Genomic DNA, 56115 nt, shown 5'->3' with positions numbered 1-56115 from the left:
GAGTCGGCAAGCGCCACCCTGGGAGGCACCGTAGTGGTACCGGCGACCAGTGCCCTGCGGGTGGACCTGCGCGTGCGCGTGCCCGCTACACCAAATGCCGCCGGTCACCACCCGGCGCTGGACCACCTGGAGCTGATCGTGGGCGCACAGGGCGACGCGCAGGGCCCGACCATGCAGACACGTGTGTTCGGCGCCGGCGACTGGACCGAGGACGGCGCATGGCGCTCGGTATCGTGGGTGCTGCCGGTGCCCGCACAGGGCGGCTTCGTGCGTGCCCGTGGCAGCACCACCGCCGAGCTCACACCGCTGCCCGACGTGCCCGGTGAGGATCCCTGGCAGGACCTGTGGTTCTATTCCAATCCGGTATTCGTCGACGTGGCGCCCGCGGATCAGCCCTGACTTCACGCCGTTCAGCCAGCGCGTTCACGAAGGTGAGACAGGCCGCTGGCTACCGTGGGGTCCTGTCATTCAACCCGATTCGGGGAAAGGATCATCATGATCAAGTGGGCCATTATTTTTGCTGTCATCGGCCTGATCGCCGGCGCCCTCGGTTTCGCCGGCATCGGTGGCGCTGCCATCGGGATCGCCAAGTTCCTGTTCTGGGCGGGCATCATCATCGCGGTGGTGCTGTTCGTGCTGGGCATGACCATCGCCAAGAAGGTGACCTGACCCGACGCGCAGCTGCGCCAAGCGTCCAGATCAACGGCCTGCGCGGATCCGCGCAGGCCTTTTCATTGGCGGCCAGCGTTGTCGAATACGCGACTTACTGGAAATACACCGATACCCCCAGCCCGGCCTGCGTATCCGGACTGTCATCATCCAGCCCCACGTCGAACGAGGCGTCCAGCTGCACCGTCGGGGTCACCATCCAGGTGATGCCTGCGCCAGCGATGTCGCTCGAGGGTTCACCGCGGGTATCGGTGAAGCCGGCCTCCACATAGGTGCTGACGGTATCCGTCGCAGCGAAGCTCAGGCTGGGCCCCCAGGTGACGCTGTCCTCGCTGCCACCGCGGTTCACGTTGGCGTACAGCGCGCCGGTCCAGTGATCGTTGAAGTCGTACTCATAGCTAGCACCCAGCGCGTACTGCGTGGCGCCCGCGCTGAAATCGCGTGAGCCGGTGGCGAAGCTGGTGCTGGCCAGCAATGCCACGGCGTGCCTGTCCGATGGCAAGGGCAGGGCGAACTTCAGGCCGACGCCCACATCACCGGCACCGCTGCTGCGCTCGGCGGGCGCATCGCGTGGTGCCACGCGCAGGTGGTTCCAGGGCGAGGTGAAGGCCTGCAGTTCCAGGTGGCTGGCCAATCCGATCCGGAGATTGAGCTCGGCGCTGTACTGCGTGCTCAGCACGCCGGTCTGGTCGCGGCTGAAACCGGGCAGCCCCGCCTCCAGCGCGACGCCACCGCGCGGCAGGGTCGAAGCGGCGAAGCCGATGCCAGGACGGTCGAAGGCCAGGTCCGGCGGCGCGTCCTGCTGCGCATGCGCGACACTACAGAACAGCAGGGACAGCAACAGGGCCGAACACCGCATGGGCACGCTCCAGGCCGGCCGATTCCGGCATCAAGAGGCAGTCAGCCTGCCCCTTGGCCGGAATGTAGCACGCGGATTCCGGCACTCATGTGCAGGTGTCGGCCCGGCCCGCGCAGGCCCGCGCAACGGCGCTGCCAGCCGCTGGCGGAGCAGAGTCGCTCAGTGCGTCGGCCGCGTCATGGCGATGAGGGCGTCGCGCACGCGTTCGGTCGCCGCCTGCGGTGTCGCGTCACAACCGAGCACGCAGGCACGCAGCAGGAAACCATCGGCGGCATGCCGTGCGGCGGTGAGCTGCGCATCGCGACGGTCCAGCGGATGCTCACGCAGTACGGCATCCAGCCACGCACGTCGTACCGTGATCCATTCGCTGTCGACCTGGTGCGGCCGACACTCCGCACTGATGGTGCGTCCGATGTCGAACAGCTCGGCGATGTAGGCACGCGAGAACCGGCCGTGGGCCTGGCTGTCGCGGTCCATGCGCTGCTGGATCGCACGGTGGAGATTGGCCACGATCGCATGCGCGGCAAGGTCATCATTGGCTGCTCGCAGCAGCAGGGTATCGGTTGCGTTGTTCATTCGCGCCTCCAGGACACCGGTGGGGGAAAAACGAGAGGGTCAGCCGCGCGGCAGCACTGGATCACCCTGCCGCAGCAGGGTGTCCAGCAGCGCGACGACGCGTTCGCCCTGGCCTTCGCAGGCCAGTTCGAACGTGGTCTGCCCGTCGAGCGCGGGCAGTGGGGAATGCAGAATCCATTCAAGAACGGCGGCGCGGTCCGGCTCGATCTGCAAGGCCAGATCCGCGACACGACGTACGATTCCCTGACGCATGATCAGAATCCGTAACTGAGGGAGAGGGCGGCGGTATCCATGTGATCGCCACGGGTCATTGGGCTGTCGCGCACGGCATCGGCCAGCGAGGTGCGGCGGATCGATGCGGTTGCGGTCCAGCGTGGTCCCAGTGGCATCACCGCGGCGATGTCCATGTACGGCGAGACCCCACTGCCGGCCGAGTAATGGGCCAGGCCGCTGCGTGCCGCCTCGCGTTCGCTCACGCCGAAGTAGTAGTCGTTGAGATCGGCGCTGGTGTAGGTCACGCCTACCGCAGGCATGAAGGTCACGCGGCCGGCGGGGACCGGATAGGCGTACCTGGCGTCGGCCGAGATGCCGCCGCCATGCCCGGTGACTTCGGCCTGCGCGTTGGCCTGCAGCACGCCCCATTCGGCCTGGTGGCGCCAGGACACGCCCAGCATGCCGGACAGGCTGCGGTTGTCGAGCTGACGCAGCTGCGGGTCATGGCTGTCGCGGCGCTTGAAGCGCATCACGTAGGGCGAGGCGGTGAGTGCCAGTTCGGACTGCGCGGTCTGGTGCAGACGGTAACCGACGCTGCCACCGCGGAAGAAGAACGAGCGGCCTTCCCAGCTGACGATCGGGGCGGCCAGACGATCGGTGTCGTAGCCGGCGTAGGGGGCCTTGAGTGCGACGACGGCGATGCCGACGCTGCCTTTCCTGCCGGCCTCGGGGGCATCGGCGGCCTGGGCGCCGGTGGCAGTCAACGCGCTGGCCAGGGCCAGGCCGAACAGGGTGGGGGAGGGACGCGGAGTACGGAAACGGACGTGCATGGACCTGCCGAAGGGGAACAACCGGAGCCTCATGGTGGGGGCCCTACATTGTCGGAACGTTACGTCGGCCTGCGCGGTACCATCGCTCCCTTCGTACCCCGCAGGCACCGCTCCCATGCGCCTTCTTCTGCTGGAAGATGATCCGGAAATGGCCAGCGCGATCCAGGTCAGCCTGGCCCGCCATGGCATGGTGGTCGACGTGGTCGGCTCGATGGCGCAGGCCGATGAAGCGCTCAAGGCCGGCGTGCACCAGATCCTCCTGCTGGACCGCCAGCTCCCTGATGGCGATGGCGCCAGCTTTGTCCGGGTCGCACGTGAGCACGTGCCGAACCTGCCGGTGATCATGCTGACCGCGCGCGATTCGGTGGCCGACCGGGTCACCGGGCTGGATGTCGGTGCGGACGATTACCTGACCAAGCCCTTCGCCGTGGAAGAACTGCTCGCGCGCATCCGTGCGATCTCGCGGCGCCCTTCGCAGATCACCCTGCCGGTGTTGTCACTGGGGCGGCTGCAGTTCGATTTCGTGTCGCGCGAGGCGCGCGTCTCCGATGTGCTGCTGGCATTGCCGCGGCGACAGCTGCTGGTGCTTGAGGCGCTGGCGCTGCGGCAGGGGCGGACGGTGGGCCGCGCTTCGTTGTTGGAGGCCGTGTACGGTTTCGACGATGCCATCCAGTCCAACGCGCTGGACGCGCATGTCTCCAAGCTTCGCAAGGCGCTGCTGGAGGCCGATGCGGGCGTGGAGATCCATGTCATGCGCGGGATCGGTTACCTGCTCAAGGACACGCCGTGAGACTGCTCAAACCCGACTCCCTGGCCTTCAATCTGGTCTGGAAGGTCTGCCTGATCCAGGCCGCCACCATCGCGCTGGCCCTGAGTGCGATGGTGCTGACCTACGGTGACCGTCGCTCGGCCTACATCGACTGGAAAACCAGCGACCAGATCGCGTCGGCCATCACCTTTGGTCCCCAGGGGCTGGAGGCGGATCCACCGAAGGTGGCCCTGGCCGTACCACGGCCGCCAGCCACGTTCTGGTTCGCCGCCGCCGATGAGCGCGGCCGACGCCTGGTCCACGGCGACGTGCCTGTGCAGTACCGTCCGCTGGTGGCGCGGCTGGATCATCTTGAGCAGACCGATATCCGCACCCGCATCAATGCCGACGCGCTGGCCGTGCGCGTGGTGGTGGTCGATCGGCCCGAAGGGCGGTTGCATGTGGCGGTAGGTGGCATTCCCGAGCGCAGCATCGTGCGGCAGCTGCTGTTGATCTTCCGCTATTTGGGGGGCTGGATCGCATTGCCGGTGCTGGTGATCACCCTGGTGGTGGCGCCGTGGGTGATCCATCGCGCGCTGCGCGGGGTCAACCGAGTGGCGGCGCAGGCCGCCGCAATCCAGGTCAACGAGCGCGGCAGCGGCCTGGATACGCGTGCGGTACCGCTGGAGATCTACCCGCTGGTGGATGCCTTCAATGCGGCCGTGCGCCGCATCGGCGAAAGCTACGACGCACAGGACCGCTTCCTCGCCGGTGCGGCGCATGAGCTGCGCATGCCGATCGCGATCCTGGCCACGCGCCTGGCCGACCTGCCGCCCGGCGATGCGCGTTCGCGACTGCAGCTGGACCTGAGCCGGCTGAGCAACATCGCCGAGCAGTTGCTGGATCTGCAACGGCTTGACCGGCATGGCAGCCAGTCCCAGCGCATCGACCTCTCGGCGCTGACCCGCGACGTCGCCGCGGATGTGGCCCCGCTGGTGGTGGACGCCGGCTACGGCTTCTCGGTGGACGCCCCTGACCAGCCGATCTGGGTCCGCGGCGATCCGCATGCGCTGCACCGTGTGATCGCCAGCCTGCTGCAGAACGCCATTGCCCACGGCGGCGGGCGCGGCATGATCGCGGTGGCGCTGCACGACGATGGTGGCCTGTCGGTGAGCGATGAAGGCCCGGGCGTGCCGGAAGCTGAGCGGCTGTCCGTGTTCGAGCCGTTCCACCGCTTGCGTCCCAGCGGCAGCGGCAGCGGGCTGGGCCTGCACCTGGCCCGCGAGATCGTGCTGCGTCACGCCGGCACCATCGCCGTGGACGGCGCCCCGGGTGGTGGCGCGCGGTTCCTGGTGGTGCTGCCGGTCGATCCGCGGCCGCTGCTGGCAGCGGGCCCGCCATGACCAATGGCAGGTGATCGGGCCGAGGCATCGTGGGACAACGGACAGGTCCCCCTTTCTGGTGCCGGTTCCATGCGCGTACGTTCGCTGTTCGGTGTGATCGTGATGTCCGGCCTGGCCCTGTCCGGCCTGGCCGGGTGCGCCACCTATGACGATGTGGCCTCGCGCCCGCAGTGCGAGGATTCGCCGCAGGTGAAGGACTTGCCGGCGCAGGTCGCCCGCCGTGAAAGCCGCTGCAATGAGTTGAACATCCGGTTCAATGACGATCGCGGCGGGGACAGCAAACCGCTCGATTTCAGCGGTAAGAACAAGGACGGCTGATCCCGCGTTGGATCAGCGTGTCGCCGGCCCGGCCGGCGGCTCACCGCAGTAGGCGGTGATGACCTCGGGGGTGTTCTCCAGCTCCTTGGCCTTGGCCAGCTCCCAAGGACGCTCGCACTGCTGTGTGCGTTCGCACCAGCGGTAGCCTGCCGACCTGATGCACCCGCGCGCATCGCGGTCTGCGCCCGGTACGCCTGCAGTGGGCGAGGGTGACGGTGCAGGATGGGCACAGGCGGTGAGGGCAGCGAGCAGGGGAAGCAGGGCGGCTCGAATGGACATGCACACTCCGTAGGCGCTTGAGGTCGCGGGCAGTCTCGCGCTGGATCCGTCGATGCCACGTGCAGGATGCAGGATTCACCCGTCCATCACCGGGCGTGGGCTGATATGGCGCGGGACGATGCCGCCGATGCTGCGTTGTAGTGCATGAGCCGTCGCGCGGAACGCGATGATGCGTTGAAGCAGGATGCGTGCGACGAGATTGTGTGGGCATCGCCTGTATCCAGTTCGACGCCGGATTGTCAGCACCACGGCCAGGAGGCAGGTCATGAAACTGCTGTTTTCGATGCGTCACATTGCACTCGCTGCGGCACTCGCCGGTGTCTGCGCCCAGGCCGACGCCTGCACGCGCGTGGTGTACCTGGGCGACAACCAGGATGTGATCACGGCCCGCTCGATGGATTGGAAGAGCGACGTCGCCACCAATCTATGGGTGTTGCCCAAAGGCATCGACCGCGATGGCCAGGCCGGCCCGCGCTCGATCCGCTGGACGTCGCGGTACGGCAGTGTGGTGGCGACCGGGTATGACATCTCCACCACCGATGGCCTCAACGAAGCAGGGCTGTCAGCCAATCTGTTGTGGCTGGCCGAATCCCAGTATCCGCAGCAGCGTGACGGCAAACCAGGATTGGCCATTTCGTTGTGGGCACAGTACGCGCTAGACAATTTCGCCACCGTTGCCGAGGCCGTTGCCGCGCTGGAACGCGAGCCGTTTTCGGTCGTGACCGACAAGGTCCCGGGCGAGTCGCGGCTGGCCACGCTGCACCTGTCCTTGTCCGACGCCAGCGGCGACAGCGCCATCGTGGAGTACATCAACGGCAAGCAGGTGATCCACCATGATCGCGCCTATCAAGTGATGACCAACTCACCTGTGTTCGATCAGCAGCTGGCGCTCAACACGTACTGGCAGGAGATCGGTGGCACCGTGATGCTGCCCGGCACCAACCGCTCTGCCGATCGCTTCGCACGCGCGAAGTTCTACATCAACGCCATTCCCAAAAGCGAAGATCCGGTGGTCGCGCTGGCCAGCGTCTTCAGCGTGATCCGCAATGTGTCCGTGCCGTACGGGATCACCACGCCGGGTGAACCGAACATCTCGTCCACGCGCTGGCGGACCGTGGCCGACCACAAGCGCAGACTGTATTTCTTCGAATCGGCGATGACGCCCAATACCTTCTGGGTGGACCTCAACAACGCTGACTTTTCACGTGGTGCACCGGTGCTGAAACTCGACCTGGGGCCCGACCAGCGCAATGTGTTTGCCGGCGACGCGCTGCCACGTTTCCAGCCGGCCGATCCGTTCCGGTTCCTCGGGACCGACGGCTGAGCAGAATCAGACTAATCCGATATCCACGGGCCGTGGCCTGCTCTATCGTTCCTGCTGAGGGATGGATCCCTCCCGTCGTGAGCTTCTCGCCCAGGCATGCCGCAAAGGAACGATCCGTATGGTGATCAAGCTGCAACACATCGAGCGCCGCTGGCACGTCGTGCATCCGGCCAAATCCGCACCGATTGCCTTCCGCAATGGTGCCACCGCGTTTGATTTTGCCGATGCCCTGGCGCGTGAACACTACGCTGAAACGGGTACCAGCAGTGCCGTCCGGGTACAGGTGCTGGAGACCTACGTGGAGGCTGTCCGCTATGGCTGAGGTGACCGTTGGGTGGCTGACGGCCGGCATGTGACCGTCCGTCGCGCATCCAGTCAGCCTCGCGTCGGGTACCTAAATAGGGGATGAAATCAGCGACTTCTGGCCTATGTCGCACGGCCGGGCGATCACCGATCCTGTGCGCCTCCCCACACGGTAACGAGAAACGCATGACGAGCAACAGGAAGCCCATGGGGTCCAAGCGCTGGCTGTGGGCGGCGGTGCCCGCGCTGATGGCGCTGGCGGGCGCTGCCCAGGCGCAGAACTACGACCGCTATTACGATGACGGGTACAACGGTGGCCCGGTGCGTTGCGAGTCGGTCAAGAACCGGACCCAACAGTGCGCATTGCCCGGTCGTGCCCGCCTGGTGCGGCAGATCTCCGGCTCCCCGTGCATCGAAGGCCAGACCTGGGGCCAGGCCCGCGATGGCGTCTGGGTGACCCAGGGCTGCCGTGCGGAGTTCATCGCCGAGCGCGGCCGACCCTCGCACGGCGGCTGGGGCAACAATGGTGGCGGCTGGAACAATGGCGGCCATGGCAACGGCCGGGGCGAACTGATCACCTGCGATTCCAACGATCGTCGCCAGCGCCGCTGCAACGTGACCATCCGTCGTGATGCACGCCTGGTGCGTCAGACCTCCAAAACGGCCTGCATCGAAGGCCAGACCTGGGGCTGGGACCGCAACGGGGTCTGGGTTTCGGGCGGTTGCCGCGGTCAGTTCGCGGTGAATTGATCGGCACGCTGTCCCGATCCATGCGGCCTGCCATCATGGCGATGACAGGCCGCGGAGTGCGCGGAATCAGCCCGCAGCGCTGAGCGGCTGGCCGCTCTTGACCAGCATCGGCCAGCGCTTGAGCACGGCTTGGCGGATGCCGGCGGCATCGATGCCGGCTTCGGCCAGCAGGTCTTCGCGGCTGGCATGGTGCTGGAAGCTGTCGGGCAGGCCCAGGTGCAGGAACGGCTTGAGCACGTTCTCGGCATTGAGCAGCTCGGCCACGCCGGAACCGGCGCCGCCGGCGACCACGTTGTCTTCGATGGTCACGAAGCCCTCGTGGCGCTGCGCCAGCTCCAGCAGCAGGGCGCGGTCGAGCGGTTTGATGAAGCGCATGTTGACCACGGTCAGGCCGAGCTCGCGGCCCACCTGCTCGGCGGCCGTCAACGTGCTGCCGAAGGCGAGCAGGGCGATGCGGCTGCCCTGCAGGCGCAGGTCGGCCTTGCCGATCTCCAGCGTGGACAGATCCGTGCCGGCGGCGATGCCGGTGCCGCTGCCACGCGGATAGCGCACCGTAGCCGGACCGGCGTAACGCAGGCCGGTGGTCAGCATCTGGCGGCACTCGGCTTCATCGGAGGGCGCCATGACCACCATGTGCGGGACGCAGCGCAGGAAGCTCAGGTCCAGGTTGCCGGCATGGGTCGCGCCATCCGGGCCGACCACCCCGGCGCGGTCGATCGCAAACAGCACATCCAGCTCCTGCACGGCCACGTCGTGGACCAGCTGGTCATACGCGCGCTGCAGGAAGGTCGAGTAGATCGCCACCACCGGCTTGGCGCCTTGGGTGGCCATGCCGGCCGCCAAGGTCACCGCGTGCTGCTCGGCGATGGCCACGTCGAAGTAGCGCTCCGGGTATTCCTTGCTGAAGCGCACCAGGCCCGAGCCCTCGCGCATCGCCGGGGTGATGCCCATCAGCTTCGGTTCGGCCGCGGCGGCATCGCACAGCCAGTCGCTGAAGACGTCGGTATAGGTCGGTTTCTTGGCGCCGCCCTTGGCGACCAGGCCCTTGTCCGGATCGAACGGGCCGACCGCGTGATAACCGATTTGGTCACCTTCGGCGCGCTCGTAACCTTTGCCCTTGGTGGTCATCACGTGCAGCAGCTTCAGGCCCTTCAAGCTCTTGAGGGTCTTCAGCGTGGCGACCAGCGCCGGCACGTCGTGGCCGTCGATCGGGCCGGTGTAATGGAAGCCCATTTCCTCGAAGAACGTGGACGGCACGAACATGCCCTTCCAGTGTTCTTCCCAGCGTTTGACGAAGCGCGCGGTCGGGTTGTGCTTCTTGTCACCAAGAATCTTCTTGCCGCCTTCGCGCAGCGCGTTGAGCGTGCGGCTGCCGGTGGCGCGGCCGAGCATCTTGGTCAGCCCGCCGACCGCCTCGGAGATCGACATGTTGTTGTCGTTGAGGATCACCAGCAGGTTTGGCTCGTTGTCCATGCCGCCGGCGTGGTTGAGCGCTTCATAGGCCATGCCGGCGGTCATCGCACCATCGCCGATCACGGCCACCACCTTGCGGTCATCGCCTTCGGCTTGGCGTGCGATCGCCATGCCCAGCGCGGCCGAGATCGAGGTCGAGGAATGGCCGACGCCGAAGGTGTCGTACTCGCTTTCTTCGCGCTTGGGGAATGGCGCGACGCCGTCCTTCTGCTTGACCGTGTGGATCTCGTCGCGACGGCCGGTCAGGATCTTGTGCGGGTAGGTCTGATGACCCACGTCCCAGACCAGCTGATCGACGGGCGTCTGATACAGGTAGTGCAGGGCGACCGTCAGTTCGATCACGCCCAGGCCGGCGCCGAAATGGCCGCCGCTCTTGCCCACCGATTCAATCAGGTAGGCACGCAGTTCATCCGCGATGGCGGGCAGTTCGGATTCATCGAACCTGCGCAGGTCATCCGGTGACTGGATGCGCGCAAGGCGGGGATAGCGGGCGGAGTCGATCATGTTTATCGCGCTTCTTCTGAGCGCCTATTTTCCCCCCCAAATGGGGGTGGGGCAAGCAAACCGCCTTTTCAGTGAGTAAACGGTGACGGTGGCTGCGACAGAACGTCGCAGCGCGCTCAGGCGCAGAGCTTGGAACGCTTGGGCAGCTGCGCCTTCAGGAACGCCATCTGGTCGGCCAGGATGTTGCGGTTGGACAGGATCATGTGCTCGATCCAGCTGGGCCGGTAGGGCACGGCCAGCAGCGGCATGCCGGCCTGCTGCGGGGTCCGGTTGCTCTTGCGCGAGTTGCAGTGGAAGCACGCACTGACCACGTTCTCCCACACGTCCAGGCCGCCCTTGGAGATCGGCATGACATGGTCGCGGGTCAGCTGCGGGCGGTTGAACTGCTGCCCGCAGTACAGGCACAGATGCGCATCGCGCGCGAACAGCGCGGGATTGGACAGATTCGGGGTGGGGTCGATCGCACGGGAACGGGCATGGCCGCGGGCGGCGATGATCGGGTGCAGGTCCAGGCCGCTCTGCAGGCCGGTGGTGCGGCAGATGCCGCCGTGGATGTGCAGGCAGGGATCACCGAGGGTCCAGGCCACCGCGCCGCGCGCGTAAAGGCAGGACGCGTCCTGCCAATTGATCCAGTCGAGTACGCGCCCGTGGGCGTCCAGGGCCAATAATCGTACCGAGCCAGGCCGATGCAGCGTAACGATCGGCGATACCTCGGCGACCGGGGCGGACGAGGCTCCGGTATCGATCAGACCCAAGCGTGTAGTGTCTGTCTCCATCGGGAAAACAGCTTATACCCGAATCGTTACGAATTGGGTATAGGGCCGAGAGCCCCTTTGCCCAATTCGTAACGATTCGGTTGGGCATTCCACCTTATCCCCCCGCCTTCGGCGCGCCCCCTTGAACAACAAGGGGGCTTTTCTCCAGAAGGTGTAGCGGGGTGCCGACCAACGGTCGGCACCTACCGACGATCAGGCATCGGTGCTCCGACTGGCGGTCGGAACCTGCGTAGCAATCAGGTAGCCACCGACCGTTGGTCGGTGGTCTGGCGACCGATCAACCTTCGCCGAAGTGCGCGTCGGTCATCGCCATCAGCGGTTCGGCACCGGACTGGATCGCGGCGGCGTGGCTGAGCGTGCGCGGCAGCACGCGGGCGAAGTAGAAGCGGGCGGTCTCGCGCTTGGCCTGCTTGAACGCCTCGCTCTGCGCGGAGGCATCGGCGGCGGCGACGCTGCGTGCCCACCAGTAGGCGAGCACCACATAACCCGAATAGAACAGGTAATCGAAGCTGGCTGCGCCCAGTTCGTCCGGGTTGGTGGCCGCGCGCTGCAGGGTCGCCATGGTGAGCTTGGCCCACTCATCGGCCTTGGCGCGCAGTGGAACGATGAACTCGGCCAGCGCTTCGTTGCCTTCATTGGCCTGGGCGAAGGCCTCGATCTCGGCCAGCATCAGCTTCAGGCCGGCGCCTTGGCTGGAGGCGGTCTTGCGACCGATCAGGTCCAGCGCCTGGATGCCGGTGGTGCCTTCATACAGCGTGGTGATGCGGGCATCGCGGGCCAGCTGCTCCATGCCATGTTCGCGGATGTAACCGTGGCCACCGAAGCACTGCAGCGCGTTGTAGGTGTTCTCGATGCCCCATTCGGTCTGGCAGGCCTTGGAGATCGGGGTGAGGAAGCTCACCAGCGTGTCGGCGCGTTCGCGCTCGCCGGCATCCTGCGCATGGTGGGCGACGTCGATCAGGGTGGCCGCGTGCAGGGCGAGCAGGCGGCTGCCTTCGACCAGCGATTTGATGGTCAGCAGCATGCGCCGCACATCCGGGTGGACCAGGATCGGGTCGGCCGGCTTTTCCGGATTCTTCGGGCCGCTCAGCGAACGCGACTGCAGGCGCTCGCGGCTGTACTTCAGTGCGTTCTGGTAAGCACGCTCGGACAGGCCGATACCCTGCAGGCCGACGCCCAGGCGCGCAGTGTTCATCATGGTGAACATTGCCTGCAGGCCCTTGTGCGGCTGCCCGACCAGGTAACCTTCGGCGCCGTCGAAGTTCATCACGCAGGTAACCGAGCCCTTGATCCCCATCTTGTGTTCGATCGAGCCGCAGCGCAGCGCGTTGCGCTCGCCGACCTTGCCCTCGCGATCGACCTTGAACTTGGGGGTGACGAACAGCGAGATGCCCTTGGCGCCCGCCGGTGCGTCGGGCAGCTTGGCCAGCACCAGGTGCACGATGTTGTCGGTGAGATCGTGCTCGCCAGCGGTGATGAAGATCTTGGTGCCGGTAATGGCGTAGCTGCCGTCCGCGTTCGGTTCGGCCTTGGTCTTGAGCAGGCCCAGGTCGGTGCCGCAATGCGGTTCGGTCAGGCACATGGTGCCGGTCCAGCGGCCTTCGATCAGCGGCTTGAGGAAGGCGTCCTGCTGCCAGGCCTCGCCATGCTGCTTGAGCGCTTCGATCGCACCGTGCGAGAGCAGCGGGAAGTTGCCCCAGGCCAGGTTGGCGGCGTTGATCATTTCATTGAGCGGCACGCCCAGCGTATGTGGCAGACCCTGGCCGCCCAGCTCCGGCGCAGCGGTCAGGCCGGTCCAGCCGCCGTCGACAAACTGTGTGTACGCCTGCTGGAAACCGGGCGGGGTGGTGACTTCGCCGGTGGCCTGGTCAAGCACGCAGCCGATCTCGTCGCCCACGCTGTTCAACGGTGCCAGCACGCTGGCGCTGAAACGGCCGGCTTCTTCCAGTACGGCATCCACCACATCGGCGGTGGCATCGGTCAGGCCGAGGCGCGCGAACAGCGGCTCGACCTTGAGCACGTCATGCAGGGCGAAACGGATATCGGAAAGCGGGGCGGTGTAGCTGCTCATCGGAGACGGTCTCGATCAGTGGCGAAGGGTGGCGGACAGCCCGCCGGTCAGCGCAGGACGCCGGGCAGGCCAGGGGCCTGGTTGAGCGTGCTGCGGCTGTCAATTTCGAAGGTGCGTTGCTTCTTTTCCTGTGGGGTGGCGCTCACCGAACCCTTCAGCGAATACCCCAGGGTGCGGTTGCCGGCCAGCGCGTCGGCCATCACCAGGCGCGCGCCGGAGCTCGGCTTGAGGTCGACGTTGATCACATCGGCCGACACCCCGCCGATCGACAGCGCCGGACGCAACTGCAGCAGACCGGCATCCTGGTCGCTTACGTTCAACTGCAGCGAAACATTGTCGAACGTCATGGGCATGGAGCTGAAGTTCTGCAGGCGCAGCGCGACCGTCCAGCTGCCATCGGCGCGCACCGTCAATTCCTGCACGCTGGCGGCCGGCTCGGAGACGCGTTTGACCGTCTTGTTGCAGGCGGCAAGGGCCAGGCAGGCGACGGCGATCAGGCCGATGGTGAGGGCGGAACGGAAGCGGTGGGACATGACGCAATCCTCAGGCAGGTGCTGCATGGATATGAGCATACTACGGCGTATGGTGTCATTGCTGCCCGTTGACAGCAGGGGGCAAGGGTAGGGCACCGGGATGACCGGGCCACGTGCTTTTGGTCTTGAGGAGGGGGCGAGGGCCCGGGCAGGCCGGTGGCCGGCCCAGGTTCAGTCCAGCGGCGCCATCACCCGCAATGGGGCGAGGTCATAGCCCATCGCCTCGGCACGGGCCTTGAGCTGCTCGAACAGGGCGGTGTCCATGCTCGGCGAGCGCGACAGGATCCACAGATAGTTGCGGTCCGGCTCGCCGACCACCGCCCACTGGTAGCCCGGGTCCAGCGCGATGACCCAGTAGTCGGCCCAGACCAGCGGCACCCAGGAAAGCCAATCGGGCACGAAGCGCACCTGCAGCCGCCCGGGATGGCCTTCGACCGGGCGCGCCACGCCATCGGCGGCGACGCGATCGCCGTCTGCTTGGCGGCAGACGTTGTGCACGCTGATCCGGCCATCCGCACGCAGGCTGTAGGTGGCGGTGATGTCGCCGACGCACTTCTTCTGGAACGACACCGGCAGGTGTGCGATCTCATGCCATTGGCCGGCATAGCGGTCCATGTCCAGCGCTTCCACCGAGCTCACCGGTGCGGCCGCCCAGGCCGACCCGTTGGCAGCGAGGGCGAGCAGGGCACTGATCAGATAACGGCTGCGCATCGTCGACACTCCACACAAGACGCAGCGAGCTTAGGCACAGGCCAGACGGAATTTGTGAATATTCCGTATAGCGCCACAGCCCACGCGCGGATTTCAACCCCGAGGGGTTCGACCGCGTTGCAATCCGCTGCGAATCGTCGCGTCGATCATCGCGTGCCGAACCGCAGACAAAAAAAATGACCTGCATTTCTGCAGGTCATTTGAAATTGTGGTGGCCGGGGACGGAATCGAACCGCCGACACGGGGATTTTCAATCCCCTGCTCTACCAACTGAGCTACCCGGCCACTTCATCGCTGCGTTGCCGCTGGCGAGGACGCGAATAATACGGAGGTATGAGGGGTTCGGCAAGCGTTTCGCAAAAAAAATTTCACATTTGTTTCCGAGCGCTTGTCCGCAGGCACCCAAGTGCTTGATCCAGAGGGCGCGAACGCATCGTCGGAGCGCATGAACATCAGTTCAGGCGGCGGCGCTCGGCGCCGGTGGCGTTCGCCGCGCGACGGGCGTCAGTTCGTGGCAGGGCACTGCAGGCTGACCAGGCGTTCGTCGGCAAAGCGCGCCACGATGCGATCGCTGCTGGTTTTGTGGGCCGACCACTGGGCGTCCATGCCGGCACCACGAAGCGGATTGCCCAGCTGGAAATACACTTTGCCGCGCGAATCACCAGGCTGCAGCCCGGCGCACCCGGCAATCGGCGCGGCGCGTTGACCGCAGTCGCCCTGCAGCAGGCACAGGCGCGTGTAGCACTGACCGGTGCCGGAGGACCAGTGCCCCTGTGCAGCGAGGCAACCGGGCTCGGTCGCCAGGACCACCCAGCAGGCCAGGCCGAACACGGTGGTGGCGGACATCAGTACCGGCAGCAGATGGCGGCGTGGGCGGGAAGAGGCGACGTGCATGACGCGATCATGCGCCCTGCCCAACGGCGTGGGCAATGCTGCATCCACGTACGTACGCATGGAATGCTGTGACGCGACCGGGATCATCAGTCGCTGTCGCACAAGGCAACTGCACCGGCACGCAGCGCTGCACGGGTGGAACGCTGTTTTGCCCCCGGCCCGGACGCGGCCGGAGCGCTTACTGTCGTGGTCCCTTTCCAGTCTCTCCCGGAGCGATCCGCTGATGAACGCGCTCACCAACACCCGCATCGTGCTCGCCTCGCGCCCGGACGGAGCTCCCGTCACGGCGAACTTCCGCATTGAACAGGTGCCGGTTCCTACGCCTGGCGCTGGCGAGGTGCTGCTGCGCAATCGCTATCTGTCGCTGGATCCCTACATGCGCGGTCGCATGGAGGAGGGGCCATCCTATGCCGCGCCGGTCGCGCTGGATGCGGTGATGGAAGGACGCACCGTCGCTGAAGTGCTCGCCTCCAACCATCCGGGCTTCGCCGTCGGCGAGCATGTCCTGGCACCCGGCAATTGGCAGACGCATGCCGTCGTCAACGGCGATCAGATCAGCCGCACGCTGGAGGACACCGGTCTGCCGATCAGTACGGCACTGGGTGTGTACGGTATGCCCGGATTCACGGCATACGTGGGCCTGCAGGAAATCGGCAGGCCGCAGCCGGGCGAAACCCTGGTGGTGGCTGCTGCCAGCGGCCCGGTCGGTGCGACGGTGGGGCAGATCGCCAAGCTGCAGGGCGCGCGCACGGTGGGCATTGCCGGTGGCGAGCAGAAGCGCGCGTATCTGGAAACGCTGGGCTTCGATGTGGCGCTGGACCATCGCGCCGACGATTTCGCCGCGCAGCTGCGTGCCGCGGTGCCGGACGGCATCGATGTCTATTTCGAAAACGTCGGCGGGCATGTGTTCGATGCGGTCGCGCCGCTGCTCAACGACTTCGCACGCATTCCAGTCTGCGGCACCATCGCCACCTACAACGCGCGCGGCGCGGTACTGCCTGGCCCGGACCGGTTGCCGGGCTTCATCAGCCAGGTGCTGCGCCAACGGCTCACCGTGCGCGGCTTCATCCAGTCCGACCTGCACGCCTTCTTCCCGGCCTTCCTGCGCGACATGGGGCGGTGGCTGAAGGACGGCCGCGTGCAGTATCGCGAAGATATCGTGGAGGGCCTGGAAAACGCGCCGGAGGCGTTCTTCGGCCTGCTCAAGGGCCGCAACTTCGGCAAGCTGGTGGTCAAACTGACCTGACGGCACGGGGCGTGCGCCGGCAGGTCACGCTGTCATCAAGTCATCATCATCGGCGGCCACACTACGCCGCTGTGCGGCGGTGATGGAGTGGTGGGGCATGGCGGGTAAGGCGATGCTCCGGCAAGGGCAGGTGCGCGTGTTGTTCGGCGGTGATCGCCACGCCTCGCTGGCCTATGCCACCGCCCATTTCGGCAAGAGCCTGTTCTGGCAGGCCGGCGAACTGCTGCTGGCCTTCTTCCTCACCGAAGCGGCCGGCCTGGTGCCCGCCGCGATGGGCGGGGTGATCGCACTGAGCCTGCTGGCCAGTGCGGCCAGCGACCTGTTGGTCGGCCACGCCCTGCGCAGGACATTGTCCAGCGTGCGGGGGGGCGCACTCCTGCAGTTGCAGGGCGCGGCGCTGGCGGCGCTGGCGCTGGTCTGCCTGTTCACCACCGCCCATCTGCCGGCGGAATTGCGCCTGCCATTCGCGCTGGGCATGGCACTGCTGTTCCGCGTGGGATACAGCGTGTACGACACACCGCAGAACGTCCTGCTCAGTCTGGCGACGACCGACAGCGTCGGCCGCGCGCGCGGTGCAGCAACCCGGATCGCGGTCAGCGGCGGCGCAGGACTCGGGCTCGCGCTGGCGGTGGCGCCGCTGCTGGTGGACGACGGCGTCCCCAGCCAGGCGACCCGCTTCCTGCTGTTGACCGTGTTGATGGCGGTCGTGGCGATGGGCAGTGCCTGCTGGTTGTGGCGGGTGTTGCGCCATGCCGGCGAGGGCGCCGCGCCGCGACTGCCCGGCAGCCCCGGCGCGGAGGCAAACCCGCCGTGGCCGCTGCTGGGCCTGTTTTTCATCCTGTTGGTGAGCGTGCCGCTGTTCGGCAAGCTGGAACCCTATTTCGCGGTGCACGTACTGCGCTCCCCCGGCTGGGGCGGGGCGCTGGTTACCGCCAGCGCGTTGGCCACGATCGTGTCGCAACCGCTGTGGCGGCGGGTGATCACGGGGCGCGGGCACACCGGATTGGTGATCGCTTTCAGCACACTGCTGCTGGCGTGCGCAGGGCTGTGGCTGCTCACTGCGTACCAACCCTGGATGGCGCTGTGCTGCGCGATGCTGCTTGGCATGGCCGGGGGTGGCCTGGGGCTGACCCTATGGTCAGCGTACGCCGATGCCGCCGCGACCCTGCCGGGCGCTCGTATCGGCCTGGCCTACGCCGCCCTGACCGCCACCTCCAAGCTGGCGCTGGCCATGGGGGCGCTGCTGCTGGGCGCCCTGCTGGGCGGGTTTGACTATCGCGAGGCCGACAACGAGCGGATCATCTGGCTGATGGCGGCGGGACCGGCCATCGGTGCAGTGGGATGCATCGTCTTCGCGCTGCTCTGGCACCACTTTTCAGTAACACGGATGGAGACGATGCATGCCAAAACCAGTTGAGAACGTCGTACGCAGCGAGGCCGTCGCGGGGGAGGCACCGGCCACCCAGGCCGACCTGCTCATCGCCATCGCGCGACGCGAACTGGCCCTGCAGGGGTCACGTGCCCTGAGCTTCCGCCGGTTGGCGGCCGCCGGTGGGGTCACCCTGGCGACGCTGAGTTACCACCTGGGCAGCAAGGCCGACATCGTGCAGCAGTTGCTGGACGCAGAGCGTCAGCGTGATGCGCGCTGGCACGATATCTGGCAGGCGCGGCTGGCCAGCGTCCGCCAGTTCGACCCGGCGACCCTGGCGGCGACGGTGGAGGGGTATCTGGACGATGCCCAGGGCGAGGCCGATGCGGGCGCTGCCCGCCTGACCAGCCTGATCTGGGCCGACCTGCTGCTGCGCGCGGGTGTGGATACCGATCTGGCAGTGCGCCTGCGTCCCTGGCTGCAGGCCCGCCGTGATTTCTGGCGTGCGCTGTTGGCTGGCCGCATCGTCGACAGCGTGCGCTGGGCCGATGCGGTGTTCGCCTATGTCAGCGATGAAGGCGTGCATGGTCTGGCGCTGGGGGCGAATGCGGACTACCGGTTGCTGCGGCGGATGGCGGTATCGCGCCTGGCGCGGCGGCTGGATCCGGCGCAGCGCGACGGGCTTGCCGGCAGCAGTCTGTTCGACGCGCTGGTACGGCGCCTGGATCCGCAGCTCGGCCTGCCGGGCCCGCAGGGCGATTCGGCGTTGCTGGCTCCCGGCCGCCGTCGCGACATCGCGGTGGCTGCCTGCGACGTCATCCTGGAAGAAGGCGCCGAAGCGGTGACCCATCGTGCCGTGGGTGAGCGCCTGGGCATACCGGCGTCTACCGTGGCCTACCACTGCCGCAGCGGTCGCGATCTGCTGCGGGCCGGGCAGGAGATGGTGTATCTGGTCGCCCAGGGGCGCATGCCGGCACCCGGCGTGGATTCGCCCGAGCGGCGGCAGCGGGTCACCATGCGGGGCACCTTGGCGATCAGCCTGGCGGCCGCGCGCGATCCCGAACTGGCGCCACAGGCGATGGACCTGCGCCGGCTGCGCGGCGAGAACCTGGTGCACATCCTGCGCAGCACAGGGTACGCACGCGTGGACGGCCTGGACGGGCAGGCCGCGGCGCTGGCCGGCCTTGGCGCCACGGCGCTGGCGGCAGCGGACAGTGGCGCGGTGATGCCGCCCGGCGCAGTGCTGGACTGGCTGACCGAGGCGCTGAGGGGTTGAACAACTGTTTTGTAGAATCGAAATGCGCCATCTATGGATGAATACTAATTCCGTACAACCGTAATCTATCTGTCACTGCGGGTGCCTAGTATCCCCCGGTCTTGAACCGACCAGGGGATTCCAGCATGTGTGCCACTTTCAAACGTTCCACGTTGTCCCTCGCCCTGCTGCCCTTACTGGGGCTGCAGCTGTCTGAACACGCGTCTGCCCAGGAGGCGCGCGCCAGCGCCGGGGCGGCCACGCTTGATGCGGTGGTGGTTACCGCGCAGAAGCGCGAGCAGTCGATCAAGGACGTGCCGATCTCGATCGCCGCAGTCACCGGGCAGGAGATCGAGAAGCAGAACTTCACCGATTTCGAGCGCCTGTCCACCCGCATTCCGGGCTTCTTCGTGCAGCAGCAGACCGACAGCTCGGCCAGCTTCGTGATGCGGGGCATCGAGGCAGGCAACGCCGGTGCGGTCTCCGAGCCGAGCATCTCGTTCTTCCTCAACGACGTGGATACCAGCCGGTCGCGCGGCATGCTCAAGGAGTTGTACGACCTGGAGCGCGTGGAAGTGGCCAAGGGACCGCAGGGCACGCTGTACGGACGCGGCGCGCAGATCGGCGCGATCGCGGTCCATACGCGCAAGGCCGATCCCTCCAATTGGGAATGGTCGATGGAGGGCCAGCTCGGCAACTACAACCTTTACAGCGCGACGGCGGTGTTGAACGCGCCACTGGTCAAGGACGAACTGGGCCTGCGCCTGGCGGTGCGCAAGCGCGAGCGCGACGGCTACGTGCGCAACCTGGCCGGCGGCCCCAAGCTCAACGATGACGATATGACGGCCGCGCGGATGTCGTTGCGCTGGCTGCCGCGCGAGGACGTGAGCATGGACCTGATCGTCGACCACCAGGCCGACGACGATGGATTCGTGATGACCAAGGCGATCAATATCGCTTCGCCCGGTGGCGACACCAGTCCGTATTCCGATGCCGCGCAGACCTCCTACGATCCGCCGCAGCAGCGCCGCCAGACCGGCGTGACCCTGCTGACCGACTGGACCCTGTCCGATGCGTGGCAGATCCGCTCCATCAGTGCGTGGCGCGAAGTGGAGTTCGCCGAATCCTGGGACATGGATGGCACGTCCTATCCGTTCCTGATCGGCCGCAACTGGGCTGACAACCAGCGCATCCTCAGCCAGGAGTTCCGCCTGGCCTACGATGCCGGCGGTCGCTTCCGCACCGCGTTCGGGCTCGGCTATTACGACGACAAGACCTACAACCTCAGCCAGACCACCATCAACGAGCAGTACCTGCTGGCCGGTTTCCCGAACAGCACCACGCCGGTCACCGACTACCGGGGGCAGCCGGTCACCAGCGGTGTGTATACGCTCAACAGCACCCGCAACCACCGCGGCAGTGCCTCGGCATACGTCAACGCCTCATACGACGTGCTGCCGGTGCTGACGCTGGATGCGGGCGTCCGCTTCACGAAGGACCAGGCCCGCGTGCGCAATGCCGCCACAGTCGGCACCGTCGATGGGATCGCCCCGATCGCGATGCCCAACGGGCTGGGCAATTCGCTGGGCCAGGAGTTCAGTACCCGGGGCGATTTCAGTCTGCTGCAGCCGCGCGCGGCGTTGACCTGGCGCGCCACTGACCAGATCAACGTATATGCCGGCGTGTCGCGCGGGCTGCGCTCGGGCTACCCGCAGATCAGCTTCGCCGCGCCGGTCGGCGGCGTGCCGCAACCGGTCTTCGGCAAGCTGGGCACCGAGGAAGTGCTGAACTACGAGATCGGCGCCAAGGGCACGATCGGCAAACGCTTCTACTTCGATGCGGCCGCCTTCACCTACGACTACAACGACTTCCAGACCCGTGCCGCCGACCTCACCGTGGGCATGGTCAATGCCGGCAAGGCCTCGGCCCACGGCGTGGAACTCAGTGGCGCCTGGCAGTTGACTCCGTCGCTCACGGTGTCCAGTGCCTACGCGTACCTGCACACCCGCTATGACAGCTTCTTCGAGGTGGTGAACGGCACGCTGGTGGATCGCTCCGGCAATGTGTTCCGGATGGCGCCCACGCATACCGCCAGCCTCACGCTGGATTGGCGCGGTGCCGCGTTCGGACGTTGGGAGGTCTTCGGCAATGCCAACTACGCCTGGCGCTCGAAGTACTACCTCAACAACGACAACCTCGACAGCGAGAGCCAGAAGGCCTTCGCGCTGGTCGACCTGCGTGCCGGCCTGGAACGCAATGACGGTGCGGTGCTGGTCGAGGCCTACGTCGAGAACGCCTTCAACCGCGAGTGGGTGCGTGACGTCGGCAACGGCGGCAAGTACTTCGGCGTGCCCACCGCCATCCGCGCCAACCCGCGCATGTTCGGTATCCGGGTGCGCTTCCAGGGCTGGGGAGAAGCCAAATGATCCGCGCTGTCCTGTGTACCGGTGTGCTCGCGCTGGCGATGGCCGGGTCCGCTACCGCGGCCGAACCACGCCTCAACCAGATCCAGGTGGTGGGTACCCACAACAGTTACAGCCAGCCGGCCGACCCGCGGGTGTTCGAGGTGATGGACCCGCTGCTGACGCCGTTGATCAACGGCATGATGAAGAAGATGCCCGAACAGATGCGGCGCGACTTCGTCGATGAGCATCCCAACAGCTTCGACGATGGCCTGCGTCCGGCGCTGGAGTACCGCTTTCCGACCCTGGAGACCCAGCTGCGCGCCGGTCTGCGCAGCGTGGAGCTGGATCTGAACGTCGATCATGACGGTGGCCGCTTCGTCGATCCGCTGCCCTACCGGCTGCTGCGCGCGCGCGGTGAGCGCGACCTGGAGCCGTTGTTCGACGACGCGCTGCGCGAGCCCGGCCTGAAGACGCTGCACATGGTCGATGTCGACTTCCGCAGCAGTTGCCCGACGCTGCGCTTGTGCCTGCAGCAGATGCGCGCCTGGTCCGATGCCACTCCCGGGCACTCGCCCGTGTTCGTGCTGCTGGAGCCGAAGTTCGCCAGTTTCACTACGGCGATTCCCGGTGCTACGCCGGTGGAGCCGTTCGACGCGCGGGCCTTCGCGGAAATGGATGCGTCCATCGCCGAGATCCTGGGGCGTGACCGGGTGATCACGCCCGATGACCTGCGTGGCCGGCAACCCACGCTGGAAGCGGCGGCCAGAGCAGGGCAGTGGCCGCTGCTGTCGGCGGCGCGCGGCAAGTTCGTGTTCCTGATGATCGTGCCGGGGCTGAACCTGAACACCTTCGCGCCCTACCTGGAGGGGCATCCCAATCTGGAAGGACGCATGGCGTTCGTGCAGGGCCGGCCCGGAATGCCGCACGCGGCCTTCGTGATGATCGACAACGCACTGACCCGTGGCGACGAAATCCGGCAGCTGGTGGCCCAGGGCTATCTGGTGCGCAGTCGCGCGGACATCGATACCGGTGAGGCACGCCGCGACGATACCGGGCGCCGCGATGCGGCCCTGGCCAGCGGTGCGCAGATCATCTCGACGGATTACCCGTTCGCGCCGAACATTTTCGGCAATGCATACGTGGTGCCGCCGTTCCCTGGCGGATTGCGGGCCAATCCGGTGAACGAGGCCGAGTGATGCGGTGCTGGCGGCATGCGGACATGGTGCGCACACGGCGGCGACCGGCGCCTCACGGGCGCCATGCGATGCTGCCGCCACGTTCAGATGAGTAGCGGTCATGACCAGCAACGACAAACAGCAAGGCAAGCAGGAAGGCGTCGAAGAGAGCCAGCAGGACCACAAGCAGGACGAGACCGCCAGGCAGCGGCCGGCGCAGACCGATCAGGCCATCCACGATGCAGGCACGCGCCGGCCGGAGCGCAAGGACAATCCCGAGGGCGCATAAGCAACCGACGGCAGCCCGCAGATAGCAGAACGCCCCGGGAACATGGTTCCCGGGGCGTTCTTTTGAATAGTGGTGGAGCCAAGGAGGATCGAACTCCTGACCTCGTCGATGCGAACGACGCGCTCTCCCAGCTGAGCTATGGCCCCACGGGTGGTGCAGCTGCGTGGCGTACCGACCTCGGCCGTACCTCGCGATGGGCCTAGTCTAGCGCCGACCGGCGTTGCCTGCCAAGTGGGGCCTGGTCAGGATCAGCGGCGGGCGCCAGGTGCACTGCCCGGTGCCCGCTCCACCTGCCGCAGCAGCGCTTTGTCCAGTTTGGCGGCCACGCCGACGCTGCGCCCGGCAAGGTTGGCCACCACGTAGCCGACCGAACTGCCCAGCACCTGGGCGGTCTCGGACAGCGTCAACCCGTAGTCCTGTTCCAGCCACTGTGCCATCCCGGCGGTGGCGGCGCGCAGCGCGTCGTCCAGCGAGCCGGCCTGGCCCAGCACCATCAACTGGGTGGCCGATTCCACCCGCGTTGCCGACAGCGGCCTGGACTTGATCACGTCCACGCTGAACTCGACGTCCATCGAGGTTTCCAGCGCGTACTGCGAGGTCTCGCCGTCACCCTGCAGCGCATGTGCATCGCCCAGGTAGAGCAGGGCGCCGGGCTGGGACACCGGTAGATACACGGTCGCGCCCTCACGGATCTCGTTGAAATCCATGTTGCCGCCGAAGCGGCCGGTGTCGCCGGTGGAGATCGGCGCATTGCCGAAGCCGGGAGCGACCGCCAGCCCGCCGAGCATCGGCTGCACCGGCACCCAGAAGTCCTTGAGCCTGCCGGTGGCTGCTTGCGGCCGGGCACGGCCATGCTCGCGATCCAGGGTCCAGCGCACCGGCTTGTCCAGGTCGGTGGCCCTGGCGGCCAGCGCAGGTGTCTGTGCGCGCCCCACGATGCTGTCCAGGCTGTCGGCGTAGTCGCGGTTCAAGCGCAGCCGTTTGATGTGGATCGCCAGCACGTCGCCGGGCTCGGCCTCCATCACGAAGAACGGCCCGGTCTGCGGATTGCCGAACAGCGCCCGGGTCTGGCCTTTGGCGTCCACGCCGCCCGAATCCAGCGTGGTGGTGCGCACGCTGTCGCCCGGCCAGAGCGTCAGCACCGGTGCGCGGTGCGGCGAGAATTCATTGGCGTACGTGGTGGGCACGAAGTCGTGCTGCCGCGGTCCACCGGCCGGCCGTGCGGGCAACCGGCGCGCGCTGAAGGTGTGCATCGCGCGTCGTTCGCTGGCGTTGGTATCGGGATAGTCGGCGGTGCCGTTCAGCACCTCGTCGGCCTGCTCGCCGCGAAAGCGGTAGATCGCGCCATCACTGCCGGTGACGTCGAACGCCAGGGCGTTGCCTTGGCGGCGGCCCTGCAACGGGTCTCCATCGAAGCGCCCCTGCAGCGGTCCCTGCTGGTCCGGCAGGGTCAGCAGCTGATACGCCGGGTTCCCCCACAGGTCGGTGGTGACCAGCCATTGCGCCGGCGGTTCCCCAGCGTAGGCGGTCGGGGCGGACAAGCACAGCAGCAGGCAGGCCAAGCGGCGAGGGGACATGCGCAGGATCTCGTGGATGACCGGTTCAGTGTTTGCCGCAACGAAGAGGGCGACAAGTGCCGAGCGACATGTGATCGAGGGCCGGACCCATGTGCGGGATGGGGCCGATCGCGGGGTCCGCCCTTCCGGCGCGCGTGCCGGAAGGGCATAATCCGCGCCAGAAAACGCGGCCGCATAGCCAGTGGACCAGGGGGGCCGGACAGCCGTCGCCCACAACGCCCTGACACCAACCTGCAACATCCAGCCAATACCGTGCCGCATCGCTGTTTCCACAGCGGTGCCGATTTCCTATGGTGCCCGGCCATACCGCCGGCTGCCCCGATCTGTACTACCAGAGACCTCTGCATGCCCGCTCAACGCCACGCCCCTGTGTCGACGCGTCTTCTTTCCCGTTCCCTGCCGCGCCGCCGCGCGCTGGCCCTGGCCTGTGCGTCCGCCGCGCTGATGCTGTCGGCTGCCGCCTCGGCGCAGGACGCCCCGTCCGCCAGCGCGACCTCGCTGGACACCATCACCGTCACCGCCGACCACCGCGAGCGCAATCTGCAGGAAGTGCCGGTCTCGATCGGCGTGGTGCAGGGCGAGAAGATCCGCGACTACACCGCCGGCGGCGATGACACCCTGCTTGCGCTGTCCGGCAAGGTGCCCAGCTTCTACGCCGAAACCACCACCGGCCGCATCTTCCCGCGCTTCTACATCCGCGGCCTGGGCAACATCGACTTCTACCTGGGTGCTTCGCAGCCGGTCTCGATCATCCAGGACGACGTGGTGCTCGAGCACGTGGTGCTGAAGTCCAATCCGGTCTACGACGTGGACCAGATCGAAGTGCTGCGCGGCCCACAGGGCACGCTGTTCGGCCGCAACACCACCGCCGGCATCGTCAAGTTCGACACCATCAAGCCGAGCCAGGACTACAGCGGGCGCGTGCAGGCCAGCTACGGCTCCTACGGCAGCGTGGCGATCGACGGCGGCTTCGGCGGCCCGATCAACGACATCGCCTCCTTCCGCGTGTCGGCGCTGTACCAGCACCGCGATGACTACGTCGACAACACCTACAGCGGCCCGAGCGCCGATGGCACGGTCGCGCCGAAGAAGAACGCCATGGGTGGCTTCGACGACCGCAACGTGCGCGCGCAGCTGCTGCTGCAGCCGAGCGAGAACTTCTCGCTGCTGGCCTCGGCCCACGCACGCGATTACGACGGCACCTCGACCCTGTTCCTGCGCGGCGCGCTGACCAAGGGTTCCAACAAGACCAACGTGCCGCGCGACAAGGTGGCCTACGACGAAGCCGACAACAACCCGCAGGCCTACAAGACCTACGGTGGCTCGGTGAAGGCCATCTACGATTTCGGCAATGTCTCGCTGACTTCGATCACCGCCTACGAAACCACCTCCGGCTACAGCCGCGGTGACACCGACGGCGGCGCGGCCGTGAACTACCCGGTCAACGGCGTGCCCAACGGCTACGGGCAGTCGATGGGCCAGATCCGCGATCTGGACCAGTGGACCCAGGAATTCCGCCTCGCCAACGCCGATGACAACCGCCTGAAGTGGCAGGTCGGTGCGTTCTACTTCGACGGCCGCGATACCACCGATTTCTACCAGCGCGCGTGGTTCCTGCAGGGCAATGCCCGCAACCCGAACAACTGGGTGCGCCTGCGCAACGTCAACACCTCCTGGGCCGGTTTCGGCCAGGTCAGCTATGACGTGACCGACAAGTTCACCCTGACCGCCGGCCTGCGCCAGACCAAGGACGAGAAGAAGACCCGTCTGCTCAAGACCGCCGATACCGCCGCCGGTGCCGTGACCTACAAGGGCCGCACCTACGTGGAGATGTCCGATACCACGCCGAGCTGGGACCTGAGCGCGATGTATGCGTTCAATCCGCAGCTGAGCGTGTACGCGCGTGTGGCCCGCGGCTTCCGTGGCCCGACCATCCAGGGCCGTTCGGCCGTGTTCAATGCCGATTTCACCACGGCGGACTCGGAAACCATCCTGTCCTGGGAAGCCGGCATCAAGAGCAGCCTGTGGGACAACCGCCTGCGCGTGAATGCCGCCGCGTTCACCTACGTGGTCAATGATATCCAGCTCAACGGCAACGATTCGGACGGCAACGGCGTGCTGTTCAATGCCGACAAGGCCAAGGCCTATGGTCTGGAAGCGGACATGGAACTGCGTCCGATCCCGAACCTGGCCCTGAGCGCCGGTGTCAGCCTGCTGCACAGCAAGATCCAGGACGACCGCGTGTACGCCCAGGTCTGCGCCCTGAACGGCGCCGTGGTGTGCACCGTGAACGACCCGACCATCAAGGTCGGTGCCAACACCTTCGCGCAGATCAACGGCAACCCGCTGCCGAACGCACCGAAGTACAACATCAACCTGGCTGCGCGTTACGACATGCCGGTCAATGACGCCGATGTGTTCTTCGTCTCCACCGACTGGAACAAGCAGGGTTACACCAGCTTCGTGCTGTACGACTCGGCCGAGTTCAACTCCAAGGGCAGCTTCGAAGGCGGCCTGAAGCTGGGCTACTCCGCCAACTACGGTGCGTGGGAAGTGGCGCTGTTCGCGCGCAACATCACCAATGAGAAGAACCTCAAGGGTGTGATCGAGAACTACATGGCGGCGGTGTACAACGAGCCGCGCACCGTGGGTGTGTCGCTCAACATGAACTGGTAAGTTCGGCTGCACCGGCGGCGCGTTCGCGCGCTGCCGATGCTGACGCTGGGCTATCCCCACAACGCCCTGCCCATGCAGGGCGTTGTGCGTTGCGTGCTATGGCCCCCGGCCCGCATCGGGCGCGCGGTTGCCCCGATGCCACACGTTGAAAGGACCTTGACGATGCTCCGCCAGCTGTATGCGACCTACTCCGATCCTACCGCTGCGAAGGCGCTGGTGGCCGACTGCAGGGCCGCGGTGATGCAGTGGCGCTGGGCCACCGAGTCGATGGCGTTCGCCACCCCGTTCCTGCAGGAGAAGCAGGCCGGCCCCAAGGCGCGGTGGGTCGCCGATGACAAAGCGGACCCGGCCAGGCGTGTGCGGCATGGCTTCGATGCGCAGGGACGGATGGTGATCGAATGCGGACAACGCGGCACCACCACCGCGTGGCTGGATGCCCCCGAGCGCCGCGCCCTGCTGAACACCACCGATGATTTCGTGGTGGCGGTGGCCGACAACACCGGCAGCATCGATCCGTTGCCGGGCCTGCGCAAGGCGATCGGCCCGGAACGCTGGACCCTGTTGAAAGCGCGCGGCTGCGTCTGACGCCGCGCGCGCCCATATAGCGCCGACCGTTGGTCGGCTGCCCCGGCTCAGACCGGCTGGACGTCGTGCCGGTCCGGCACGGCATGCTGGCCGAAGGTGAGCTGCCAACTGCGCAGGTCCACCGTCTCGCGGTCGCGGGCCTGCTGGCGCGCGGCCCGGCTGGCGCCGAAGAGCTTGCCCTGGCCGTCGATCAGCGGACGCATGCGCAGCACGTCGTCGTTGTCCGGCTCGGCGTCGGCGGCGCGCTCCAGCCACGTCTTGGCAAGGAACGCGTTGGCAGGCACGCCGTTGCCGAAGTGGAAGACATCGGCCAGGAAGCCGGCCGCCCAGGCCCGGGTCGCGCTGTCGCCGCGCCACCACAGTGGCCCGAGCAGGTCGAACACCGCTTCCTGCTTGTCGGCGTCCTCCTCGCCCTGGTACAGCAGCACCGCCAGATTCTTGTGCGCTGGCCGCCAGACCCGGTCGTGGGGCGCGGCCTCATCGACGCAGCGGCGGTAGAGCGCGCGCGACTGTTGCTGGAGGGCCGGGTCGGGGGTCTGCTCGAAGGCGACGCCCAGTTGCCAGGCGCGGTTGTAGATCACCACCAGGTCGCCAGCGGCGATGGCCCGTTCGGTCCACACGCTTTCCTGCGCCGGATCGATGAAGGCGGGGAAGTCCTGGCCGCCGACACGCCCGCGGTACAGGTCCACCAGCGTCGCCATCGAGCGCGGGTCACCCGCCGCGCCGAGCTCCAGCAGCATCTGAAGACCGGCCGGGGCGGACACTGCGCAGAACAGGTTGGCGGCCACGGTGGACAGGTCGACCTCGTCTTCCCGGGCCATGGCCAGCGCCCCGCGCAGGTGCTGGGTGGCCAGCGCGGCGTCGACGCGGAAGCCGAACAGGCCGGATTGGCGGCCGGCGGCCAGCCACGCCAGCGCATGCGCGCTGTCGGTCCAGTCCTCGACACTGGCCAGTACCTGCGAAAACAGCTTGTCGGCGCCGTCGACATGTGCAAACAGGGCGCAGGCTTCCAGCACGGTCAAGCCTTCATCGACCACGCAGGCGGGGTCCAGCGCGAACGCTTCGGCCAGGCAGTCATGCGCATGCGCCATCCGCACCGGGTCCCAATGCACCTCGTTTTCCTGCGGTTCGTCGCGGCCCAGGTGGTAGTCCAGCATCGCCCACCAGCACAGCACCTGGGCCCGCGTCGATGCATCCAGGTGCAGGTCGAGCAGCGCAGCGTAGGCCTGGTCGTGCTGGGCTACATCCTCGGCATCCTCGGCGTCGGGGTGGAAATAGAGCCAGTCGCGTTCCTTGATCACGCGCAGGCGGTTGCGCTGCGGCAGCATCAACCGGGAGGCCTCGGGGCCATCGATGAAGTCCTGCATCAACGCATGGCTGCCACCCCAGCGCGGGTACAGGTAGTACAGGTAGGTTTCCAGCGCGTCGGTGTCGTTGGCACGGAGCGCCAGTGCCTGCTGCAGCCAGTAATCGGCGGCGTACTCGAACGCGTGTTCGCTGCGCCCGGCCAGCAGGGGAGGCAGGGCAGGCAGCGCCTCCAATGGGCGGCCATACGGTGCCAGCACGGCGACGGCGGCCGCGAATCCGTCCGCATCCTGTTGCTGCTGCGCGGTATAGAGATCGGCGCGTCCGCCGCGCTGCAGCTGTTGCAGCCAGCGCGGCTCGCCCAGGTAGCAGGACATGCGCAGCATGCGGCCCAGCACGAACGCCGGGCGCGGATGCCGGGCAATGGTGTGCAGCCAGGCGGCCATCGCGTGGTCGCGGGCCAGGCCGGCCGCGTCCCATTGCACCTGGCGGATGGTTTCGATGGTTTCGCTGGAACGGATGCGCCCGGAGACGCGATCCCACAGCGCCCCCAGCACGGCCCACGGGTGCGGGCTGTGCGGCTGTTGCGCACCCCACTGCCGCGCCTGCTCAAGGCGGGCGGGCAGGTCCTGCGCCGGATCCAGCAGGGTGGCCAGCAGCCAGCCGTATCCAAAGCGTGCGGTGCCACCGTCGAGCCAGTGCTGTTCCGCTTCGCCGAGCAGCCGGTCGACGTCATCGAAACGCTGCTGGTGCAGGGCGTCGCGCGCGCTGCGGCGAAGGGCCAACGCGTCGTGGGGGGAATGCGCCATCGGGGAACAGCGTCCTTGCAGAGAATCGGACGCGCATTCTAGGCAATCCGGCACCTGCCGTGACGGCCTGCGTCGATACCGGCAACGACGCCCTGTGCGTACAGGGCATCGTCCGGTGGCTACTTCGCGGCTGGGGTGGCGGCCGGCGCCAGTTCGGCGAACAGGCCACCGAGCAGGCCACCGAGCAGGCCACCGAGCAGGCCCATGCTGGCCTTGTCGGCGCCCATGTCCCCGGCGGCGTTGGCGATGGCGATCATGCCGCTGTTCTGCGCGGGTAACAGCACCACCCAGGCCAGCCAGTTGCCGTCCGAGCCGCCGTGCACCAGTACCGGTCCCTGGCGGCCGGCGATGGACGGCTGCACGCCCCAATCCAGTCCGGACGGACTGCCCGGCTGTGCGGTCTGCATCAGCGCATACGACGCCGGCGTCAGCAGCGTGCCCTGGCCGCGGCTACCGGCCAGCTGATCGATGGCAAACAGCGCCAGGTCCTGCAGTCGCATGTGCAGGTTGCCTGCCGCGGTGTAGATCGGCGGTACCCCGTCATCGGCCTTCTGCGGTGCCGCGGTGACGGGCTTGCCGGCACGATGGCCCAGCAGTTGCCCGGCCGGCGGTGCGCCGAACCCGGCCCCGGTCATGCCCAGCGGCTGGAAGACCTCGCGCTGGATCAGCGTCTCTACGTCCGTGCCGGTGGCGCGCTCGGCGATCACCGCCGCGACCAGGAAACCGCTGTTGCTGTAGGAAAATTCGGTACCCGGCGGATGCACTGGCGCGTCGGCCAGGGCAGCTCTGACGTAAGCCTCGCGTTGTACAGGCAGCGCCCGCGTATCAACAAAGAAGGCATCCAGTGCCGCGGCGTCGGTGAGGTTCTCCGGCAGCCCGGCGCGGTGCGAGAGCAATTGAACGAGGGTGACGCTGCGGTACGCTGGCTGCATCTGCACGGCCAGGTCGGGCAGCAATGTCGACAGCGGTGCATCCCAGCGCAGCACGCCCTGTTCGACCAGCCGCGCGATCATCGCCACTGTGATCGGCTTGCCGGTGGAACCGATCATCCATTGATCGTCCGGGGTGACCGGTGTCGTCGCATCGTTGCGGCGGACGCCGTGCACGGCATGTTCGGCGATCTTGCCATCACGGATGACCAGCACGCCCATGGCAGGCGTGGCGGTGCCCTGCAGCGCCTGTGCAAGCCGTGCATCGAGATCATCGGCAGCGCTGGCGCTGGCCGTCGCCAGCAGCAGGGACATGCCAAGCCACCAGTGCAGGCGGCGCGTGCTGCGGCGAGGGGAGAGGGCGTTCCTTCGAGTCGCGATCAGTTGCATGGGAGTCCTTTGCGCAGCTGCTGGGGCAGGACCTGCGCCGATGGCGTGGCCCTGTGGAATGCCGTGTCCTGACCGAACCCTGACGCAGGCGCGGAACGGTGCGTGCGATTCCACTCTTGCATGCGCTCTGAACGCGCGTATGTGCCTGCGGTCATGACGATGCCGACATGTGAGGCGCGGTGTGCGATGCGTTCAGGAACTGACGGCAGTGCGGCGTCGTCAGCGCGTTCGTACGGTGCGCGACCCGGCGCATCGCATCGCATCGATGCAGTGGAGCTGCACCGATGCGCGTGGGTTATCCGCTCGCCGGCAACAGCGGTGCCAGCACCGGCTCCAGCTGCGCCTGGCGCCAGCCCGCGAGCGCGGTCGGCCACTGGCGGCTTTCCAGGTAGCTCTCCAGATGCTTGCGTGAGGCCAGCACGCCATCAGGGAGGCCGAGTTCGGCGCTGCGCGCGCTGACCGCATCCTGCAGCCGCTTGAGGGCCTGTTTGTTGGCATCGGTGGCCGGCAGTGCCAGGGGGGCGTCGGCCTCATCGTCCAGTGCCGTGGTCAATGCCTGCCAGACCTGGTTGACCAGCTTCCGCGGTGCCTTGGGGAAGCTCTCCATGAGCTTGTCCAGGGCGGCCACATCCGCCGGCGGGGTGCGTGCGAGTACGGCGGCAAGTTCGTTGTCCAGGATCCAGCTGCGCGGCTTGTCGCTGCTGCGGGCCTGCACATCGCGCCAGCGCAGCAGGCGCAGCAGGCGCATCTGTGCGGCGGCGTCCATGAACTGCGACGAGCGCATCGCCACGTGCGGCCAGCGCTCTTCATCGTGTTCGACGCTGGCGAGCAGGCGCTCGGCATCGTCCTGCAGCCACTGGCGGCGGCCCAGTTCTTCCAGGCGCGCATCGATGGTGTCGTGGATCTGGAACAGATACTCCACGTCGTCGGCGGCGTATTCCAGCTGCGCTTCCGAGAGCGGGCGACGCATCCAGTCCGAGCGGGTTTCACCCTTGGCCAAGGTGACCCCTGTGACCGCGGTGACCAGTTTCTGGTAACCCATGCCGCCACCGATGCCCGCCAGCGAGGCGCCGATCTGGGTATCGAACAGCGGGCGCGGCAGCACGCCACAGGCGACCTTGAAGGTGACCAGGTCTTCGCTGGCGCTGTGCATGATCTTGAGGATCGAGGTATCGGCCAGCCACGGGGCCAGTGCTTCGTTCATGCCGGGGATCAGCGGGTCGATCAGCAGGATTTCATCGCCGACCGCCATCTGCACCAGGGCCAGCTGCGGCCAGTAGGTGCGTTCACGGATGAACTCGGTGTCCAGGCCGATGCGGGTGGGGCGCTGGCGGAAGCGCTCGTCCAGTTCCGCCGGGGTTTTGATCCAGTAAGCCACGTGGGATTCCATGTACTGCAAAGGGGTGCTCAGGTCGGGGAGGATAGCCTAACCCCGTGCCAGGGCCGGCATGCCTGCGTGCTGCGATGAACACCCGGGCCGCCGGCGGTCGCCGCCCGCGACGGTGGCGATTATGATGATCCCCTGTCCGCACCTGCGGCATGCCACCTGGAACGCGACGGCACCCGGGGCACACGGCGTGCAGCAAGGCACGGGCACTGCAAGACGATGCCACGCCCCAAGGACCCCCATTTGCGACCGCCAGGCACATTGCCGCTGCTGTTCACCGCACTGTTGGCCATGCTGGCCGCGTGTTCGCCCGCGCCGGCCCCGGCCCCGCCGGCAGCGCCTGCGGCCAAGCCGGCGGTGGCAGCGCCGAAGCGCGGCGCTCCGGTGGCGCAGGTCACCATCGGCGGCGAGGATGCGGCCGAGACCGTGGAGCGCTGGCAGGCGCCCGTGTTCACCCTCGTCGATGGCGAGTTCGCGCAGGCACGCCGTGACGCCGCCCGCGCCTTCGAGGAAGACCGCCTGTACCGCACTGCCGAGGATGCGATTCCGATCTGGCTCGCCCTGCTGCAGCATGATCCCAAGGACCGCGTGGCCGAAGCCGGCCTGAAGCGCGCCCGCCAGCGTCTGCTGGAGGAGGCGTCCGCTCTGCTTGACCGTCCGCTCAAGCAGCGTGAGGCGCTGGCCCAGGCCAGCGAGATGGCCTTGGTGCTGCTGACGCTCGCGCCCGACGATGCCAAGGTGCGCGAGCTGCAGTCGCGGGTGGAGATCGCCCAGCGCGTGGTGGCCTACAACCGCGCCGGTGAAGACGATCTGCGTGCGGACCGCATCGGCGAAGACGGTGACGGCGCCATCCCCAGTTTCCGTGAGGCGCTGACGCTGGACGCAGACAATCCACGTGCCCGGCAAGGGCTGGCCGCCGCGGAAAGCGCATTGATCCGGCGGGCGGAAACGGCCGCGCGGGCCACCGACTTCGCCACCGCGGGTACCTGGCTGGCCGAAGCGGCCAAGGTCCGCGACTCCTCCATCACCATTGCCGACGCCTTCGAACGCATCGAAACAATCCGCTCCGACACCCTGGCGCGGCTGCGCAACGAGGGCCTGCGCGATCTGGCCACACCGCAGGGGCTCAAGCCGGCACGCCAGAAGCTGGAAGATGCATTGCGCATCGCGTTGCCCGGCGATCCCGTCGTGGGTCAACTGCGCGAGCGCATTGAACTGGTCACCCATTACGGCAGCTTCCGGCCGCGCCAGGTGTTCAGTGATGCGTTGCGCGATGGCGGCCGCGGCCCACAGATGATCGTGGTGCCGCATGGCGGCTTCCAGATGGGCGCTGCCGAGAACGAACTGGGGGCGACCGACGCCGAGAAACCCTCGCACTACGTGCGCTTCGAGCGCGGTTTTGCAATGTCGATCACCGAAGTGACGGTCGCCGATTTCCGCCGCTACGTGCAGGCCACCAAGGCCCGCCCGCGCGCGACGCGACGCGGCCACTCGATCGTGTATGACGAGCGCAGCGGCAACTTCGTGCGCCGCAGCGGGGTGGACTGGCAGTCCGATTACAACGGCGCCGAGGCGATCGCCAACCTGCCGGTGATGCACGTCAGCGTGCGCGATGCCGAGAACTACGCCAGCTGGCTGTCCGAGCAGACCGGGCGCTCGTACCGCCTGCCCAGCGAGGCCGAATTCGAGTACGCCCTGCGCGCGGGCAGCAGCGGCCGCTACCCATGGGGCGACGCGGGTACGCCGCCGGCCCGTGCCGGCAACTTCACCGGCGCGGAGGATGTCTCGCCCTCCGGGCGGCACTGGTACAACGCCTTCGTCGGCTATGGCGACGGCTACTGGGGCCCAGCGCCAGTAGCCAGCTTCGAGCCCAACCCCTGGGGCCTGCACGACATCGCCGGCAACCTCAGCGAGTGGGTGGCCGATTGCTGGCATGCCAGTTACCGGCGGGCGCCGTCCGATGGCGTGGCCTGGTTCAACCCGGGCTGCCGGCAGCGCGTGATCCGTGGCGGCAACTGGGCCAACGCGCCGGCGCAGACCCGCGCGGCGTGGCGGCAGTCGCAGGACTCGGACACCACCAGCGCCCGGATCGGCTTCCGTCTGGTGCGTGGCATCTGACCAGGCGCTGGCCGGGCCGGATTTTCACCCGGCCACCCACCGCGCGTTCTAGGATTGGCGCAGTGTCGGGCAGGGTGCCGCGGCCATCTCAGGAACCAAGCGCATGCGCAACGATCCATTCGGCGGTCAGCAGCAGGGCCGCGCCCGGCGGCCGGGCCTGTTCGGCAACATCCGCTGGTGGGTACTGCTGGCCTTCGCCGGCTATGCGGCGTTCTATTGGTTCTCCAACCGCACCGTGGATCCCTATACCGGCGAAAGCGTGCTGATCGACAGCTCGCTCGATGCCACCCAGGAAAAGGCGCTGGGCCTGCAGGCCTATCAGGAGATCCTGGCCCAGGAGCGGCCACTGGATCCCAATGCACCGCAGTCGCGCGAGATCCAGGCGATCGCGCAGCGCCTGATCGCCAAGGTGGACGTGGTGGAAACCGCGCTCGCCGAAGAACACGGGTTGAAGCCTGCGCACTTCGCGCGTGACTTCGAATGGGAGGTCAACGTGATCCCGTCCGACCAGGCCAATGCGTTCTGCCTGCCGGGCGGCAAGATGGCGGTCTACACCGGGCTGATTCCGGTCGCGCGCACGGTGGATGCGATGGCGGTGGTGATGGGGCATGAGATCGCGCATGCGTTGTTGCGCCATGGTGCGCAGCGCATGGCCCAGCAGAAGATGACCCAGATCGGGCAGATGGCCGGTGCCGCCAGCGGCATGGACCCGCAACAGCAGCAGATGATGATGTCGGCGATGGGCTACGGCTACCTGTTGCCGTACGCGCGCAGCCATGAAACCCAGGCCGATGAAGTGGGCCTGATGCTGGCCGCTGCAGCGTGCTTCGATCCGCAGGAAGCGATTCCGCTGTGGGAGCGGATGGGGCAGGCCAGTGGGGGGCAGTCGACGTCGGAATTCGCGTCGACGCATCCCAACCCGGGCACGCGCATCCAGAACCTGCAGGCGTTGATGCCCAAGGCGATGGAGTACCGGCGGACGTTCTGCGAAAGCGCGGCGCGCTGAAAGCGAACGGCGTGGTGGCGTGGACGCGCGGGATCAGCGCGCCGGTTCGTTGACCGTTACGTCGATCACGCCGTCCTGCACGCGCGCTTTGAGCGTATCGCCGGGGCGCACCTGCAGCGGCGAGCGTACCAGGCTGCCGTCGTCCTCGCGGGTCAGGATGGCGTAGCCACGTGCGACCGTGGCCAGCGGGCTGACCGCTTCCATCGAGCGGGCGAGCGCGCGCAGGCGCAGGCTGTCGCGCTGCAACTGGCGGCCGATCGCGCTGTCCGCGCGCGGCTGCAGGCGTTGCAGCCGCTCACGCAGGGCATCCAGACGCCGCTGCGGATGGCCGCTGCGCAATACGGCCGCGGCGTGGCGCAGGTGGGCCAGGCGGCGCTGATGCTGGTTGGTCCAGGCGGCATGCAGACGGCGCACGACATCCTGCTGGCGCCGCTGCAACAACTGCAGGCGTGTCTGCGGGCTCTGTGCGTTGAGGCGGAGAAGGGCCCGGTCCGCGCGCTGCATGGCCTGCCCCAGGGTGTGCCGCTGCAGCTGCGCCAGGCGCGCATCCAGGCGACGCACGCGCAGCAGCAGGTCGCGCTGGTCGGGCACCAGCAGTTCGGCTGCGACCGAGGGCGTCGGTGCGCGCAGGTCGGCGGCGAAGTCGGCCAGGCTGAAGTCGGTTTCGTGGCCCACTGCGGACACCACCGGCGTCTGGCTGGCCGCGATCGCACGGGTCAGCTGCTCGTCGTTGAATGCCCACAGATCCTCCATCGAGCCGCCACCACGGGTCAGCAGGATGACGTCGTAACGGCCGCTGGCATCGGCCGAACGCAGCAGCGAGGTCAACTGCGCGGCGGCGCTGTCGCCCTGCACCAGGCTGGGCAGCAGATCCACTTCCAGCATCGGAAAGCGCCGTTCCAGCACGCTCAGTACGTCACGCACCGCCGCGCCGGTGGGCGAAGTGATCACCGCCAGGCGACGCACATGGGCCGGCATCGGCCGCTTGCGCTCGGGTGCGAACAGGCCCTCGGCTTCCAGACGTGCTTTGAGCTGCTCGAAAGCGCGGCGCAGGGCACCTTCGCCGGCTTCTTCCATGTGGTCGAGCACCATCTGGTACTCACCGCGGGCTTCGTACAGGGTCAACCGGCCACGCGCGAGCACGCGCATGCCTTCGCGCGGCACGAACTTCAGCCACTGGCTCTTGGGCTTGAACAGGGCTGCGCGGATCTGCGAGCGCGCGTCCTTCAGCGTGAAATACATGTGGCCCGAGGCCGGGCGGGTGACGCTGCCCAGTTCGGCCTCCACCCAGATCAGCGGAAACGCGCCTTCCAGCAGGTCGCGGGCCAGGATGTTGAGCTGGCTGGGCGTGAGAATCTGCGCGCTGCGGTCCATGGTGGGCATCAGGCCAAACGGTACGAACGGGGGGCCATGGTCGCACGTCGGCGACGATGCTTCATCCCGCGGTGGTGCGGTCGGCGTGCTGCTGCAGGGCCCAGGCCACGTGCTCGCGTACGATCGCCGAAGGGTGCTCGCGGCGCGCGTGCAGCGCGGCCAGCGTATCGGCGTGGGCAGGGGCATTGCCCAGCGCCACGGCGATGTTGCGCAGCCAGCGCTCATGCCCGCTGCGGCGGATCGGGCTGCCTTCGGTGCGACGCAGGAACTCGTCTTCCTCCCAGGCGAACAGTTGGGCAAGCGAGGCGGTGTCCAGATCGTTGCGTGCGCGGAAATCCGGCTCGTCGGTGCGCTTGGCGAACTTGTTCCACGGGCAGACCAGCTGGCAGTCGTCGCAGCCGTAGATGCGGTTGCCCATCGCCGTGCGCATCTCTTCGGGAATCGCACCGTCATGTTCGATCGTGAGATAGGAAATGCAGCGGCGGGCATCCAGGCGATGCGGAGCGATGATCGCCTGGGTCGGGCAGACATCGATGCAGCGCGTGCAGGTGCCGCAGTGCGCGCTGGCCGGCGTGTCCACCGGCAGCGGCAGGTCGACGTAGATCTCGCCGATGAAGAACCACGAACCGCCCTGTTTGTCGATCAGGCAGGTGTGCTTGCCGATCCAGCCCAGCCCGGCGTTGCGCGCGAGGGCGCGCTCCAGCACCGGCGCCGAATCGACGAACACGCGGTAACCGAACGGCCCGATTTCCGCGGCGATGCTGTCGGCGAACTTCTGCAGGCGGTTGCGCATCAGCTTGTGGTAATCGCGGCCCAAGGCGTAGCGCGCCACGTAGGCGCGGTCGCCATCATGCAGGGTGTTCCAGGCTTCGGCGTCATCCTTGTGGCCGTAATCCATGCCGACCGAGATCACCCGCACCGTGCCCGGCAGCAGTTCATCCGGCCGCGCGCGCAGGGTGCCGTGGCGCGCCATCCACTCCATCGTGCCGTACAGGCCCTTGCCCAGCCAATCGGCCAGGTGCGCTTCGTCCTCGCGCAGATCGATCCCGGACACGCCGCAGCGCTGGAAGCCGTGCACGCGCGCGATCGCACGGATGCGTTCGGCGGCACGGGCCAGATGGATGGGGTCGGGAAGCGGTACGGCGGACATGACCTGGGCGGAAACGGAGCCTGGGAAGGGCGCGGCAAGGCCACACCTGGGCGACAAGTATAGAATCCCGGCATGCCCGAGCTTGCTGAACTGTTCGATATCGCCGCTGCGCGCCGCCTGGATGCGCAGGCCAGCAGCCTGCTGGGCGACGGCGGCGCCTCCTTGATGGAACAGGCTGGCCAGGCCGCCTGGCACTGCCTGCTGGAGCGCTGGCCGCAGGCGCAGCGGATCGGCGTGGTGGTCGGCGCCGGCAACAACGGGGGGGATGGCTACGTGCTGGCCCGACTGGCGCGTGAGGCCGGGCGCCCGGTGACGGTGCTGCGGCTGGACGCCGATGCGCCGGCCACGCCGTTGTCGCGGCAGGCCGAGCATTCGTTCATCGCCGCCGGCGGGGCGGTGGCGCACTTCGATGGCGTTCTGCCGCCGGTGGACCTGCTGGTGGACGCGCTGTTCGGCATCGGCCTGAACCGCGCGCCGGCCGGCGCCGCGGTCGATCTGATCAACGCGATCAACGCGTCGGGCCTGCCGGTGCTATCGCTGGATGTACCCAGCGGCGTGCAGGCGCAGACCGGCAACGTGCCCGGCGTCGCGATCCGCGCCACGCTCACCCTGCAGTTCATCGTGCGCCACCAGGGGCTGTATACCGGCGCGGCGTTGGAGCATGTCGGCGGCCGCCGGCTGGCTGCGCTGGATCTGCCTGCGGCGGCTGCCCAAGGCGTGCAGCACAGCGCCGAGTGCTGGCAGCAACCGCGCCTTCGCGCACGATTGCCGGCGCGCCGCGCCAACACCCACAAGGGCGAATCCGGCCACGTCCTGTGCGTGGGCGGCAACCTCGGCAGCGGCGGCGCGGTGATGCTGGCCAGTGAATCGGCGTTGCGCGCGGGCGCCGGGCTGGTCAGTGTGGCGACCCAGTCAGCGCATGTCGCACCGCTGCTGGCCCGCCTGCCCGAAGCGATGGTGCATGCCGTGCAGGACGCGCAGGAGCTGCAGGCCCTGCTGCCACGCGCGGGCGTGATCGCGATCGGGCCGGGCCTGGGCCAGGACGACTGGGCGCACGAGCTGTGGCGGCAGGTGCTGGCCAGCGGCAAACCGCTGGTGATCGATGCCGACGCCCTGAACCTGCTGGCCAAGGCGCCGCAGTCGCTGCACGGCGCGATCCTGACCCCGCACCCGGGTGAGGCGGCGCGCCTGCTCGGGCTCAGCACCGTGCAGGTGCAGGCGGACCGCTTCACCGCAGCGAAAGCGTTGGCCGATCGTTTCCACGCGGTGGTGGTGCTCAAGGGCGCCGGCACCGTGGTCGCCGCGCCCGACACGGTGCCGCGGGTGATCGCCGCCGGCAATCCCGGCATGGCCGTGGGTGGCATGGGCGACCTGCTCACCGGCATCATCGCGGCGTTGCGTGCACAGGGCCTGGACGCGTTCGATGCGGCCAGTACCGGCGCATTGCTGCACAGCCTGGCCGGCGATGCCGCCGCCAGTGACGGCCAGCGGGGCCTGCTTCCCACCGATCTGCTGGCGCCGCTGCGCCGGCTGGTCAATCCGGACGTTTGAACATGATCGAGTTTTTCCTCGCGCAGACCCAGGACACCGACCTGCTCGGGCAATGGTTGGCCGCGACCCGGCCGTCGCAGGCGGTGATGCAGCTGCAGGGCGACCTGGGCGCCGGCAAATCCACGTTGGCCCGCGCACTGCTGCGCGCGCTGGGCGTGCAGGGCGCGATCCGCAGCCCCACCTACACATTGGTGGAGCGCTATCCGCTGGCCGATGGGCATGAGGCCTGGCACCTGGACCTGTACCGGATCGGCCAGGCCGAAGAGCTGGATTTCCTCGGGTTGGACGAAGGCAGTGCCTCGCTGTGGCTGGTCGAATGGCCCGAGCGCGGCGCCGGTGCACTGCCGCCGACCGACCTGGAAGTGGCGCTGGACATACAGGGCCAAGGGCGTCGCGCCCGGCTCACGGCGAGCAGTGCTGCCGGTCGCGAATGGCTCGAACGGCTGCCCCAAGGGGGCGACTTGCAGGCCCTTTCTGTCGGCTGACACTAGGAAACACCGGCAGGTTACGGATTATTAAGGGAAAAGGAGTTGCATTTCATTCAGCGCGGTGATTGAATCCAGACCCATGCCAATGGGGAAATCGCTCACCGCCATCTGCACTGCCGTCGGACTCTGTCTGGCGAGCGCGCTGTCGTGGGCGGGCGAAGTCCGCCAGGTGGCTGTGGAGACCGGCGCGACCGGTACCCGTGCGGAGATTTCGCTGGCCGGCAGCGGGGGCTACAAGACCCTGTCCCTGGCTGGCCCGAACCGCCTGGTGGTCGATTTCCCGGACTCCAGCGCGATCCGCAACCTGAAGTTGCCTGCGCCCAAAGGCGTGGTCACGGCGGTCCGTACCGGGCAGCCGGTTCCGGGCACGTTCCGCGTGGTGTTCGACCTGGCCGAGTCGGTCGCGCCGTTCCGCCCGCAGATGATCAAACAGGGCGATGAGTCGCGGCTGGTGATCGAGTGGCCGGGCGATGCGCCGGCCTCGAGCGGGGTGGCCAGTGCACCGGCCCCGGCGCCTGCCACTGCACCTTCGCCCACGCCCACCGCTCCCACACCGGCAGCGACGCCGGCGCAGACGGCAGCCCAGTCCGCCCAGGCGCGCAGCGATGCCGCGCGAGCGACCGCGCTGCTGACCGCCTCGGTGCGCCAGCAGGCCAGCGCCACGGTCGCTACCTCGGCCCCGACGCCGGGCCCGACGTCGACCACCGCTGCCACCGTCAACGTCGCTGCTGCAGGGACCGCAAACGCGGCCAACAGCAGTGCTTCGCCGGCCGCGATCCTGGCGGGCCAGTCCACCACCGCTGTCGTGGCCAGCGCGCCGGTTCCCGCGCCCGCGCCGACCCCGGCGGTGCAGGACAACCCGCGTCCGGCCATGCCCAGCGACGCCTCGCGGGTCAAGATGCGTGCCGGCATGCGGCCGCTGGTGATCGCGATCGATCCGGGCCATGGCGGCCAGGATCCCGGCGCGATCGGCCCCACCGGCAAGCGTGAGAAAGACATCACCCTGGCCGTGGCGCGTGAACTGGCCCGCCAGGTCAATGCAACGCCCGGCCTCAAGGCCTACCTGACCCGCGACAGCGACGTCTTCATTCCGCTGCCGATGCGCGCACAGAAGGCACGGGCGGCCAAGGCCGACATGTTCATCTCGATCCACGCCGATGCCGCCGAGAACCGCGCGGCGACCGGCTCGTCGGTGTACGTGCTCTCCACCAAGGGCGCGTCCTCGCAGCGTGCGCGCTGGCTGGCCGACAAGGAAAACGCCGCCGATCTGGTCGGTGGCGTGCGCCTGCAGCAGACCGAAGGCACGTTGGCCAACGTGTTGCTGGATCTGGCCCAGAGCGGTTACATGAAGGCCTCCGAAGACGCGGCCGGTCACGTGCTGGGCGGCCTGAAGCGGATCGGCAAGAACCACAAGCCCAACATCGAACGAGCCAACTTCGCGGTGCTGCGCACCTCGGACATGCCGGCGATGCTGGTCGAAACCGCGTTCATCTCCAACCCGGATGAAGAACGCCGCCTGATCGATCCGGCCTACCAGCGCCAGATCGCCGGGGCCGTGCTCGATGGGGTGCATACCTTCTTCAGCCGCCAGCCGCCGCCGGGCACCCTGTACGCTGCACGCGCCCAGGCCGAGATCGACGCCGCCGGTACCGTGGCGGGCGGCAGCAAGTAAGCCCGCCAGCCAGCGCCCGGCGCACGCTATCATCACGGGATGACGTCTGTTTCCCGAATCCCCCTCGCCGCTGCGCCCGTCACCTCCGTCAGCCGGAGGTGCGAATGAGCATCCGCCAGCTTCCCGAGATCCTGATCAACCAGATCGCCGCTGGCGAAGTGGTCGAACGTCCTGCATCCGTGGTCAAGGAACTGGTTGAAAACGCACTGGATGCTGGCGCCACCCGGGTCGATATCGATCTGGAAGAGGGCGGCGTGCGGCTGATCCGCATCCGCGACGACGGCGGCGGCATTGCCCCGGAAGAACTGCCGCTGGCGGTGTCGCGGCATGCGACCAGCAAGATCGCCAGCCTGGACGATCTGGAGTCGGTGGCTACCCTCGGCTTCCGCGGCGAAGCGCTGCCCTCGATCGCTTCGGTCAGCCGCTTCACCCTGAGCTCGCGCCGCGCCATCGACGAGCACGGCTCGGCCCTGCAGATCGAAGGTGGCCGGCTCGGCGAGGTGACCCCGCGCGCGCATGCGCCGGGCACCACCGTAGAAGTGCGCGAGCTGTTCTACAACGTGCCGGCGCGGCGCAAGTTCCTGCGCGCCGAGCGCACCGAGCTGGGCCATATCGAAGAGTGGCTGCGCTCGCTCGCGCTGGCGCGCCCGGATGTCGAACTGCGGGTCTCGCATAACGGCAAGCCTTCGCGCCGCTACAAGCCCGGCGATCTGTACTCGGACGCACGGCTGGGCGAGACGCTGGGTGAAGACTTCGCCAACCAGGCGCTGCGCGTGGACCACAGCGGTGCCGGCCTGCGCCTGCACGGCTGGATCGCGCAGCCGCACTACTCGCGGGCCAGCACCGATCAGCAGTACCTGTACGTCAACGGGCGCTCGGTGCGTGACCGCAGCGTCGCCCACGCAGTGAAGATGGCGTACGGCGACGTGCTGTTCCATGGTCGCCAGCCGGCGTATGTGCTGTTCCTGGAGCTGGACCCGACGCGTGTCGACGTCAACGTGCATCCGGCCAAGCATGAAGTGCGTTTCCGCGATTCGCGCCTGATCCACGATTTCGTGTACCGCACGCTCAAGGAAGCGCTGGCCGAAACGCGCGCCGGCATGACCGCCGCCGGTACCCAGGTGCACGCCACGGAGAGTGCCGCGACGGCGGCGCCGGCCTACGGCCTGCCGCCGTCAGGCCATAGTGGCTATGCACTGGCCGGCAGTGCGGCGGGTGGTGGCGGTGGTGGCGGCATGGGCGGCGACTGGCGTCCGCAGCAATCGCCGCTGGGCCTGCGCGTGGCCGATGCGCCGTCCGCCTATGCAGCGCTGTATGGCGCGCCGGGCGGCACCCCCGCCAGCGGCAGCCTGCCGCCGATGCCGACCGAGAATGGCCTGCCGATGACGGCGGCCGACAGTGGCGTGCCGCCGCTGGGCTATGCGATCGCGCAGCTGCATGGCATCTACATCCTGGCCGAGAATGCCGAAGGCCTGATCGTGGTGGACATGCATGCCGCGCACGAGCGCATCGGCTACGAGCGTCTGAAAACCGCGCACGATGGCATGGGCCTGCATGCGCAGCCGCTGCTGGTGCCGATCACCCTGGCGGTCGGCGAACGCGATGCCGATACCGCCGAACGCGAGGCCGGGACCTTGACCTCGCTGGGCTTTGAAATCACCCGCGCCGGTCCCGGTTCGCTGCATGTACGCAGCATTCCGGCACTGTTGGCCAATGCCGAACCCGAGGCGCTGCTGCGCGACGTGTTGACCGACCTGCGCGAGCATGGCCAGAGCCGCCGCATCGCCAGCGCCCGCGACGAACTGCTGTCGACCATGGCCTGCCACGGCGCGGTGCGCGCCAACCGGCGGCTGACCGTGCCGGAAATGAACGGCCTGCTGCGCGACATGGAAATCACCGAACGCTCGGGTCAGTGCAATCACGGCCGACCGACCTGGGCGCGTTTTTCGCTGGCGGAAATCGACCGCTGGTTCCTGCGCGGACGTTGAGAGGAAGGTCATGGGGAAGCACTGGGGAGTGTGGGCCACCGCGTTGCTGCTGGCGGTGAGCGTGTCGGGGTGTGGCGAGAAAGCAGTGGACGCCCCTGCGAAGGTGGCGATCGATCCGGCCTTTGAAGCCGAACAGCAGCAGTGGCGGCGACAGCGCTATGAGGAACTGCACGCGGCCGATGGCTGGACCAGCCTGGTCGGCCTGCACTGGCTGGAATACAAGGCGCATTACATCGGTCGCGGGCCTGGCAGCGGCATCCGCCTGGCGGTCGGCCCGGACAAGCTGGGGATGGTTGCGCGCGAGGGCAACACCGTCTGGTTCACGCCCGAGCGAGGGGTTGCGATGCAGGTGGATGGCAAGCCGGTCACTGGCCGCATCCGCTTCTTCAGTGATCGCGATCCGACCCCGACCGTCATCGCTTTCGATGACGACAAGGGGCGGCTCAGCCTGATCCATCGCGGTGAACGGTTCGCGCTGCGGGTCAAGCACGCCGATGCGCCTTCGCGCACCCACTTCACCGGCCTGACGTACTGGCCCGGTGGTCCGTCCTGGCGCGTCACCGCCCGCTTCGTGCCACATCCGGCTGGAAAGACACTGCCGATCGTGGACATCACCGGCCTGACCACGAACATGCCCAACGCCGGCACCCTGGCGTTCGAACGCGACGGCCGCACCTGGCAGCTGGAGGCGATCGGCGAGCCCGGCCGCGAGCTGTTCGTGATCTTCGGCGACCGCACCAGCGGCCACGGCAGTTATCCGGCCGGCCGTTACCTGGATCTGCCGGCGCCAGACGCACAGGGGCGCGTGGTGATCGATTTCAATCATGCCTACAACCCACCGTGCGCGTTCACGCCGTTCGCCACCTGTCCGCTGACGCCCCCTGAAAACCGCCTGGACCTGCGCGTGGACGCCGGTGAACAGGCGTACCACGCCCCCGAAGGAGAGGCTTGAACATGTCGATGCTGTCGCGTCTGTTTTCCCCGCTGCTGGTCGCTGCAGGCCTGATGATCGGCACGGGCGGCGCCGAGGCGCGTCCGGCCGCGCCGGGCGCACCGGCGGCGGCCAGGCCGGCCCCTCCCGTGCCGCTGCTGTGGAAGGTCACCGGCCCGGGCGACAGCCGCCTGTATCTGCTGGGCTCGTTCCATCTGCTGCAGCCGACGGATTACCCGCTCTCGGCGGATGTCGACCAGGCCTTCGCCGCCTCGCAGCGCGTGGTGTTCGAACTCTCGCCGCAGGACATGGAGTCGCCGGCGCTGGCGCAGAAGATGGTGCAGGCTGCGATGCGCACCGATGGCACCGAGTTGAAGCGCGATCTGGATGCCGCGACCTGGACCCGCCTGCAGGCCTATGCGCAGGAAAACAAGCTGCCGCTGGCCCAGTTGCAGGGCATGAAGCCATGGTTCGTCGGCCTGACCATCACCCTGAGCCAGTTCACCAAGATGGGCCTGGATCCAGCGCTGGGTCTGGACCGCCATTTCATGACCCGTGCCGTCAGCGCGGGCAAGGCGACTGCGGGGCTGGAGGATATCGACACCCAGATCGCGGTGTTGTCGGGGATGTCGGCCAAGGAGCAGCAGCAGATGGTGGCCGAGGCGCTGGAGCAGGCCGGCAAGGGCGATGAAATGGGGCGCAAGCTGCACGACGCCTGGCGCCGTGGCGATGACAAGCTGCTCTGGACCTCGATGGCCACCGAGATGCGTGGTCAGTACCCGCAGTTGTACAAGCGCATCAACAGTGACCGCAATGACGCCTGGGTGCCCAAGCTGCAGCAGCACCTGCAGGCCGGTCAGGGTGGCACGATGGTGGTGGTGGGCACGCTGCACCTGCTGGGCAACGATGGCGTGGTCGAGAAGCTCCGCGCCAAGGGCTACAAGGTCGAGCGCATCTGCACCAGCTGCGCCAAGCCCAAGCGCTGAGCGCATCGGGCACCGGGCCGTCGTCAGTGACGCCCGGCCCAGGAACGAGAAAAGGCGCGGCCCGGAGGCTGCGCCTTTTTCTTTGCTGCGGCGGAACCGGCCTCAGCGGCGGGTCTTGCCTGCGCCTGGCGCCGGGGTTTCCGGCTTCTTGCCGGTTCCCGTGCCCGTGCCGGTACCGGTACCACCCGGGCGGCCGCCGAAGCCGGTGCCCATGTTGCGCTGGAAGTCCTGCCACATTTCCATGTTGCGCTCGGTCAGCTGGTTCATCATCGCCCAGGGGGTCTGGCCGAGGAGATTGCCCATCTGCTGGCGGAACTGCTGCTGCTGGTCCAGGAAGACCTGCATGCTGCGCTCCAGGTAATTGCCCATGAAGCCCTGCAACGAGTCGCCATAGAAGCGGATCAGCTGGCTGAGCAGCTGGGTGGACAGCATCGGTTCGCCGTCCTGTTCCTGGTCGGCGATGATCTGCAGCAGCACCGAGCGGGTCAGGTCATCGCCGCTCTTGGCATCACGCACTTCGAAGTCCTCGCCATCCAGGATCAGCTGGCGCACATCCTCTATGGTGATGTAGCTGGAGATTTCCGTGTCGTAGAGCCGGCGGTTCGGATACTTCTTGATAATGCGGGTCGCAGCCATGAAGCGGTCACTCATCACAGTAGGCGCGCAGCATGGCGCAGTGCAGCAGCCTATGCAACCGCCATAGGTAGCAAGGGGCCGCATTTATGTTGCGCAGCATAGGGTGCAGCAAAGTCGCCCCTCTCCGGGCGGTTGCCTGCGCATTCCACCTTGTCCCCCGCGCCGTCGGCGGACCTTACCACCCCATGTGGTGGCCGCCGTTGATGTCCAGGTTGGAGCCGGTGATCCAGGAGGCTTCATCGTTGACCAGGAAGGCCACCGCGTAAGCGATTTCCTCCGGCTTGCCGAGGCGGCCGGTCGGGATGTCGGCGATGATCTTGGCGCGCACCTCGTCCGGCACGGCCATCACCATGTCGGTGGCCACGTAGCCCGGCGAAATCGTGTTCACGGTGATCCCGAAGCCCGCATTCTCACGCGCCAGCGAAATCGTGAAGCCGTGCATGCCGGCCTTGGCCGCAGCGTAATTGGCCTGGCCGTACTGGCCCTTCAGGCCGTTGATCGAGCTGATCTGGATGACCCGGCCCCAGCCGCGGCGGCGCATGCCCTCGATGACCGGGCGGGTGACATTGAAGACCGAGTTGAGGTTGGTGTTGATGACGTCATGCCACTGGTCCGCGCGCATCCGGTGGAAGGTGGTGTCGCGGGTGATGCCGGCGTTGTTGATCAGGATCTCGACCGGTCCCAGCGCCGCTTCAACGGCCTGCACCATGCTCTCGGCGGTGCCTGGCTCGGACACATCGCCCGGAAAGATCGCGACGTCGCAGCCTTTGGCCAGCATCTTCTCCCGCCATGCCTTGGCCTTGGCTTCGTCACGGTAGTTGGTGGCGACCCGATGGCCCTGGTCGGCCAGACGTTGGCAGATGGCAGTACCGATACCGCCGGTACCACCGGTGACCAGTGCGACGCGAGATGTCATGAGCAGCTACTCCGAAAGGCAGGGCCAACAAGGGGGAACAGGATTCTGCAACATCAGCGGGCAAAAGGGGCAGCCCCGTCCGCCGCTTGCCGCAGGGGGATGTCGCCCGGTGGCAGGCGGGCCGGATCGAAGCCGGCCGCAGCCTGTCGCAGCCAACCGGTAACGTCCTCGATGCCCGCGCCGATCGCCGGATCCTGGCCCAACTGCGCCCAGGCCCGGCGCAGGGCGGGCAGCGGGTCGGCGGGGTCGATCGGCAGCGCGGCCTCGGACTTGGAGAGCTTGCGCCCGTCGGGGCCGAGCAGCAGCGGCAGATGCAGATAGCGCGGCGTCGGCAATCCCAGTGCCCGCTGCAGCAGAATCTGGCGGGGGGTGGAGTCGAGCAGGTCCGCGCCACGGACGACGTCGGTCACGTGCTGCTGGCCATCGTCGACGACCACGGCCAACTGGTACGCCCAATAGCCATCGGCCCGGCGCAGCACGAAATCGCCGACCTCGGCATGTACGTCCTGCACGACCCGGCCCTGCAATCCGTCATCGAAGCCCACCACGCTGCCGGGCGGCACCCGCAGCCTCACTGCCGGGTGCACACGCGCGGTGCGGGCTACGCAGTGGTGATGGATGCCACCCTGCGCGGCCAGCTCGCTGCGGCTGCAATGGCAGGCAAAAGCCTGGCCTTCGCCCAGCAACCGATCCAGCGCGTGCTGGTACAGCGGGTCGCGCTCACTTTGATGGACGATGGGGCCGTCACTGCGCAGTCCGAAGGCGGCCAGCGCGGCCAGTTGGCCGTTCACCGCGCCGGGTACCGTTCGAGGGGGATCGACATCCTCCACCCGCACCAGCCAGCGGCCGCCGGCATGGCGCGCGAGCAGCCAACTGCCCAGCGCCGCCAGCAATGAGCCGGGGTGCAGCGGGCCGGTGGGGGAGGGCGCGAAGCGCCCGCAATAGGAGGAATCAGGCATGGACTATGAATCGTCGGTCAGTTTGCGACTTGAATTCAAGCTGAAGTCACCGCAGATTTGCACTCATCAACCTCCAACGAGCGTCCTTTTCCCATGTTCAGTCGCATTGCTCTCTTCCTTCTGACCAACTTTGCGGTGCTGATCCTGGCCGGCATCGTGATGTCGGTGCTGGGCGTCAATCCCAACCAGATGAGCGGTCTGCTGGTCTTTGCGGCCATCTTCGGCTTCGGCGGCTCGTTCATCTCCCTGCTGCTCTCCAAGTTCATGGCCAAGCGCTCCACCGGCGCGGTGGTGATCACCGAGCCGCGCAACCAGACCGAACGCTGGCTGCTGGCCACCGTCGAACGCCAGGCCCGTGAAGCCGGCATCGGCATGCCCGAAGTGGCCGTGTACGAAGGCCCGGAAATCAACGCCTTCGCCACCGGCGCCAACCGCAACAAGGCGCTGGTCGCGGTGTCCACCGGCCTGCTGCACAACATGAGCGAAGACGAAGCCGAGGCGGTGCTCGGCCATGAAATCGCCCACGTCGCCAACGGCGACATGATCACCATGGCCCTGTTGCAGGGGGTGCTCAACACCTTCGTGATCGTCCTGGCCCGCATCGTCGGCGGCTTCATCGACAGTGCCCTGTCCGGCAACCGCGAAGGCGGCGGCCGTGGCTTTGCGTACTACATCATCGTGTTCGTGCTGGAAATGGTATTCGGCCTGTTCGCCACCATGATCTCGATGTGGTTCTCGCGTCACCGCGAATTCCGCGCCGACGCCGGTGGTGCCCACCTGGCCGGCCGCCAGAAGATGATCGCCGCCCTGGAACGCCTCAAGGTCAACCACGGCCAGAGCACCCTGCCGACCCAGATCGCCGCCTTCGGCATCGCTGGCGGCGCTGCCAAGAAGCTGTTCATGAGCCACCCCCCGCTGGACGAGCGCATCGCCGCCCTGCGCGCCGCCAACAACACCGTGGTGTAACCCGCACCGCAACGCGCTGACCCCAACGCCCGGCTTGCGCCGGGCGTTTTTGTTCCCACAAACGACGACGGCGCCCGAAGGCGCCGTCGTCATGCAGTACAGATCCAGCCCGATCAGAACTTCGCGTCGAACTCGGCCGCGTAGCCCGTGTTGACCAGCACCTTCTGCAGCGCATCGCTGATCTTCACGTTGCCTGCCACGATCTGCTGGGTTTCCGGGCCGCGGCTGTCCATGCGGGCCGGCGTCGCGCCCTTGAAATCGCACACGCGGCCACCGGCCTCGCGGACCAGCAGCACACCGGCCGCGATGTCCCAGGCCTTCACGCCTGCCTCGAAATACGCATCGGCGCGGCCGCAAGCCACATAGGCCAGATCCAGCGCCGCCGAACCGGTGCGGCGCACGTCCTCTGCCTGCACCAGCAGCGCGTCGACCGCCTTCAGCTGGGCACTGGTGCGCTGACGCTCACGCGGGGCGAAACCGGTGTGGATCATCGCGCCGCCCAGATCCTTGCGCTCGGCAATGCGGATACGGCGGTCGTTGAACACGGCGCCGGCACCGCGGCTGGCGGTGAACAGCTCATTGCGGAGCGGATCGAAGATCACCGCGTCGATCGGCTCACCGTTCTCGACCAGGGCGATGGACACACAATAATGGGGGAAGCCGCGCAGGTAGTTGCTGGTGCCGTCCAGCGGGTCGATCACCCACATGTAACGGTTGACCGACTGCACGCCACCTTCCTCGCCCATGATCCCGTACTCGGGATAGGCGCGCTTGAGCTCCTTGACGATGACCTTTTCCGCATCCGCATCGACTTCACTGGCATAGTCCATGCGGCCCTTCTGCACGACGTTCAACGCCTCGAGCTTGTTGATGTTGCGCAACAGGACGTTGCCGGCGAGGCGGGCGGCCTTGACCATGACGGTGACGGCGGGTTTCTGCATGGCGAAAAGCTCCCGTAAAGGCAGAGTAGGGGTTTGGCGGGGGAAAAGAGCGGTCCCGGCGCAGAGGCCGGTCGCACAGTTTACCATTTGTCGCTGTCCTGCTCGCATTTGGCCTGTTCATGTCCGTAGAAACCGCTTCCGCCCGCATCCGCTTCGTCCTGGTCGGCACCCAGCACCCCGGAAACATGGGGGCGGCCGCACGGGCCATGAAAACCATGGGCCTGGGCCGCCTGGTCCTGGTCGCCCCGGAAAAACCGCTGGATGAAGAGGCCTTCCGGCGCTCGGCCGGTGCCGAAGACGTGCTCGGCGACGCCCCGGTGGTGGCCACCCTGGCCGACGCCGTGGCCGACTGCCGCCTCGTGCTGGGTTGTACCGCCCGCTCGCGCCGGGTCCAGCTGGAAGAGCTGCTGCCGGCCGTGGCCGCCCAGCGCGTGTTGGCCAAGGCCGCCGAGCCCGCCGAAGTGGCCTTCGTGTTCGGCCGTGAGCGCACCGGCCTGACCAATGAAGAGCTGCAGCTCTGCCATGCGGCCGTGCATATTCCCTCCAACCCCGATTTCAGCTCCTTGAACCTGGCGGCTGCGGTCCAGGTCCTGGCGTATGAAGTGCGCATGGCGGTGCTGGGGGCGGCCGATGCGCCGGTCGCCGCCCCGGCCGAGCCCGGTTTCGGCGAAGCGCCGGCCAGCCATGCCCAGGTGGAAGGCCTGTTCGGCCAGCTTGGCGACACCCTCGATGAGATCGACTTCCACAAGGGCCGTGCACCCGAGTCGGCGATGCGCAAGCTGCGCCGCCTGTTCCTGCGCACCGAGCTGAGCGAACAGGAGGTGCGCCTGTTGCGCGGCATCCTGTCCGACGCACAGCGCATGGCGCGATTGGCGACGAATAAGCCCCTGTAAGCCGACGCAGTTCTCATTTTTTCGGGTAGTCTGTCTCGATTCCTTGGGGGGAGCGATGGGCTTGTCCGGACTGCGATGGCTGCTGCAGAGCGTAGTGCTGTGTCTGGCCATCGCCGCGATGACCGGCCCGGCATGGGCCGGACCGGCCCATGTCCTGGTGCTGGGGCGGATCAGCGACGACCCCAGGTCACACTATGCGCAACTGCAGCCCCTGCTTGATTACGTGATTCCCCGCATGCACGACGTCGGCATCACCGAAGGACGGATCCTGATGGCGCGCGATGCGCAGCAGATGGGCAGTTACTTGCGCCGCGGCCGTGTCGACTGGGTGACCGAGACGTCCGGTACCGCGGTTGCCCTGGGGCTGCGCAGCGGCGCGCGCCCGCTGTTGCTGACCGAGCGCAGCGGGGTGCGCGAGTACCACACGGTGTTCTTCGTGCGCCGCGACAGCCCGCTGCAGACGCTGGAAGATCTCCGCGGGCACACCCTGGCCCTGCAGAACGTGGCCTCCACCAGCGCCTACCTGGTGCCGGTGATGACCTTGCTCGAGCACGGCGAGACGCCGGAGATCCTGGCCTCGATCGGCGACGTCGCCGCACCGGATACGGTGGGTTACGTGTTCGCGCGTTCAGAGGCGAACATCGCCACGTTCGTGCATAAAGGCCTGGTGGATGCGGGGGCGGTGAGCAACGTGGACTGGTCCGATGGCAAGCGTATCCCGGCCAACTTCCTGCGTGATTTCCGGGTCATCCATCGCACCGAGCCGTATCCGCGCGCGGTCGAGATGGTGCGGGAGGGGCTGGATCCGCGGGTGCGCGATCGGCTCCAGCAGGTGCTGCTGGATGCCGCATCCGATCCGGTGGCGCAGCCGGCATTGAAGACATTTTTTGGTACGTCCGGGTTCCATCGGGTGGATGCGCAGATGCAGCACCGGTTGGATGAATTGAAACAAGGCTTGACGCGCGTGCGGATGGAAGTGGAATGAGTCGCTTGGGTTCCGGAATGCAGGCCCGCTTCGTGCTGGCGATGGGCGGCGCGATGCTGGTCGTGGTGGCGATCGTCGCCGTGGTGCTGGGGCGCCAGGCGACGATGCAGAAAGAGGTGCAGCACCTCAGCGGCACGGTCATCCATGACCTGTTCGATCGCAGCGTGCGCAGCCGTGGCGAAGCGCTGGCGCGCGAGCTGTCCGATGCGTTGGCCAATCCGCTGTACTACAACGACCTGGAGCAGGTCGGGGCGCTGGTCCGCAATACCTCCCGGCAGCAGGTGGTGCGCTATGTGCTGGTGTTCGACGAGAACGGCAGGCTGATCCACGACGGCACGGTGGATGTGCTGGAGTTCGGCCAGCCGATGACCGACCCGCTCGCGGCGGGCGCGGCGGGCGCGCGCGAACTGGTGGTCCAGCAGTCGCCCAAGGTGCTCGACAACGCGATGCCGATCATGATCGGCAACCAGCGGATTGGTGGGGTGCGCGTGGGCATGGCGCTGGACGATGTGCAGGCCATGGAACAGCAGGCCAACCAGACCCTGGGCGATCGCCTGCAGCAGGTCGGCAAGCGTCACCTGGGCTGGTTGCTGCTGATGCTTGGCCTGCTGGTCGGGATCGGTGCGGTGGTGATCATCTATGTGCAGCGCACCCTGGTCACGCCGATCCGCTGGCTGGCCGGCGCGGCACGCCAGATCGAGGCCGGTGATTACACCCTGCAGATGCCGGAGAGCCGGCGCCAGGATGAAGTCGGCGAGCTGATGCGCGCGTTTGGCCGGATGAGCCAGGCGATCGCCCGGCACGACCGCGAAGTGCGGCACATGGCCTATACCGATGCGCTGACCGGGCTGACCAACCGGCTGGCCTTCCGCGAGGCGCTGGACCACCGCCTGATGGCCGCGCGGGCCTCCGGTCACCGGCTGGGCCTGCTGTTCGCCGACATGGACGACTTCAAGCGGGTCAATGACACGCTCGGCCACGAGGCAGGTGACGAGGCGCTGCTGCAGTTCGCGCAGCGGATCAGCGCGGCCGTGGCCCAGGCCGGGGGAGACGAGGCGCTGTTGGCACGCTTCGGTGGCGACGAGTTCGTGATCCTGATCGGGGATGGCGATGTCGCGGCCGGCGCGCGCGCGTTGGCTGAGATCCTCGTGCGCGAACTGGGCAAGCCGCTGGTGGTGCAGGGCCGGGAGCTGTTCCTGGGTACCTCGATCGGCGTCACCCTGTTCCCGGACGACGCCGCCGATGCCACCACGCTGCTGAAGAACGGCGACATCGCGATGTACCAGGCCAAGATGGCCGGGAAGAACTGCTACCGCTATTACAGCCGGGCAATGGACCATGCGGTCGAGCGCCGCGTGCACATGGAGCAGGAGCTGCGCGGTGCCTGGGAACGGGGCGAGCTGCGGCTGGCCTACCAGCCGATCTTCCGCACCCGCGACCGCCGCATGGTCGGCGTGGAGGTGCTGCTGCGCTGGCAGCATCCCACGTTGGGCACAATTCCGCCGTCGGTGTTCATCGAAGTGGCCGAGCAGAGCGGCCTGATCGAAGTGATCGGCCCGAAGGTGCTGCGCGCGGCCTGTACCGAGGCGGTGCAGTGGCCGGCGGGTGCCGATGGGGAAGGGCTGTTCGTTTCGGTCAACGTGTCACCGCGCCAGCTGCGCGGCGGTGAGTTGCCGACCCTGGTCGCGGACTGCCTGCGCGACACCGGCCTGCCGGCTGCGCGGTTGCACCTGGAGTTGACTGAAACGGCGGTGATCGGCGATGAAATGCTGGCCGCCGCGCTGCTGGACAAACTCCACCGTACCGGGGTGAAGGTGTGGCTGGATGATTTCGGGACCGGCTTCTCCGGCCTGAGCCACCTGCGCCAGGTGCCGGTGGACGGGGTCAAGATCGACAAGAGCTTCGTGGCCGACATGCAGCGCGACCCGGACGACCTGGCCCTGACCACGGCGATCATCGCCATGGCCCACGCCCTGGGCATCACCGTGGTGGCCGAGGGCATCGAGCAGGAAGTGCAGTTCGACCTGCTGGCCCAGCGCGGCTGCGACCTGGCCCAGGGCTACTGGCTGAGCCATCCGGTCAGCGCGACCGAGGTGGTGCAGCTGCTCGAGTCGGGCAGCTGATTAACAATTAACAGGGACGGAGGTAGTTATTAACTACCCCCGTCCCGGTTTTAGACCCGGTCTTAGACCGGCCGCTTGCTGCTGTCGCCGGAGATCTCGCGGACCAGCTTGGGCACCAGGTAGCCGGACAGGCGCGCGGTGAGCTGCGCATGCAGGTCCTTGGCGATGTCGTCGGCCACCTCGAAATGGGCCACGCCCTCGACCCGGTCCACCTGGTACAGGTAGTAGGGCAGCACGCCGGCGGCGAAACTGCGCTCGCTCAGGGCCTGCAGTGCTTCGATCGAATCGTTGACCCCGCGCAGCAGCACCGCCTGGTTGAGCAGGGTGGCGCCGGTCCCGCGCAGGCGGGCCATCGCGGCATCGACCGAGGCATCGAATTCGTTGGCATGGTTGGCATGGATCACGAACGCCACCGGCCACGGCAGCGAGGCGATCCACTGCACCAGCTCGTCATCCACGCGTTCGGGCAGGACCACCGGCAGGCGGCTGTGGATGCGCAGGCGGCGCAGGTGCGGAATCTGCTGCAGGGCCTGGGTCAGTTCGGCCAGCTTGTGGGTGGCCAGCGACAGCGGGTCGCCACCGGACAGGATCACCTCGTCGATGTCCGGGTCCTGGGCAATGGCGTCGACCGCATCGCGCCAACCCTCACGGGCCGCGTTCTCGGTGCCGTAGTCGAAATGGCGGCGGAAGCAGTAGCGGCAGTTGATCGCGCAGCTGCCGGTGGTGACCAGCAGGGCCCGGCCGCGGTACTTCTGGATGACCCCGGTGGCCTTTTTGGCCGCACCGTCGCCCACCGCGTCCAGGCTGAAGCCTGGCACGACCTTCAGCTCGTCGGTGATCGGCAGGACCTGGCGCAGCAGGGGGTCATGGCGGTCGCCATGGCGCATCCGGGCCGCGAAGCCCTGCGGCACGCGCACCGCGAACTGGTCGGCCGCCTCGTCAGAGACCCCGAGCGCCACCGGATCCAGCCCCAGCTGCTGCAACAACGCGCGCGGGTCGCGGATCGCCTCGCGCCACCGTTGCTGCCAGCGGACGGGGGCGGCCAGGGGCGTGGCGGAAAGCTGCATGGAATGGGGGCCTGCGGTTATCATGTGGGTCAGAAATATCGCGTCACCCCACCGGTGTCGGTGGGATTTCCCATTCTATCCGGCTCGCCGCGCCTGCGCGGCGTTTGCCCATTCAGGAGTTTCAGCATGGCCACTGTTGGCATGAACGACGTCAAGAACGGGATGAAGATCCTGGTCAACAATGAACCAGCGGTCATCACCGAGACCGAATACGTCAAGCCGGGCAAGGGCCAGGCCTTCACCCGCATGAAGTACCGCTTCATCAAGTCGGGCCGCGTGGTCGAAATGACCATGAAGGCGACCGATGACGTGGAGAAGGCCGACGTCGTGGATACCAACATGGACTTCATGTACAGCGACGGCGAGTTCTGGCACTTCATGGACCCGGAATCGTTCGAGCAGGTCCAGGCCACCAAGGCCGGCATGGGCGGCGCCGAGAAGTGGCTGAAGGGCGAAGAGTCCTGCATCGTCACCCTGTGGAACGGCGAGCCGATCTTCGTCCAGCCGCCGAACTTCGTCGAGCTGAAGATCACCGAAACCGACCCGGGCGTCCGTGGCGACACCTCCGGCGGCGGCGGCAAGCCGGCCACCCTGGAAACCGGCGCGGTGGTCCGCGTGCCGCTGTTCGTCAACCAGGATGAAATCATCAAGGTCGACACCCGCTCGGGCGAATACTCCGCGCGCGCAGGCAAGTAATCCGGCTTCGCCGGATTACGGTAGAGCCGACCGTTGGT

52 protein-coding genes and 2 tRNA genes (1 of these 54 only partly in view) are annotated in these 56115 nt (G+C 67.5%); 29 read left to right on the top strand and 25 right to left on the bottom strand.

Annotated features, from left to right (window positions below; all coding sequences use genetic code 11):
• Nucleotides 1–399: the final stretch of a CehA/McbA family metallohydrolase domain-containing protein gene (locus AC07WC_RS03640; RefSeq protein WP_495208816.1), read on the top strand. Its footprint begins 996 nt before the window's first position; the window shows 399 of its 1395 coding nt (coding positions 997–1395); the start codon falls outside the window, past its left edge; its stop codon occupies nt 397–399.
• A gap of 96 nt (nt 400–495) precedes the next feature.
• A complete protein-coding gene (locus AC07WC_RS03635) occupies nt 496–669 on the top strand; it encodes a DUF1328 family protein (protein WP_019182774.1) in 174 nt (57 codons plus the stop codon).
• 94 nt (nt 670–763) lie between these two features.
• Here AC07WC_RS03635 and AC07WC_RS03630 read toward each other — a convergent pair whose 3' ends face one another.
• The 4 genes from AC07WC_RS03630 to AC07WC_RS03615 form a co-directional block, all read right to left on the bottom strand.
• Nucleotides 764–1528: a transporter gene (locus tag AC07WC_RS03630; RefSeq protein ID WP_495208815.1), complete on the bottom strand. Its 765-nt coding sequence runs from the start codon at nt 1526–1528 to the stop codon at nt 764–766.
• A gap of 159 nt (nt 1529–1687) precedes the next feature.
• Nucleotides 1688–2104, bottom strand: a complete 417-nt coding sequence (locus AC07WC_RS03625; RefSeq protein ID WP_495208814.1) for a hypothetical protein — start codon at nt 2102–2104, stop codon at nt 1688–1690.
• A 39-nt stretch (nt 2105–2143) separates the two neighbouring features.
• The gene (locus tag AC07WC_RS03620) at nt 2144–2356 is read right to left on the bottom strand and encodes a hypothetical protein (protein ID WP_121038335.1); all 213 of its coding nucleotides are present in this window, start codon (nt 2354–2356) and stop codon (nt 2144–2146) included.
• A 2-nt stretch (nt 2357–2358) separates the two neighbouring features.
• Complete coding sequence (locus AC07WC_RS03615; protein ID WP_495208813.1) at nt 2359–3147, bottom strand: MipA/OmpV family protein; 789 nt, start codon at nt 3145–3147, stop codon at nt 2359–2361.
• 115 nt (nt 3148–3262) lie between these two features.
• Between AC07WC_RS03615 and AC07WC_RS03610 the strand changes: the two genes are divergently transcribed.
• The 3 genes from AC07WC_RS03610 to AC07WC_RS03600 all read left to right on the top strand — a co-directional run bounded on the left by AC07WC_RS03610 (nt 3263) and on the right by AC07WC_RS03600 (nt 5616).
• Nucleotides 3263–3937, top strand: a complete 675-nt coding sequence (locus AC07WC_RS03610; protein ID WP_495208812.1) for a response regulator transcription factor — start codon at nt 3263–3265, stop codon at nt 3935–3937.
• Entirely contained in the window at nt 3934–5298 is a 1365-nt protein-coding gene (locus tag AC07WC_RS03605; RefSeq protein WP_495208811.1) for a sensor histidine kinase, read from the top strand. Before AC07WC_RS03610 ends, AC07WC_RS03605 begins: the two co-directional genes overlap by 4 nt.
• Before the next feature lie 69 nt (nt 5299–5367).
• Complete coding sequence (locus AC07WC_RS03600; RefSeq protein ID WP_495208810.1) at nt 5368–5616, top strand: hypothetical protein; 249 nt, start codon at nt 5368–5370, stop codon at nt 5614–5616.
• Nucleotides 5617–5628: 12 nt separating this feature from the next.
• On the opposite strand, the gene AC07WC_RS03595 is transcribed toward AC07WC_RS03600, so the two are convergent.
• Both AC07WC_RS03595 and AC07WC_RS03590 read right to left on the bottom strand, forming a co-directional pair.
• On the bottom strand, nt 5629–5895 hold the full coding sequence (locus AC07WC_RS03595) for a peptidase (protein WP_495208809.1): 267 nt from the start codon (nt 5893–5895) through the stop codon (nt 5629–5631).
• 75 nt (nt 5896–5970) lie between these two features.
• Nucleotides 5971–6162 carry a hypothetical protein gene (locus AC07WC_RS03590; RefSeq protein WP_495208808.1) on the bottom strand — a complete coding sequence of 64 codons (192 nt, stop codon included), beginning with the start codon at nt 6160–6162 and terminating at the stop codon, nt 5971–5973.
• Here AC07WC_RS03590 and AC07WC_RS03585 point away from each other — a divergent pair.
• The 3 genes from AC07WC_RS03585 to AC07WC_RS03575 all read left to right on the top strand — a co-directional run bounded on the left by AC07WC_RS03585 (nt 6161) and on the right by AC07WC_RS03575 (nt 8272).
• Nucleotides 6161–7219: a linear amide C-N hydrolase gene (locus AC07WC_RS03585; protein ID WP_495208807.1), complete on the top strand. Its 1059-nt coding sequence runs from the start codon at nt 6161–6163 to the stop codon at nt 7217–7219. The genes AC07WC_RS03590 and AC07WC_RS03585 overlap by 2 nt on opposite strands.
• 118 nt (nt 7220–7337) lie before the next feature.
• Nucleotides 7338–7541, top strand: a complete 204-nt coding sequence (locus AC07WC_RS03580; RefSeq protein WP_495208806.1) for a hypothetical protein — start codon at nt 7338–7340, stop codon at nt 7539–7541.
• Nucleotides 7542–7708: 167 nt separating this feature from the next.
• Nucleotides 7709–8272, top strand: a complete 564-nt coding sequence (locus AC07WC_RS03575) for a DUF3011 domain-containing protein (RefSeq protein WP_495208805.1) — start codon at nt 7709–7711, stop codon at nt 8270–8272.
• Nucleotides 8273–8338: 66 nt separating this feature from the next.
• Here the strand turns inward: AC07WC_RS03575 and dxs are convergent, their stop codons facing one another.
• The 7 genes from dxs to AC07WC_RS03540 all read right to left on the bottom strand — a co-directional run bounded on the left by dxs (nt 8339) and on the right by AC07WC_RS03540 (nt 15234).
• Nucleotides 8339–10249: a 1-deoxy-D-xylulose-5-phosphate synthase gene (dxs, locus tag AC07WC_RS03570; protein WP_495208804.1), complete on the bottom strand. Its 1911-nt coding sequence runs from the start codon at nt 10247–10249 to the stop codon at nt 8339–8341.
• Between the two features lie 116 nt (nt 10250–10365).
• Nucleotides 10366–11025, bottom strand: a complete 660-nt coding sequence (locus AC07WC_RS03565; protein ID WP_495208803.1) for an HNH endonuclease — start codon at nt 11023–11025, stop codon at nt 10366–10368.
• Nucleotides 11026–11302: 277 nt separating this feature from the next.
• Nucleotides 11303–13096 (bottom strand): acyl-CoA dehydrogenase C-terminal domain-containing protein, encoded by a 1794-nt coding sequence (locus AC07WC_RS03560; protein WP_495208802.1) that lies wholly within the window; start codon nt 13094–13096, stop codon nt 11303–11305.
• A gap of 47 nt (nt 13097–13143) precedes the next feature.
• A complete protein-coding gene (locus AC07WC_RS03555) occupies nt 13144–13629 on the bottom strand; it encodes a hypothetical protein (RefSeq protein WP_495208801.1) in 486 nt (161 codons plus the stop codon).
• A gap of 171 nt (nt 13630–13800) precedes the next feature.
• Nucleotides 13801–14340: a lipocalin family protein gene (locus tag AC07WC_RS03550; protein WP_495208800.1), complete on the bottom strand. Its 540-nt coding sequence runs from the start codon at nt 14338–14340 to the stop codon at nt 13801–13803.
• A gap of 209 nt (nt 14341–14549) precedes the next feature.
• Nucleotides 14550–14625: transfer RNA gene (locus AC07WC_RS03545), tRNA-Phe, on the bottom strand.
• A gap of 219 nt (nt 14626–14844) precedes the next feature.
• Nucleotides 14845–15234 (bottom strand): hypothetical protein, encoded by a 390-nt coding sequence (locus AC07WC_RS03540; RefSeq protein ID WP_495208799.1) that lies wholly within the window; start codon nt 15232–15234, stop codon nt 14845–14847.
• A gap of 223 nt (nt 15235–15457) precedes the next feature.
• Here AC07WC_RS03540 and curA point away from each other — a divergent pair, with 223 nt between their 5' ends.
• The 6 genes from curA (at nt 15458) to AC07WC_RS03510 (ending at nt 22973) form a co-directional block, all read left to right on the top strand.
• A complete protein-coding gene (gene curA / locus AC07WC_RS03535; RefSeq protein ID WP_495208798.1) occupies nt 15458–16480 on the top strand; it encodes an NADPH-dependent curcumin/dihydrocurcumin reductase in 1023 nt (340 codons plus the stop codon).
• Nucleotides 16481–16577: 97 nt separating this feature from the next.
• Entirely contained in the window at nt 16578–17897 is a 1320-nt protein-coding gene (locus AC07WC_RS03530; RefSeq protein ID WP_495208797.1) for an MFS transporter, read from the top strand.
• Nucleotides 17881–19125, top strand: a complete 1245-nt coding sequence (locus AC07WC_RS03525) for a TetR family transcriptional regulator (RefSeq protein WP_495208796.1) — start codon at nt 17881–17883, stop codon at nt 19123–19125. The genes AC07WC_RS03530 and AC07WC_RS03525 overlap by 17 nt, the downstream gene beginning before the upstream one ends.
• A 125-nt stretch (nt 19126–19250) precedes the next feature.
• Nucleotides 19251–21530 carry a TonB-dependent receptor gene (locus AC07WC_RS03520; protein ID WP_495208795.1) on the top strand — a complete coding sequence of 760 codons (2280 nt, stop codon included), beginning with the start codon at nt 19251–19253 and terminating at the stop codon, nt 21528–21530.
• A complete protein-coding gene (locus AC07WC_RS03515; RefSeq protein ID WP_495208794.1) occupies nt 21527–22705 on the top strand; it encodes a Ca2+-dependent phosphoinositide-specific phospholipase C in 1179 nt (392 codons plus the stop codon). Before AC07WC_RS03520 ends, AC07WC_RS03515 begins: the two co-directional genes overlap by 4 nt.
• Before the next feature lie 100 nt (nt 22706–22805).
• Complete coding sequence (locus AC07WC_RS03510; RefSeq protein ID WP_495208793.1) at nt 22806–22973, top strand: hypothetical protein; 168 nt, start codon at nt 22806–22808, stop codon at nt 22971–22973.
• Nucleotides 22974–23043: 70 nt separating this feature from the next.
• Here AC07WC_RS03510 and AC07WC_RS03505 read toward each other — a convergent pair.
• Nucleotides 23044–23119, bottom strand: a tRNA-Ala gene (locus AC07WC_RS03505).
• A gap of 102 nt (nt 23120–23221) precedes the next feature.
• Entirely contained in the window at nt 23222–24550 is a 1329-nt protein-coding gene (locus AC07WC_RS03500; RefSeq protein WP_495208792.1) for an acetamidase/formamidase family protein, read from the bottom strand.
• 345 nt (nt 24551–24895) lie between these two features.
• Here AC07WC_RS03500 and AC07WC_RS03495 point away from each other — a divergent pair, with 345 nt between their 5' ends.
• A complete protein-coding gene (locus AC07WC_RS03495; protein ID WP_495208791.1) occupies nt 24896–27226 on the top strand; it encodes a TonB-dependent receptor in 2331 nt (776 codons plus the stop codon).
• Between the two features lie 162 nt (nt 27227–27388).
• The gene (locus AC07WC_RS03490) at nt 27389–27811 is read left to right on the top strand and encodes a hypothetical protein (RefSeq protein WP_495208790.1); all 423 of its coding nucleotides are present in this window, start codon (nt 27389–27391) and stop codon (nt 27809–27811) included.
• A 47-nt stretch (nt 27812–27858) separates the two neighbouring features.
• On the opposite strand, the gene AC07WC_RS03485 is transcribed toward AC07WC_RS03490, so the two are convergent.
• The 3 genes from AC07WC_RS03485 to rnd form a co-directional block, all read right to left on the bottom strand.
• Entirely contained in the window at nt 27859–29925 is a 2067-nt protein-coding gene (locus AC07WC_RS03485; RefSeq protein ID WP_495208789.1) for a DUF4034 domain-containing protein, read from the bottom strand.
• 119 nt (nt 29926–30044) lie between these two features.
• The gene (locus AC07WC_RS03480) at nt 30045–31169 is read right to left on the bottom strand and encodes a serine hydrolase domain-containing protein (RefSeq protein WP_495208788.1); all 1125 of its coding nucleotides are present in this window, start codon (nt 31167–31169) and stop codon (nt 30045–30047) included.
• Between the two features lie 370 nt (nt 31170–31539).
• Nucleotides 31540–32622, bottom strand: coding sequence for a ribonuclease D (rnd, locus tag AC07WC_RS03475; protein ID WP_495208787.1), 1083 nt, complete (start codon nt 32620–32622; stop codon nt 31540–31542).
• A 228-nt stretch (nt 32623–32850) separates the two neighbouring features.
• Here rnd and AC07WC_RS03470 point away from each other — a divergent pair, with 228 nt between their 5' ends.
• Both AC07WC_RS03470 and AC07WC_RS03465 read left to right on the top strand, forming a co-directional pair.
• The gene (locus AC07WC_RS03470) at nt 32851–34749 is read left to right on the top strand and encodes a formylglycine-generating enzyme family protein (RefSeq protein ID WP_495208786.1); all 1899 of its coding nucleotides are present in this window, start codon (nt 32851–32853) and stop codon (nt 34747–34749) included.
• Between the two features lie 103 nt (nt 34750–34852).
• Complete coding sequence (locus AC07WC_RS03465; RefSeq protein ID WP_495208785.1) at nt 34853–35755, top strand: M48 family metallopeptidase; 903 nt, start codon at nt 34853–34855, stop codon at nt 35753–35755.
• Nucleotides 35756–35788: 33 nt separating this feature from the next.
• Here AC07WC_RS03465 and xseA read toward each other — a convergent pair whose 3' ends face one another.
• Both xseA and queG read right to left on the bottom strand, forming a co-directional pair.
• Nucleotides 35789–37129, bottom strand: a complete 1341-nt coding sequence (gene xseA, locus AC07WC_RS03460; RefSeq protein ID WP_495209100.1) for an exodeoxyribonuclease VII large subunit — start codon at nt 37127–37129, stop codon at nt 35789–35791.
• A gap of 61 nt (nt 37130–37190) precedes the next feature.
• Nucleotides 37191–38279, bottom strand: coding sequence for a tRNA epoxyqueuosine(34) reductase QueG (gene queG, locus AC07WC_RS03455; RefSeq protein WP_495208784.1), 1089 nt, complete (start codon nt 38277–38279; stop codon nt 37191–37193).
• A gap of 72 nt (nt 38280–38351) precedes the next feature.
• Here queG and AC07WC_RS03450 point away from each other — a divergent pair, with 72 nt between their 5' ends.
• The 6 genes from AC07WC_RS03450 to AC07WC_RS03425 all read left to right on the top strand — a co-directional run bounded on the left by AC07WC_RS03450 (nt 38352) and on the right by AC07WC_RS03425 (nt 45895).
• Complete coding sequence (locus AC07WC_RS03450; RefSeq protein ID WP_495208783.1) at nt 38352–39830, top strand: NAD(P)H-hydrate dehydratase; 1479 nt, start codon at nt 38352–38354, stop codon at nt 39828–39830.
• A 2-nt stretch (nt 39831–39832) separates the two neighbouring features.
• On the top strand, nt 39833–40315 hold the full coding sequence (gene tsaE / locus AC07WC_RS03445) for a tRNA (adenosine(37)-N6)-threonylcarbamoyltransferase complex ATPase subunit type 1 TsaE (RefSeq protein ID WP_495208782.1): 483 nt from the start codon (nt 39833–39835) through the stop codon (nt 40313–40315).
• A gap of 88 nt (nt 40316–40403) precedes the next feature.
• The gene (locus AC07WC_RS03440) at nt 40404–41990 is read left to right on the top strand and encodes an N-acetylmuramoyl-L-alanine amidase (RefSeq protein ID WP_495209099.1); all 1587 of its coding nucleotides are present in this window, start codon (nt 40404–40406) and stop codon (nt 41988–41990) included.
• 104 nt (nt 41991–42094) lie between these two features.
• Nucleotides 42095–43978 (top strand): DNA mismatch repair endonuclease MutL, encoded by a 1884-nt coding sequence (mutL, locus tag AC07WC_RS03435; RefSeq protein WP_495208781.1) that lies wholly within the window; start codon nt 42095–42097, stop codon nt 43976–43978.
• A gap of 10 nt (nt 43979–43988) precedes the next feature.
• Entirely contained in the window at nt 43989–44930 is a 942-nt protein-coding gene (locus AC07WC_RS03430) for a DUF1684 domain-containing protein (protein ID WP_495208780.1), read from the top strand.
• Nucleotides 44931–44932: 2 nt separating this feature from the next.
• A complete protein-coding gene (locus AC07WC_RS03425; protein WP_495208779.1) occupies nt 44933–45895 on the top strand; it encodes a TraB/GumN family protein in 963 nt (320 codons plus the stop codon).
• A gap of 102 nt (nt 45896–45997) precedes the next feature.
• On the opposite strand, the gene phaR is transcribed toward AC07WC_RS03425, so the two are convergent.
• From phaR to gluQRS, 3 genes are all read right to left on the bottom strand, one after another.
• Complete coding sequence (phaR, locus tag AC07WC_RS03420) at nt 45998–46531, bottom strand: polyhydroxyalkanoate synthesis repressor PhaR (protein WP_088432576.1); 534 nt, start codon at nt 46529–46531, stop codon at nt 45998–46000.
• A gap of 175 nt (nt 46532–46706) precedes the next feature.
• Nucleotides 46707–47447: an acetoacetyl-CoA reductase gene (phbB, locus tag AC07WC_RS03415; protein ID WP_495208778.1), complete on the bottom strand. Its 741-nt coding sequence runs from the start codon at nt 47445–47447 to the stop codon at nt 46707–46709.
• Between the two features lie 53 nt (nt 47448–47500).
• A complete protein-coding gene (gene gluQRS / locus AC07WC_RS03410) occupies nt 47501–48406 on the bottom strand; it encodes a tRNA glutamyl-Q(34) synthetase GluQRS (protein WP_495208777.1) in 906 nt (301 codons plus the stop codon).
• A 93-nt stretch (nt 48407–48499) separates the two neighbouring features.
• Here gluQRS and htpX point away from each other — a divergent pair, with 93 nt between their 5' ends.
• The gene (gene htpX / locus AC07WC_RS03405) at nt 48500–49372 is read left to right on the top strand and encodes a protease HtpX (protein WP_176989394.1); all 873 of its coding nucleotides are present in this window, start codon (nt 48500–48502) and stop codon (nt 49370–49372) included.
• Nucleotides 49373–49485: 113 nt separating this feature from the next.
• Here htpX and AC07WC_RS03400 read toward each other — a convergent pair whose 3' ends face one another.
• A complete protein-coding gene (locus tag AC07WC_RS03400) occupies nt 49486–50313 on the bottom strand; it encodes an inositol monophosphatase family protein (protein WP_019182815.1) in 828 nt (275 codons plus the stop codon).
• A 119-nt stretch (nt 50314–50432) separates the two neighbouring features.
• On the opposite strand from AC07WC_RS03400, the gene AC07WC_RS03395 reads away from it, so the two are divergent.
• The 3 genes from AC07WC_RS03395 to AC07WC_RS03385 are packed head-to-tail and all read left to right on the top strand — an operon-like array spanning nt 50433 to nt 54314.
• Nucleotides 50433–51206, top strand: coding sequence for an RNA methyltransferase (locus tag AC07WC_RS03395; RefSeq protein ID WP_495208776.1), 774 nt, complete (start codon nt 50433–50435; stop codon nt 51204–51206).
• A gap of 55 nt (nt 51207–51261) precedes the next feature.
• Nucleotides 51262–52191, top strand: coding sequence for a phosphate/phosphite/phosphonate ABC transporter substrate-binding protein (locus AC07WC_RS03390; RefSeq protein WP_495208775.1), 930 nt, complete (start codon nt 51262–51264; stop codon nt 52189–52191).
• Nucleotides 52188–54314: a putative bifunctional diguanylate cyclase/phosphodiesterase gene (locus AC07WC_RS03385; protein ID WP_495208774.1), complete on the top strand. Its 2127-nt coding sequence runs from the start codon at nt 52188–52190 to the stop codon at nt 54312–54314. Before AC07WC_RS03390 ends, AC07WC_RS03385 begins: the two co-directional genes overlap by 4 nt.
• 62 nt (nt 54315–54376) lie before the next feature.
• Here the strand turns inward: AC07WC_RS03385 and epmB are convergent, their stop codons facing one another.
• The gene (epmB, locus tag AC07WC_RS03380; RefSeq protein WP_495208773.1) at nt 54377–55381 is read right to left on the bottom strand and encodes an EF-P beta-lysylation protein EpmB; all 1005 of its coding nucleotides are present in this window, start codon (nt 55379–55381) and stop codon (nt 54377–54379) included.
• 126 nt (nt 55382–55507) lie between these two features.
• Between epmB and efp the strand changes: the two genes are divergently transcribed.
• Complete coding sequence (gene efp, locus AC07WC_RS03375) at nt 55508–56077, top strand: elongation factor P (RefSeq protein ID WP_019182820.1); 570 nt, start codon at nt 55508–55510, stop codon at nt 56075–56077.
• The last annotated feature ends 38 nt before the right edge of the window (nt 56078–56115 follow it).

This window comes from Stenotrophomonas sp. GW821-FHT01H02A (genome assembly GCF_059422145.1).
This window is presented reverse-complemented; position numbering and strand designations above follow the sequence as displayed.

Excerpts from the sequence above, each read along its gene's own strand:
- AC07WC_RS03550 (WP_495208800.1), bottom strand. The coding sequence starts at position 14,340 with ATGCGCAGCCGTTATCTGATCAGTGCCCTGCTCGCCCTCGCTGCCAAC.
- tsaE (WP_495208782.1), top strand. The coding sequence starts at position 39,833 with ATGATCGAGTTTTTCCTCGCGCAGACCCAGGACACCGACCTGCTCGGG.
- AC07WC_RS03585 (WP_495208807.1), top strand. The coding sequence starts at position 6,161 with ATGAAACTGCTGTTTTCGATGCGTCACATTGCACTCGCTGCGGCACTC.
- AC07WC_RS03490 (WP_495208790.1), top strand. The coding sequence starts at position 27,389 with ATGCTCCGCCAGCTGTATGCGACCTACTCCGATCCTACCGCTGCGAAG.
- AC07WC_RS03450 (WP_495208783.1), top strand. The coding sequence starts at position 38,352 with ATGCCCGAGCTTGCTGAACTGTTCGATATCGCCGCTGCGCGCCGCCTG.
- AC07WC_RS03580 (WP_495208806.1), top strand. The coding sequence starts at position 7,338 with ATGGTGATCAAGCTGCAACACATCGAGCGCCGCTGGCACGTCGTGCAT.
- AC07WC_RS03510 (WP_495208793.1), top strand. The coding sequence starts at position 22,806 with ATGACCAGCAACGACAAACAGCAAGGCAAGCAGGAAGGCGTCGAAGAG.
- AC07WC_RS03500 (WP_495208792.1), bottom strand. The coding sequence starts at position 24,550 with ATGTCCCCTCGCCGCTTGGCCTGCCTGCTGCTGTGCTTGTCCGCCCCG.
- AC07WC_RS03385 (WP_495208774.1), top strand. The coding sequence starts at position 52,188 with ATGAGTCGCTTGGGTTCCGGAATGCAGGCCCGCTTCGTGCTGGCGATG.
- epmB (WP_495208773.1), bottom strand. The coding sequence starts at position 55,381 with ATGCAGCTTTCCGCCACGCCCCTGGCCGCCCCCGTCCGCTGGCAGCAA.
- AC07WC_RS03515 (WP_495208794.1), top strand. The coding sequence starts at position 21,527 with ATGATCCGCGCTGTCCTGTGTACCGGTGTGCTCGCGCTGGCGATGGCC.
- mutL (WP_495208781.1), top strand. The coding sequence starts at position 42,095 with ATGAGCATCCGCCAGCTTCCCGAGATCCTGATCAACCAGATCGCCGCT.
- AC07WC_RS03630 (WP_495208815.1), bottom strand. The coding sequence starts at position 1,528 with ATGCGGTGTTCGGCCCTGTTGCTGTCCCTGCTGTTCTGTAGTGTCGCG.
- AC07WC_RS03485 (WP_495208789.1), bottom strand. The coding sequence starts at position 29,925 with ATGGCGCATTCCCCCCACGACGCGTTGGCCCTTCGCCGCAGCGCGCGC.
- AC07WC_RS03530 (WP_495208797.1), top strand. The coding sequence starts at position 16,578 with ATGGCGGGTAAGGCGATGCTCCGGCAAGGGCAGGTGCGCGTGTTGTTC.
- queG (WP_495208784.1), bottom strand. The coding sequence starts at position 38,279 with ATGTCCGCCGTACCGCTTCCCGACCCCATCCATCTGGCCCGTGCCGCC.
- efp (WP_019182820.1), top strand. The coding sequence starts at position 55,508 with ATGGCCACTGTTGGCATGAACGACGTCAAGAACGGGATGAAGATCCTG.
- AC07WC_RS03495 (WP_495208791.1), top strand. The coding sequence starts at position 24,896 with ATGCCCGCTCAACGCCACGCCCCTGTGTCGACGCGTCTTCTTTCCCGT.
- curA (WP_495208798.1), top strand. The coding sequence starts at position 15,458 with ATGAACGCGCTCACCAACACCCGCATCGTGCTCGCCTCGCGCCCGGAC.
- AC07WC_RS03590 (WP_495208808.1), bottom strand. The coding sequence starts at position 6,162 with ATGACCTGCCTCCTGGCCGTGGTGCTGACAATCCGGCGTCGAACTGGA.
- AC07WC_RS03395 (WP_495208776.1), top strand. The coding sequence starts at position 50,433 with ATGTCCGTAGAAACCGCTTCCGCCCGCATCCGCTTCGTCCTGGTCGGC.
- AC07WC_RS03425 (WP_495208779.1), top strand. The coding sequence starts at position 44,933 with ATGTCGATGCTGTCGCGTCTGTTTTCCCCGCTGCTGGTCGCTGCAGGC.
- AC07WC_RS03465 (WP_495208785.1), top strand. The coding sequence starts at position 34,853 with ATGCGCAACGATCCATTCGGCGGTCAGCAGCAGGGCCGCGCCCGGCGG.
- AC07WC_RS03610 (WP_495208812.1), top strand. The coding sequence starts at position 3,263 with ATGCGCCTTCTTCTGCTGGAAGATGATCCGGAAATGGCCAGCGCGATC.
- AC07WC_RS03390 (WP_495208775.1), top strand. The coding sequence starts at position 51,262 with ATGGGCTTGTCCGGACTGCGATGGCTGCTGCAGAGCGTAGTGCTGTGT.
- AC07WC_RS03520 (WP_495208795.1), top strand. The coding sequence starts at position 19,251 with ATGTGTGCCACTTTCAAACGTTCCACGTTGTCCCTCGCCCTGCTGCCC.
- AC07WC_RS03540 (WP_495208799.1), bottom strand. The coding sequence starts at position 15,234 with ATGCACGTCGCCTCTTCCCGCCCACGCCGCCATCTGCTGCCGGTACTG.
- AC07WC_RS03575 (WP_495208805.1), top strand. The coding sequence starts at position 7,709 with ATGACGAGCAACAGGAAGCCCATGGGGTCCAAGCGCTGGCTGTGGGCG.
- AC07WC_RS03625 (WP_495208814.1), bottom strand. The coding sequence starts at position 2,104 with ATGAACAACGCAACCGATACCCTGCTGCTGCGAGCAGCCAATGATGAC.
- AC07WC_RS03480 (WP_495208788.1), bottom strand. The coding sequence starts at position 31,169 with ATGTCCCTGCTGCTGGCGACGGCCAGCGCCAGCGCTGCCGATGATCTC.
- htpX (WP_176989394.1), top strand. The coding sequence starts at position 48,500 with ATGTTCAGTCGCATTGCTCTCTTCCTTCTGACCAACTTTGCGGTGCTG.
- AC07WC_RS03565 (WP_495208803.1), bottom strand. The coding sequence starts at position 11,025 with ATGGAGACAGACACTACACGCTTGGGTCTGATCGATACCGGAGCCTCG.
- AC07WC_RS03555 (WP_495208801.1), bottom strand. The coding sequence starts at position 13,629 with ATGTCCCACCGCTTCCGTTCCGCCCTCACCATCGGCCTGATCGCCGTC.
- AC07WC_RS03400 (WP_019182815.1), bottom strand. The coding sequence starts at position 50,313 with ATGCAGAAACCCGCCGTCACCGTCATGGTCAAGGCCGCCCGCCTCGCC.
- AC07WC_RS03620 (WP_121038335.1), bottom strand. The coding sequence starts at position 2,356 with ATGCGTCAGGGAATCGTACGTCGTGTCGCGGATCTGGCCTTGCAGATC.
- AC07WC_RS03430 (WP_495208780.1), top strand. The coding sequence starts at position 43,989 with ATGGGGAAGCACTGGGGAGTGTGGGCCACCGCGTTGCTGCTGGCGGTG.
- gluQRS (WP_495208777.1), bottom strand. The coding sequence starts at position 48,406 with ATGCCTGATTCCTCCTATTGCGGGCGCTTCGCGCCCTCCCCCACCGGC.
- xseA (WP_495209100.1), bottom strand. The coding sequence starts at position 37,129 with ATGGACCGCAGCGCGCAGATTCTCACGCCCAGCCAGCTCAACATCCTG.
- AC07WC_RS03600 (WP_495208810.1), top strand. The coding sequence starts at position 5,368 with ATGCGCGTACGTTCGCTGTTCGGTGTGATCGTGATGTCCGGCCTGGCC.
- dxs (WP_495208804.1), bottom strand. The coding sequence starts at position 10,249 with ATGATCGACTCCGCCCGCTATCCCCGCCTTGCGCGCATCCAGTCACCG.
- AC07WC_RS03470 (WP_495208786.1), top strand. The coding sequence starts at position 32,851 with ATGCCACGCCCCAAGGACCCCCATTTGCGACCGCCAGGCACATTGCCG.
- AC07WC_RS03615 (WP_495208813.1), bottom strand. The coding sequence starts at position 3,147 with ATGCACGTCCGTTTCCGTACTCCGCGTCCCTCCCCCACCCTGTTCGGC.
- phbB (WP_495208778.1), bottom strand. The coding sequence starts at position 47,447 with ATGACATCTCGCGTCGCACTGGTCACCGGTGGTACCGGCGGTATCGGT.
- AC07WC_RS03635 (WP_019182774.1), top strand. The coding sequence starts at position 496 with ATGATCAAGTGGGCCATTATTTTTGCTGTCATCGGCCTGATCGCCGGC.
- AC07WC_RS03525 (WP_495208796.1), top strand. The coding sequence starts at position 17,881 with ATGCCAAAACCAGTTGAGAACGTCGTACGCAGCGAGGCCGTCGCGGGG.
- phaR (WP_088432576.1), bottom strand. The coding sequence starts at position 46,531 with ATGGCTGCGACCCGCATTATCAAGAAGTATCCGAACCGCCGGCTCTAC.
- AC07WC_RS03440 (WP_495209099.1), top strand. The coding sequence starts at position 40,404 with ATGGGGAAATCGCTCACCGCCATCTGCACTGCCGTCGGACTCTGTCTG.
- AC07WC_RS03595 (WP_495208809.1), bottom strand. The coding sequence starts at position 5,895 with ATGTCCATTCGAGCCGCCCTGCTTCCCCTGCTCGCTGCCCTCACCGCC.
- AC07WC_RS03560 (WP_495208802.1), bottom strand. The coding sequence starts at position 13,096 with ATGAGCAGCTACACCGCCCCGCTTTCCGATATCCGTTTCGCCCTGCAT.